Consider the following 55,051-nt stretch of genomic DNA (forward strand, 5'->3'; position numbering starts at 1 on the left):
TAATATTTGTCCATCGGCGCGGACTTCGTAGGTTTCGGGATCGACCTCGATCGCCGGCATGGCGGCGTTCAGCATCATGTCGGCCTTGCCGATGCCGCGGGTGTTTTCGACCGCGATCAGGGTCTTTCCCAAACCGTCTCCTGAACCGTTTTCCAGCCCGGCACGGCTGACGAACAGCGCCGAGGCCCGCCCCGTATGCCCCCACATCGGACGCGAGAAGATCGGTTGCACGGGAATGGAGCCGTTGGGATCGCCCATCTGCGCCACGCTGATCTGCCCTCCGACCAGGACCATGTCCGGCTTCACGCCGAAAAAGGCCGGGGACCACAGCACCAGATCGGCGCGCTTTCCCGGCGCGATCGACCCGATATGCTGGCTGACACCATGGGCGATGGCCGGGTTGATGGTGTATTTCGCGATGTATCGCCTGGCGCGCAGGTTGTCGTTGTCGCCCGTCTCGCCCTCCAGCCTGCCACGCTGGCGGCGCATCTTGTCGGCGGTCTGCCAGGTGCGGATGATCACCTCGCCGATCCGGCCCATGGCCTGGCTGTCGGACGAGATCACGCTGAACGCGCCCAGGTCGTGCAGGATGTCCTCGGCCGCGATGGTCTCGCGCCGGATGCGGGATTCGGCGAAGGCCACATCCTCGGGGACGCGCCGGTCGAGGTGGTGACAGACCATCAGCATGTCGAGGTGTTCCTCGACCGTATTGGCCGTGTAGGGCCGCGTGGGATTGGTGGACGAGGGCAGGACGTTCGCCATGCCGACCATGCGGATGATGTCGGGGGCGTGTCCGCCGCCTGCGCCCTCGGTGTGATAAGCGTGGATGGTGCGACCGGCGATGGCGGCCATCGTGTCCTCGACGAAACCGGATTCGTTCAGCGTGTCGGTGTGGATCATCACCTGCACGTCCATGGCGTCGGCGACTGTCAGGCAGCAGTCGATGGCGGCGGGGGTAGTGCCCCAGTCCTCGTGCAGCTTCAGCGCGCAGGCGCCGGCGCGGATCTGTTCCTCAAGGGCCGCAGGCTGGCTGGCATTGCCCTTGCCCGCGATGCCGACGTTGACGGGCAGGTCCGCGCAGGCCTCCAGCATCCGGGCGATGTGCCAGGGGCCGGGGGTGCAGGTGGTGGCCAGCGTGCCATGCGCGGGGCCGGTGCCGCCGCCCAGCAGGGTCGTGACCCCGGAATGGAGCGCATGGTCCACTTGCTGCGGACAGATGTAGTGGATGTGGCAGTCGAACCCGCCGGGGGTCAGGATGCGGCCTTCGCCAGCGATGATTTCCGTGCCGGGGCCGATGATCAGGGTCACGCCGGGCTGGGTGTCGGGGTTTCCCGCCTTGCCGATGCCGGCGATGCGGCCGTCGCGCAGGCCCACATCTGCCTTGGTGATCCCCTGGTGGTCAAAGACGACGACGCCGGTGATGACCGTGTCCATGGCGCCATCCGCCCGCGTCACCTGTGACTGGCCCATGCCCTCGCGGACGACCTTGCCGCCGCCGAACTTGACCTCTTCGCCGGGGATGGTCAGGTCGCGCTCGACCTGAATCAGCAGGTCGGTATCGGCCAGACGGATACGGTCGCCGGTGGTGGGGCCATACAGGGCGGCGTAATCGGCGCGGGACAGGCGGGTCACAGCGGCCCCATGACGGCTTTGCGAAAGCCTTGCACGACGCGGCTGCCCGCGTAGGGGATCAGGCGCACCTCGCGCGACTGGCCCGGTTCGAACCGGACGGCGGTTCCGGCGGGGATCGCCAGACGCATCCCCCGTGCGGCAAGGCGGTCGAAACGCAGGGCCGGGTTGGTTTCGGCGAAATGATAATGGCTGCCGACCTGGATCGGGCGGTCGCCGGTATTGGCGACCATCACCGTGATGGGGTCGCGGCCTTCGTTGAGGGCGATTTCGCCCGGGGCGGGCAGGATTTCGCCGGGGATCACGACCGGCCCCGCAAGAATCGGCCCCGCAGGAACAGACAGGTCGCGACGGTCCCCAGATGATCGGACCGGGACAAAAGGTGCGTCCAGGACGCGGCCTGATGATCGCCTGGATGGGCCAGGGCAGCCTGCGGCAGCAAGACGATGGCAAAGAGGGAAAGGTGTTTCATTCATGCCTCGTGACGGATCGGGTGGTGGACGGTGACCAGCTTGGTGCCGTCGGGAAAGGTGGCCTCGACCTGAACGGATTCGATCATCTCGGGCACTCCGGACATACATTGACCGGCTGTGATCACATGGGCCCCCGCCTGCATCAGGTCGGCCACGCTGCGTCCGTCGCGCGCACCCTCGACCACGAAATCGGTGATCAGGGCGATGGCCTCGGGGTGGTTCAGCCTGACGCCGCGGGCCAGTCGCCCGCGCGCGACCATCGCCGCCACGGATACAAGCAGTTTCTCGCGTTCGCGGGGGGAAAGATTCATGGTCAGACCTGCCAGACACGGGGAAGGGGATCGGGGCGCAGGGCGGCCAGCAGCCGGTTGACCTGCCGCCGCAGGGGCCAGTCGTCCCGCGCCAGCAGCCGGATCACCAGCCGCCCCGGTGGAGCACTGGCCGCCCCTGTGACGCCTGGCTCGTCCAGCAAGGCGCGGGCGCGGTCCAGAAGGTCGGGCGCATGGGACGCGATCATCGCCAGAGTCGCCACGGCGCGGGCGCCATCCAGCAGCGCCGGGCCAGCCAGCCGGGGCAGGGTGCGGTCATCCAGCACCATGGCATCGTGATGCACGACCCGGCCCGCGCAGCGCACCACGCGGCGGTCGCGCAGGCGCAGGCGGCAGAGGCTTTCGCCCATCGCCAGGCGGCCCAGCACGATCATTTCCAGCAGCAGGCATCCGGCACCGGGGGCCAGATCGACTTGGGTGTCGCGGTCCAGCCCGGCGCCGTCGAACAGGATGGTTTCCTGGGGAATCCAGTCGATCCAGCCATTCTCGCCCGCGTGCAGGTGGACTTCGGCACGGGCTGCGATGCCTTCGGCACGATAGGCCCGCTCGGCCGTTTGGGTGGTGGCCACGGCACGGGCATTGCCCCGCAAGATGGCTGTAAACGACAGCCGGTCGCCCGAGGCCAGGCCGCCCGAAGTGTTCAGAAACACGATTTCCGGCACGCCCGCCGCCACACGCGGCAGCATGGCCTTGGCTGATCCCGACTGTGCCAGATCGGCCAATCCCTGTGATCCCATGACGATCCGCGCCGCACCATGGCTGCGCTGAAGAGAGGGCTGGGACGCGGGCCTGTCGAACATGCTCCGACAGGGCGTTTCGCGGTCGCAAAGGTCAATTGCAGGGCATTTCTTTTATGCCTGCCCCTCACGCAGCAATTGCCCGACTGATTGAAAAACGGGCTGATTGCCGAAGAAAAGGGCAGCCCTGAAATCGGCTCAGCCCAAGGCTGCCCTGAGCAGGCGCCTGCGGGCAGGGGGGATCGAGCGCATCTCGAGACCGGTGAAAACGTGCAGCGTTTGCAGGGCGCGGTCGATCACGGCATGGTCGCTGACCCATCCCCCCAGGGCCAGATAGCTGCGCAGCAGCGGCGGAATCGCGGTCATGCCCTGTCTTGGCTCTGTCCGGCCGCGGGACCATGCGCGGGCCAGCCGATACACCTCGGGTGCCTTGATGAGTGGTTTCCATCGACGGGGGGCAAGATGCCGCCGGCGCAGGACGGCAAAGGCATCGGCATGGGCTGCGGGATCGGTCCCGGCAAAGCTGGAACAGCCGAACAGCATCTGGACCCCTTTTTCCTCGACCAGGCGGGTCAGGGCGGCCCAGGCCATGCGGATGATGTCGGGGTCGCTGACGGCCGGATGAACGCAGAACCGTCCGACCTCGAACAGGGGGGCGTCAAAGGATTCCAGGGCAGTCAGATCATAGAACTGCGCCGAATAGCTGCGGGCGATGTCCCCGCCGCTGGCCAGCGGCAGGAATCGCAGGCAGCAGACCAGCCCTCCGGACCGCGCGTCTTCGATCAGCAGATGGCGGCACAGGGCATCCAGCCTGTCGGCATCGCGGCGCGATCCGTCGTCGGCCAACCCCAGCCGGGCGATAAAGCACAGCCAGCGCAACCGCTGCGCCCTGTGCAAATCTTCCGGCGTCCGGGCCAGGCGGGCCAGATACCGGCCCTTGCGCAGGGGCCAGCCGGATTCTGCCGGCTGCCCTGGCGGGTCAAAGCCCCAGGTCGCGGCCATGCCGGGCTAGTCGCCCAACCGGTCGCCCAGCACATCCTCGACATAGATGCGCTTGACCAGGATGATCGCCACCAGCAGCAGGGGCGTCGCCAGCACGATGCCGGCAAAGCCGAACAGCCCGCCAAAGGCAACGATCGCCAGAACCGTCAGCGCCGGCGGCAGGTCGGCCGCGTAACGCTGGATCATGGGCATCAGCAGGTTGCCCTCGACCTGCTGGATGACCACGAACAGCAGCGCGACATAGATCGCCATGTCGAACCCTTGGGTCAGCGCGAACAGCACCGCGGGAATGCCCGACAGAAACGGACCGACGACCGGGATGATGTTGGTCAGCCCCGCGATCAGCCCCAGCACCAGGGCCAGCGGAACCCCCAGCAGCCACAGTCCCAGGCCGGTCGCCACCGCGACCAGCAGCATGTCCAGCGCCTGCCCCCCCATCCAGCGGGCCAGGGCCTGCGCCAGTTCGTCGGCGATCCGGCCTGTCCGCGCGCGATAGGACAGCGGCACCAGCCGCAGGGCGCCGCCGCGGTACATCGGCGCGTCCAGCGCCAGAAAGACCGCCACGGTCAGCAGCAGGATCAGGTTCGCCACCCCGCCGAACACCGTGCTCAGCGTCCCCGTCACATAGCCAAAGACCGAGGGCAGGCTGTCCGTCGCCGCCCCTCCGTTCTCGGTCCGGGCGGCGTCCTCCATCCGCTGCTCCAGAAACTGCCCGACCGAGCTTTCGGACAGCCAGGTCGTCACCTGGTCCCAGGCGTCGGGCAGGCTGCCGATCAACTGGCGGAACTGGTCCGAGATCGCCGGCCCGGCCAGGGCGACCATCCCCGCCAGGACCAGCACCACCGCCAGCGCGACCGCAACCACCCCCGGCTTGAAGCCCAGCCCGGCGTGACGGTGCAGGAACGCAGCCCCCGCCCGCAGGGCGATGGCGATCAGGATCGCGCCGAACCCCATCAGCAGCACGTTCGACCATTGCCACAAGGCCACCAGCAACAGGATGCCGGCAAGGGCGGTGGCGATGGGGCCGGGCTGCAGGCGAGGGCGGGCGGGGGGCTTTGGAAGGGGTTCGGTCATGCGCGGGCCTTTGGCTGTTTCGCGCCCATCATGCCCGCCTTGCCCGGCAATGCCATCCCTGATAACCGGGCGCGGATTTCAGACCGCGGCGGGGCTGGCCCGCCGGACACAGCAAGGGGACGCCTTCATGGCCATCGAACGCACGCTTTCCATCATCAAGCCCGACGCCACCCGCCGCAACCTGACCGGCAGGATCAACGCGAAATTCGAGGACGCGGGCCTGCGCATCATCGCGCAGAAACGCATCAAGCTGTCGCCGGAACAGGCGGGCAAGTTCTACGAGGTCCACAAGGACCGCCCCTTTTACGGCGAACTGGTCGAGTTCATGGCGTCCGAGCCGGTCGTGGTGCAGGTGCTGGAAGGCGAGGGCGCCATTGCCAAGAACCGCGAGGTGATGGGCGCCACCAACCCCGCCCAGGCCGACGAAGGCACCATCCGCAAGGAATTCGCCCTGTCGGTGGGCGAGAACTCGGTCCACGGGTCCGACGCGCCCGAGACGGCCAGGGAGGAGATCGCGTTCTTCTTCTCGGGGCTGGAACTGGTCGGGTGAGGGGCTGAAGGGCCTGGGGTGAGACGGGAAGGGGCCGGGTGGCCCCTCCCTTTTTATAAGATTAAGTTATAAAGAACGGTATATTACTGGTTTTCTAAGCCAGTAATTTGATCCATTCCACTTGTGACTGCATCCATCCCACATTCGAGACAGTCTTGAAGTGTATTTTGTACTTCATCGACACGTTCTGATATACTGTCGGCTTCCTGGACATCCTGGAAGCCTTGATTCACTCGATCCTGAATGTAAGTGCCTGCATTATCAACTGTGCATCCCGAGTCACCAGCTGGACAGCGACCTTGGCTTGAGGCCGATCCAACTCCTACAGTTATGGAGAGGGCTATAAAGGTAACCAAGCGTGAAACTGATCTCATTGCTTTTTCCCTTCTGTTGCAGATATATTGGATATGGTTTAGTAGAGGCTAAGCAAGTCCACTCGAAGATTCCTAGAAAAATTTCAATTACTTACTGCCCATATCTCCTACCTCACCGGAGCAGCGTCTTTTAGAACTTTTGTGTCGCAGCGCTGCACTTATATGTGTATCGAGTCTGGCCGTACTTGCTCATACTATATATGTCAGATTTTGTGAGTGGACCTCTATTTTTTCCCAATTGCAAATTACCAAATGCTGTTTCATATAAAAAACCTGAAAATCTGTCTAATCTGTTTATAGAGCAAAGACGTTCATCGCATGCTATGGATATTATTTCGGAATAGTTATTTACATATTCATCACCGTTCCCGCTTTTTCCAGAAATATTTTTAGGTTCAAATGAAAATATTTTAGTCCTAAGCGCTGCAGAAGCACAATCCCATGGCGGGCTGTCGACCGCAACGCAGTCAACAAATTCACAGGCTAGCCAAACTGAATCCTGGGCATTGCCAGGGGATGCGGCAATAGCTGAAAAAATAATCTGTAATGCTGCCAGTACACCAAGGGAATGAGTTCCATCTGCTAATTTTTGACGCAGCATAAATATACTCCCCATTTAGGTATACGGGAATCTACGGTGCATGCAAGTGTAAGCCAGGTGCTTACTTTGATCATATCATACTTTCCTGACTACGTCGAACAAGTTTTTATATTTTTGTTAAGGTATACTTACACCCGTTACTGACACGGTTGTTGTTTGCATATAGCCTAAATCATCCCCTTTCCCTACCACCCCCATCCGCGCTATCCCTCCTGAACCAACCCCCCTTAGGAGGCCCCCATGCGCGCATTCGTCTTTCCTGGCCAAGGCGCTCAGGCCGTCGGCATGGGGCGCGAGCTGGCCGAGGCCTATCCGGCGGCGCGCGACGTGTTCGACCAGGTGGACGAGGCGCTAGGGGAAAAGCTTTCGGACCTGATCTGGAACGGCGACATCGAGACCCTCACCCTGACGCAAAACGCGCAGCCCGCGCTGATGGCAACCTCGGTCGCGGCGTTCCGGGCGCTCGAATCCGAAGGCCTCACCATCCAGGACGCGAATTTCGTGGCGGGGCATTCGCTGGGCGAATACTCGGCGCTCTGCGCGGCGGGGTCGCTGACGCTCGAGGATACGGCGCGGCTTTTGCGCCTGCGCGGGCAGGCCATGCAAGAGGCCGTGCCGGTGGGCCAGGGCGCGATGGCCGCGATCCTGGGCCTGGATTTCGCCACCGTCGATCACATCGCCCGAGAGGTCGCGGGCGACGAGGTCGTGCAGGCCGCCAATGACAACGATCCGGGCCAGGTGGTGATCTCGGGCCACAGGGGCGCAGTGGAGCGCGCGGCCGAGGCGATGAAGGCGGCGGGGGCCAAGCGGGCGGTGATGCTGCCGGTCTCGGCCCCGTTCCATTCGGTGCTGATGCAGCCCGCCGCCGCCGTGATGGCCAATGCCCTGGCGGCCGTGGATATCCAGCCCCCCGCCGTGCCGCTGATCGCCAATGTCCGCGCCGAGGCCGTGGTCGAACCCGGCGCGATCCGCCGGCTGCTGGTCGAACAGGTGACGGGCACGGTCCGCTGGCGCGAATCCATCGCCAACATGGCCGAGGCCGGCGTGACCGAGTTCTGGGAAATCGGCGCCGGCAAGGCGCTGTCGGGGATGATCAAGCGCATCGCCAGGGACATCAGCGTCCGCAACGTGGGTGTCCCCGCCGATATCGCGGCGCTGAAGGGCTGAGGTTGCCCTTCGGGTATTTGGACAACGAAGAAGGATCAGGCATGTTCGATCTGACAGGCAAGACGGCGTTGGTCACGGGTGCATCCGGCGGCATCGGCGGGGCCATCGCGCAGGCGCTGCACGGGGCGGGCGCCACCGTCGCCCTGTCGGGCACGCGCGAGGGGCCGTTGGGGGAACTGGCAGCCGGATTGGGCGAGCGCGCCCATGTGGTGCCCGCGAACCTGTCAGACCCCGAGGCCGCGGCCCGGCTGGTCAAGGACGCGGCCGGGGCGATGGGATCGGTGGACATCCTGGTCAACAATGCCGGAATCACGCGCGACAACCTGTTCATGCGCATGTCGGACGACGAATGGGCGCAGGTGCTGGAGGTGAACCTGTCCAGTGTGTTCCGCCTGTCGCGCGCGGCGCTGCGCGGCATGATGAAGGCCCGCTGGGGGCGGATCGTGTCCATCACCTCGGTCGTGGGGGCTACGGGCAATCCGGGGCAGGGCAACTATGCCGCCGCCAAGGCGGGGCTGGTGGGGATGTCCAAGTCGCTGGCCTATGAGGTCGCAAGCCGGGGCATCACCGTGAACTGCGTGGCGCCGGGATTCATCGAGACGCCTATGACCGACAGCCTGACCGACGATCAGAAGGACAGGATTCTGGGCCAGATCCCCACAGGCCGCATGGGCCGCCCGGACGAGATCGCGGCGGCGGTCCTGTATCTGGCCAGCCCCGAGGCGGGATATGTGACCGGAGCCACCCTGCATGTGAATGGCGGCATGGCAATGGTCTGACAATGCCACGCCAAGCAAAAGCGGTTGCAACAGGGTTCGCGGGTGCTATATCCCCGGCTTGAGCAGCAGGGAAACCGCCCTGTGCCGAAGCGAATTATGCGTTCGCGGATAACTTTGGGCGGATGCCCGCGAGAATGAGGATGTGACATGAGCGATATCGCTGATCGCGTGAAGAAGATCGTGGTCGAGCATCTGGGCGTCGAGGAAGACAAGGTGGTCGAATCCGCCTCGTTCATTGACGATCTGGGCGCCGACAGCCTTGACACCGTGGAACTGGTCATGGCGTTCGAGGAAGAATTCGGGATCGAAATTCCCGACGACGCCGCCGAAACGATCCAGACCGTCGGCGATGCCGTGACCTTCATCAAGGGCGCGGTCTGACGCGATCACCGGCCCACAGTTATGTCAGGAACGGCGTCCCTTGGGGCGCCGTTGTCGTTTCCGGCCGCCCGAACCCTGATGGAACCCCGCCCGGCCGCAGCCGTTGGATGGCAAATCACGCACAACGGAAGGAGCCGGTCATGGCTGTCGAACTGAAGGGGCTGTCCGACAATGCCCGCAAGACCTCGATTTCAGAGTTGAACGGGCGGCTGGCCGATTCGATCGCCTTGGTTCTGGCGGTCAAGCAGGCGCATTGGAATGTGAAGGGCCGAAACTTCATCGCCGTGCATGAACTGTTCGATACCATCCATGACAATCTGCGCGGCCATATCGACGTAATGGCCGAACGGGTGCAGCAACTGGACGGTGTAGCCATCGGCACTGTGCAAAAGGTGGCGGGCGCAAGCGGCGTGGCAGAATACCCGACCGATATGACCAAGGCCGAGGATCATATCAAGGCCTTGTGCGAACGTTACCGCGACCATGGCGAAAAGCTGCGATCAGCCATCGACGCGACGGACGAGGCGGGCGATGCCGATACCGCCGACATCTTCACGGCCGCCTCGCGCAGCGTGGACAAGGATCTGTGGTTCATGGAAAGCCATCTGGAGTGATGGCTTCCCTTGGCCTCAGCAGCCCAATTTCGCATGAACCTCGTCCAAGTCGATCTCGCCCAGGGGCATCTTGTTGTCGGGGTTGTCGAAATCGTACTGGAAAAGCTGGAAGTCATCCTTGTAGATTTCCCAGATCAGATGCCGTGACAGGTCATCGAAATAAGCGCTGACTGGATAGGCGCGCTTGGGGCCGTGGCCTTCGGATTCGTTGAAGCGGGGAACACGTGACAAATCCACCGCGACCGGGGTGCGGGCCGATTGCAGGATCTGCGCCATGCCGTCATTCAGGGTTTCGGTGAACAGAATGCGGTCGTAATGGCCGCCATTCGCGATGAAGGTTCCGATATGGCCCGACATCGATGACCAATGGATGTCGGGTTCCATCGGCTTGCGCCAGCGGATCGTGTCGCGCGCAAACAGCAGGAACCGGCGAAAGCTGGCGATCTGGTCAAAGGCAAAGCCGTTTTCCAGGCTGCCGACATCCACCCCATATTGCTGGGCAAGCTGAGGCACGAGATTGCCGCGATAGCGCCGGCCGTTTCGCTGGATGCCGGCGATCTTGTCGAAGAACGATGACAGGATTCGCGCATAGGGATTGCGCACGCAGGTAAAGGCCAGGGCATTGCCATGCCTTACGGCGTTTTCGATTGCCGGCTTGCTGTGGTCCTGCGACCATTTGTGCAGCCCCGTGGCGGAATCGTGGATATCGCCGTCGAAGAACCGGCCGTGGTCGGAAAAGAACATGATCTGTCCAATGGTCGAACAGGCGCATTTCGGCACCACCCGATAGATCAGGCCTTCGCTTTCCGTCATCCAGACGCCGGGATAGCCCATTGTCGCCCATCCTTTCTGAACGCGGTCCGGCTTGTCGTGGCGCGGCAAAGGCGTTTACACACAGAATACTGCTCAAGCACAAGTTGCATCGGCTTTCGATTAGCACGTCACAGGTTAAGAATCCGCCTCATGGTCCGCATTGCCTTTATCTTGCTGGCGCACAAGGATCCGCAGGGCATCGTCGAACAGGTCCGACGGCTGACGGCCCTGGGTGATTACGTTATCCTGCATTACGACCGCAACGCACCGGCACAGGATTACCGGATGATCCGGCAGGCCCTGGCGGGCCAGTCAGGGGTTGCCTTTGCCTCGCGGCGATACCGGTGTGGCTGGGGGGAATGGTCTTTGGTTGCCGCCAGTCTGTCGGCGCTGCGCAGGGCCGAACAGCAGTTTCCCCAAGCCACGCATTTCTATCTTCTGTCGGGCGACTGCATGCCCATCAAGTCAGCGGATTATGCGCGGGTCTTTCTGGACCGGGACGATGCCGACTACATCGAATCCTTCGATTTCTTCAAAAGCGATTGGATCAAGACAGGTCTTCGCGCCGAGCGGCTGATCTATCGGCACTGGTTCAACGAACGTCGCAACGCGCGGCTTTTCTATGCCGGTTTGCGGCTGCAAAAGGCGCTGCGTCTCGAACGCGCGCCACCTGCGGGCGTCCAGGTGATGATCGGGTCGCAATGGTGGTGCCTGCGCCGAACGACGGTCGAATCGATGCTGGCGCTGCTGGATCGGCGTCCCGACTTGCCGCGCTTTTTCCGCACCACCTGGATTCCGGATGAAACCTTTTTCCAGACCCTTGTCGCCCATGTCGTCCCCAAGGAGGAGATCCGGCGTCGGTCGCCGACCTGCCTGTTGTTCACCGATTACGGAATGCCGGTGACGTTTTACAATGACCATTATGACCTGCTGATCCGGCAGGATTATCTTTTTGCCCGCAAGATCAGTCATGAAGCACAGGATCTGCGGACACGTCTGGGCCAGTTGTGGCAGGCCGAGGGGATTGGGTTCGTCATCACCAACGAAGCCCCGGCGCTGTTTCGCTTTCTGACCGCACGCGGTCGCGCGGGGCGCCGGTTTGCCCCCCGCTTCTGGGAAGATGACCAGGCGGCGCCGCATCATGTCCTGTGTCTGATCGTGGCCAAGAAATGGCATGTCGCCAAACGGCTGACGGCGGCCATCCGGACGCAAACTGACATTCCGGCCGTCGATTACCTGTTCAATGAACGCGAAGCGGCGTTGCCTGACCTGGGCGGCATCGCCTCGACCCTGAGCAAGCGGGAACGGCATCGCCGTGCGCTGGTGCGCTTGCTGATGGACGCTTTCGGAACCCGCAAGCTGGTTCTGTGCCTCGACCCTGCGGCCGTGCCGCTGATCGCCGATTTGGCAGCCGACCGGGCGGAAACGCGCATCTTGTTCATCGACAGCCCCCTGGACGAAGCCTATCTGCGCGGCCACCTGCGCCGCACCGGGCTGGCTGGGGACGGCACCCCCGATACGGTGATCCGGCAGTTGCTGCCCGTGGTCGCCCGCGATCTGGCCCATGAGGCCCAGCACCTGCGCGACATGCGGTTTGCGCGGTTCGACACCTTGTCGGCTGATGCCCCGGCGGATGCGAATGCCCAGGCACTTGCGCGCTTTCTGGACATCGCGCCAACTGTGGCCCAGGATCTGGCCCGGACGCCGCATCTGTTCACTGACTGAGCACAGGACCCCCTTCATGCCGCTTGCCTATGACGACACCAACATCTTCGCCCGCATCCTGCGGGGCGAAATCCCCTGCACAAAGGTCGCCGAGAACGATCATGCCTTGGCCTTTCGCGACATCGCGCCCAAGGCGCCCGTGCATGTTCTGGTGATTCCCAAGGGTGCTTATGTCAGCTTCGACGATTTCGCGGCCCATGCCTCGGATGCCGAGATCGCGGGCTTTACCCGCCTTTGCGCCGAGGTCTGCCGGAGCGAGGGCGTGGGGCTGGAGGGAGGCAACCCCGGCTTTCGCGCCATTACCAATGCCGGACCCCACGGCGTGCAGGAAGTCCCGCACTATCACCTGCATATCATGGGCGGGCGGATGATGGGGCCGATGGTGTCCCCGCGCGACTAGGCGCGCGTCATCTCGACGAACACATCCTCGAGATCCGGCTGCTCGGTGGCCACGTCCAGGATCGGAACACCCGCGCCGCGCAGCGCGTCCAGCAGGTGATCGGCCCGGATGCGCGAGGGCGGATAGCTGATGGCCAGCCGTCCGTCGCCCCGCCATTCGGGATGGGCGCCATCGGGCAGCGCGGGCAGGGCCACGCGCCCGCCTGTGTCCAGAACCATTGTCTTGCCGTCGGCGCGCGACAGCAGGCTCTGCGTGTCCTGCCGCACGACCAGTTCGCCGTGGTTGATGATGGCGATCTCGTCGCACATCTGCTCGGCCTCCTCCAGATAGTGCGTGGTCAGGATGATGGTCATGCCCTGCCGGTTCAGCGCCCGGACGTTCTGCCACAGCATTTCGCGCAGGGTGATGTCCACGCCCGCGGTGGGTTCGTCCAGGACCAGAATCTGCGGTCGGTGGACCAGGGCCTTGGCCAGCAGCAATCGGCGGCGCATCCCGCCCGACAGGTTGCGGGCATAGGCATTGGCCTGGTCGGTCAGGCCCACCAGCTCCAGCAGTTGATCCGTCCAGCGTTCGGATTTGGGCACGCCATAGAGGCCCGCCTGAACCTCGAGACTGGCGCGCGGGGTGAAGAACGGGTCCATGTTCAGTTCCTGCGGCATCACCCCGATGGCCGCGCGCGACTGACGCGGGTTCACATCCTGGTCGAACCCCCAGATCGTGACCTTGCCAGCGGTCTTGTTGACCAGCCCCGCAAGGATGTTGATCAGCGTCGATTTGCCGGCCCCGTTCGGACCCAGCAGGCCGAAGATGCTGCCTGCCGCAATGGTCAGGTCGATGCCTTTCAGGGCCTCCTTGGCGGGTGCGGTCCCCTGGGCGGCATAGGTCTTGCGCAATCCCGCGATCTCGATGGCGTTCGGCATGGTCTGGTTCCCCCGGCGGGTTGCGACGGCTTGCGAAGGCAAGCGGCGCTGCGGTATGGGGAATAACACCAGATGCCGCCCGCCGCCACAAGAAGGCCAGCCATGACGCGATACGTGATCCCGGAAAACTCGCTGTCCACGGAACAGACCGATCTCTCCGAACTGAAGCTGCCGGCGCCCGAAACGCAGATCGTCACCCAGTGGAAGATTGCCTGCGACGGCGACGACGCTGCCGGCATGGGCCATCCGCGCGTCTGGCTGGCCATTTCGCCCATTACCGGCTTTGTGGATTGCGGCTATTGCGACAAGCGTTTCGTGATCGACCGCGACCATGCCCATGACGATCACTGACGCCAGGATCACGGGTCTGGCTTGACGGCCTTGGCCCCCCGGCATTTGTCCGAACAGTATCTGACCTGATCCCAGTCGCGCGCCCATTTCCGGCGCCATGCGAATGGACGCCCGCAGCAGGCGCAGATCTTGCTGGGCAGGTCGCCCTTGCGCCGCATCTTGGGCATCGCCACCTCGGGACATCTGGCCGGGTTCAGGGCACGGCTGGAAACCATCGCGCGATCATGCCAGAACCGGCATCGGAAACGAAAGGAACATGGCCATGAGCGAGGGTTTCGGCAAGGGCTGCCACCTGCACCTGATCGACGGATCGGCCTTCATCTTCCGCGCCTATCACGCCCTGCCGCCCTTGACGCGCAAATCCGACGGGCTGCCGGTCGGCGCCGTCGCCGGGTTCTGCAACATGCTGTGGAAATACGTCAGCGACGAACGGGGCAGCGATGCACCCACCCATGCGGCGGTGATCTTCGACCATTCGTCCAAGACCTTTCGCAACGACATCTACAACGCCTACAAGGCCAATCGCCCCGAACCGCCCGAGGATCTGCGCCCGCAGTTTCCGCTGACCCGCGACGCCACCCGCGCCTTCAACATCGCCTGCATCGAGACCCAGGGATATGAGGCCGACGACATCATCGCGGCACTTGCCTGCAAGGCGCGCGATGCGGGCGGCGCGGTCACGATCATCAGCAGCGACAAGGATTTGATGCAGCTTGTGGGCGACGGTGTGCAGATGCTGGACCCGATCAAGGGCAAGCCCATCGACCGCGACGAGGTGTTTGAAAAGTTCGGTGTATGGCCCGAACGCGTGGTGGATGTGCAGGCGCTGGCGGGCGATCCGACCGACAACGTGCCAGGCGCGCCGGGCATCGGCATCAAGACCGCCGCACAACTGATCACCGAATTCGGCGATCTGGAAAACCTGCTGGCCCGCGCTGATGAAATCAGGCAACCCAAGCGCCGACAGACCCTGATCGATCATGCCGAGCAGATCCGCATTTCCAGGCGGCTGGTGGAACTGGACTGCAACACGCCGCTGGATTTCACGCTGGAGAGCCTAGAGGTGAAGGCGCCAGATGCGCCGGCCCTGTTGGCCTTCCTCTCGGAAATGGAATTCCGCACGCTGACCGCCCGCGTGGCCGAACGCTTGGGGGCCGAGGCGCCCGCCGTCGTGTCCGCCCCCCTGCGCGACGCGCCTGCCGCCCCCGATCTGCCGCCCATCGACCGCGCGCTGTATGAAACGATCACTGATCAGGCCGGGCTGGACCGCTGGGTCGGGATGATCCGCGACACCGGTCAGGTCGCTATCGACACCGAAACCACCGGCCTTGATGAAATGCAGGCCGATCTGGTGGGCATTTGCCTGGCCGTGGCGCCGGGCCGGGCCTGCTATATTCCCGTGGGCCATGTGGCTGGAGGGGACGATCTGTTCGGCCAGTCTGCCCTGGTCGCCGGGCAATTGCCCCTGGATCAGGTTCTGGCGGCCCTGAAGCCGCTGCTGGAGGATCCGGCGATCCTGAAGATCGGCCAGAACCTGAAATACGACTGGAAGATGCTGGCCCGCCAGATCCCGGAATTGGGGGGCATCCGCATGACGCCGCTGGCCGACACCATGCTGATGTCCTACGCCCTGAACGCCGGCACCCACAACCACGGCATGGACGAACTGGCCGAGCGGTATCTGGGACACAAGTGCATCCCGATCAAGGATCTGATCGGGTCGGGCAAGGCGCAGATCAACTTTGGCCAGGTGGCCATCGACCAGGCGGCCCCCTATGCCGCCGAGGATGCCGAGGTCACGCTGCGGCTTTACAACCAGTTTGCGCCCATGTTGCCGGTCGAGCGGGTCACGACCAGCTATGAACTGACCGAACGCCCGATGGTGCCGGTTCTGGCCGATATGGAGATGGCCGGAATCCGCATCGACGGCGACGCGCTGCGCCGCATGTCAGGCGCCTTCGCGCAGAAGATGGCGGGGCTGGAGGACGAGATCTATGCCCTTGCGGGCCAGCGGTTCAATATCGGCTCCCCCAAGCAACTGGGTGAAATCCTGTTCGACAAGATGGGCCTTGCGGGTGGCAAGACGGGCAAGACCGGCGCCTTTTCCACCAGCGCCGACGTGCTTGAGGATCTGGCGGCCGAGGGCCATGACCTGCCATCCCGCATCCTCGACTGGCGGCAGATTTCCAAGCTGAAATCCACCTATACCGACGCGCTGCCGACCTTTGTGAACCCCGATACGGGCCGCGTCCATACCAGCTATTCAATTGCGGGCGCGCAGACCGGGCGGCTGGCATCCACGGATCCGAATTTACAGAACATCCCCGTCCGGACCGAGGAAGGCCGACGCATCCGCGAAGCCTTCATCGCGTCCGAGGGGCACCGGCTGGTCAGCCTGGACTACAGCCAGATCGAGTTGCGGATCCTGGCCCACGTCGCCGACATCCCGGCGCTGAAGCTGGCCTTTCGCGAGGGCATCGACATCCACGCCATGACCGCCAGCCAGATGTTCGGCGTGCCCGTCGAAGGCATGGATCCGATGATCCGCCGCCGCGCCAAGGCCATCAACTTTGGCGTGATCTATGGGATTTCCTCGTTCGGGCTGTCGCGCAACCTGCGCATTCCACGCGCCGAGGCGCAGGACTTCATCGACACCTACTTCCAGCGGTTTCCGGAAATCCGGGCCTATATGGATCGCACCATTGCAGACGCCAAATCCGACGGCTGCGTGCGCACCCTGTTCGGGCGGCGCATCAACACGCCCGGCATCAACCAGTCGGGTCCGGCGGCGGGCGGGGCGCGGCGCGCGGCCATTAACGCCCCGATCCAGGGCACGGCGGCCGACATCATCCGCCGCGCCATGATCCGGATGCCCGCAGCCGTCGCGCACCTGCCCGCGCAAATGCTGCTGCAAGTTCATGACGAACTGGTCTTTGAAGTGCGCGAGGATGCGGTGGAGGATCTGATCACGATCGCCCGAGACGTGATGGAGGCCGCGGCCGAACCGGCGGTAAAGCTGTCGGTGCCCTTGGTCGTCGATGCAGGTGCCGGCAGGAACTGGGCCGAAGCGCACTGACGGATGGATAGAAAGGGGCGGTTCGATGCCAGTCATCACGGCTGCCCGGCAATTGGCGGGATCGCTGCCACAGCCCAGGCTGGCCGTCGTGTGAATTACCGGCGGCCCGGCGGCGGCGCCAGGGCGGCACCCTCGCCGGTCACGCGGTTTCGGCCGGTCTCCTTGCTGCGGTAAAGCATCTGGTCGGCTTTCGAGATCCACATGTCGGCCGTCATGCCGGGCAAAAAGGTTCCTGTCGTCACGCCAAGGCTGACGGTTACGACCGGGCTGACGGGCGATCCGGCATGGGGGATCGCCATGGCTTCGACATCGGCACGGATCGCCTCGGCCACGGTCATGCCCCCGGCATGGCAGGTGTCGGGCAGGATGCAGGCGAATTCCTCGCCACCATAGCGGGCCCCGACATCGCGTCCGCGGTTCACATGGCTGCCCAGAACGGCGGCGACCCTTTGAAGGCAGCGATCACCCTCGAGATGGCCATAGGTGTCGTTGAAGCGCTTGAAATGATCGATGTCCATCAGGATCAGCGTCAGATCGCTGCCGTCCCGGCCTGACTGGCGCATTTCGCCCTGCAGGCGCTGTTCCAGCATGCGCCGGTTGCCCAGGCCGGTCAGATGGTCCTGCATCGCCAGCCCGGCCAACTGGTCGCGCATCCGTTTCATCTCGATATGGTTGCCGACCCTACGCCGCAGGGCGCTGGGTTGAAAGGGCTTGGTCACATAGTCGATGGCGCCGGCAGAAAGGCCCAGCACCTCGGCCTCGGTCGCATCAAGGCTGGTGGTGAAGATAACCGGCACATCCGACAGCGCCGCATCCCGCTTGAACAGCCTGCACACCTCGTAACCGTTCAGGCCGGGCATAAGGACATCAAGCAGGATCAGATCCGGTCCGGCGGCGTGGGCAATCTCCAGCGCCTGATTGCCGGACAGCGCAAAGCTGATCTCGTAATCATCGTCCAGCGCGGCGCTGACGATCTCGATATTGGCGATCTCGTCATCGACAACCAGGATGACGGGCTTGACGGTCATGCCAAGGCTCCCTCTGTGCTGTTGGGATAATCCCGATCGATCAGGGCGGAAGCGGTCGCATAGTCCAGCCGTTGCAGGGCCAGATGCAAGGGGTGGGCCAGCCGTGCCGCATCGTCAAGCTGCAACAGATCGGCCAGCCGTGCAAAGCCTTGCCGGGCCGACAGGCTGCGGCGCCCGATCTGTCCGCGGATCGTTGCCAGCGCCTGGGCCAGATGAACCGGGTCAACCCTGGATACCGGGATCAGCCCCGGCGATTCGCCTGCGGGGACCGCATCGGTCAACTGCAACCGTCCGGCCGCAGCCACGGCATGATCCAGCAGCGGTTCCAGTTCCGCAAGCAGGGGCGGTGCTTCCTGGGCCTTGCCTTCCGACAGGACGCGTTCGATCTGTCCGGCCAATGCGGCAACCTGCGCCAGTTCCAGCGATGCGGCCACCCCTCGCAGGGTATGGGCAAGGCGGTGGGCCTCTTCGGCCCGGCCATTCCAGAGCATCCCGGCCAGATCCTTGCAGAACCCGGCATAGCTTTCGGAAAACGACAGGATCAGCCGCCGCAACAGAGCCTCTTTTCCGTTGACCCGCCTGAGAGCCGCCGGAATGTCGAAGGGCGGCAGGGCAGGGGGCAGAATGCCGGCCTCGGCCGCATTCGGAACCGGCTGGGCAACGGGGGGCATACGCAGCCAGCGTTTCAGGGTGGCGATCAGATGTGCGGGATCGACGGGTTTTGCCAGATGGTCGTTCATGCCCGCGTCCAGACAGTTCCGACGTTCCTCGGCAAAGGCATGGGCCGTCATGGCGATGATCGGCAACCGTTCGGACGGCCAGGTTTCGCGGATGCGTCTGGTTGCGGTGATGCCGTCCATCTCGGGCATCTGGACATCCATCAGAACAGCGGCATAGTCCGCCGCCGCGTCATCGATCATCCGGCAGGCAATCGCGCCATTGGCGGCGCAATCGACCGCCAACCCTGCATCGATAAGGATTTCGGTGGCGATTTCCCGGTTGATCTCGTTGTCGTCGACCAGCAGGACGCGCAGCCCCTGCGGCAGGGACGCCCCTTGCCGAAGCGCGGCATGCGTCGTACCGATACGAGCCAACGGCACTTGGTTCAGCGCGTCGAGAAGACTTTCCGCGCTGACCGGCTTGCTGATGAACAGGTCGATTCCTTTGCCTGCGGCGTCCTGTCTGACCTCTTCGATGTTGTAGGAGGTCATCATCATGGTGAACGGGACCGGCACCGTGCCGAAGGCGTCCCGCAGGGCGTGCAGGGTTTCAACACCGTCCATGCCGGGCATCTTCCAGTCCAGGATCACAAGATCGTAGGGACGGTTCGTCTGCAGTGCGCGCCGGGCCAGCGTCAGGGCAAGATTGCCCGAATCCGCCGTGTCGATCGCCATGTCCCATTGCGCGAAGATTTCCTGCATGATCCGCAGCACGATGGGGTTGTCGTCCACCAGAAGGATACGCAGTTGCCGAACCTCATCCGAAGGCATGGCGCTGGACCGCGTCTGGTATTCCGGCACCCGGAGGGGGGTCATGATGGTGAATGTGCTGCCTTGGCCCGGCTCGCTTTCGGCGCGGATCCAGCCGTTCATCTGTTCAACGATCTGGCGGCAGATCGCCAGGCCCAGCCCGGTTCCGCCAAAACGGCGCGTGGTCGAACTGTCGGCCTGCATGAAGGGCGTGAACATGCGCGACAACTGTTCGGCGGTCATGCCGATGCCGTTGTCCGAGATTGCGGTTTCGATCTCGATCATGTCGCCGCTGCGCTTGACCACGCGCGCCACGATGGTGATCGTGCCATTGTCAGTGAACTTGATGGCATTTCCCAGCAGGTTGGTCAGAACCTGGTTCAGCCGGGTCGCGTCGCCGGCAAGAAGGGCCGGGATCTGGGGATCGAGATGCATCTCGATCCTGAGGTTTTTCTTGTGCAACGGTTCAGACAGCATCTGGACCAGATGGGACAGACCGGCACGGGGGTCGAAGACGACCTCATCCAGCGTCAGGTGGCCAGCCTCGTTCTTGGACAGGTCCAGAATGTCGTTCACCAGCCGCAGCAGGGTGACGCCAGCGCTTTTGATCTTGGTGATCTGGTCCCGCTGGCGGCTGTCCAGCGTGCTGCGCTGGATCAGGTGGCAAAAGCCGATGATCGCGTTGATGGGGGTGCGGATCTCGTGGCTCATGGTGGCCAGGAACATGCCCTTGGCCCGGCTGGCCTGTTCGGCCTCGTGGGTGCGCTGCTTCAGGATTTCGCCTTTGGCAACAAGTTCGGTCCCCATCCGCTCGATCCGGTTGACCGACCCGACGACCTTGTCGCGGACCCAGATCAGCACCATCATCTGAAAGATGACAAACACGGCGTGCAGCAGGACGCGGGCAAGATTTCCATCGTTTGAAAATACGGCCAGCGGCAGAAAATAAAGCAACACCAGATGGTGCAGCGCGGTCACCGCCGCGGCAATCAACAAGGTCGTGCGGTCGAACCATGCGATGACGAGAGCGAGCATGGTAAAGAAGTACATATGCATGTCCATCTGCCATTCATGCCCCTGCAACAGTGCCAGAAGCAGCGACGGCTGGGCCACCAGCAGGACGGCACTGACATAGCGCGTCACGGGGGCGGTGCCGTGACGATACCATGTCAGTTGATAAATGGTTGCCACTGCGGCACCGATCAACACTGCCGTCGAAACGGACATCGTTCCCCTTGAAAACGCGATGGATCCCAGCAGGGGGACGTGCAGCCAGAAAAACAATACCAGCAGATGCCCGAACCGCAGGCGCAAATGGTTCAATTCGTCGCTCATTCCGGCACCCTGTTTGAAACGCCACAGCCCGCAAAGGCAGAGGTCGGGGTCACCATCCAGGCCCCATGGGCGCGCGCGGTATCGGCAAAGCCCGGATCGTCGGACCAGGCGACCGCGACACCGGGCAGCATCCCGATCGCCACCACCCCGGCGCCGGCATCGTGGATCATTTCGGTGATGGCCCTGCGGTCAAACGACGGTGCGGCGATCACGATATACCGGCCCGACGCTTCCGTGCCCGGCATCAGGTTCACCACCACAAGGCAAAGCAACGCAAGGCAGGCCACCGCCATGGCGGGCAAGAGGTTGCCAAGGTTCGGCCGGTCGTCGTCGGCACAGGTCGCGGCAGAGCCGGAAGGTATCGAGGAGGGGTCGGGCAAATCCATTCGCGCCTTTGATGAGTCTTGCTGTACGTCACGCAAACATACTCGCGGATTTGCCAATCCGTGTGCGCAAAACACCTTCAATTTTAGCAAGACCGATCCCGAGGATCCTTGAGTATTAAGCAGTTAGCCCCAGGAACCGACAACCTTTCGACATATGAATCGCCTTTGTTCAGCGGATCGGCCGGCCGCGTTGCCACCATCCGTCAGAAGGCCCGCTTCATGGCGGGCGGATTATTCGTGCCCGCCCCTCATACGGCAGATGAGTGGCTGGCCGGGGCCGCCTGATAGGCGTCCAGCATGTTGGCAATCATCCGCGTCAGCGGTCGCCCCTCGGGGGCAATGCGCAGGCCCCAGGGGCCGACCTCGACCATGCCGCCGAACCGGGCGATCACCGGATCGAAGATCTGTTGCAACCGGACCGGGGTCAGGCCGTGGTCCCGGATCATTTCTTCTGCATCAATCGAAAAATCGCACATCAGTTGTTCGATCATCCGGCCGCGCCAGCGATCCTCGGGGGTGAAGGCATGGCCCCGCGCGTGGGGCAGGCGTCCGTTGCGTACGGCGGCGGTATAGGCCCCGGTCGCCGACGCGTTCTGTGCGTAGCCTTGGGGAAAGCGCGAAATCGACGAGGCGCCAAGACCCAGCAGAACCTGTGCCCGGTCCTCGGTATAGCCCTGAAAGTTTCGCCGCAGCCGACCCGAGCGTTGCGCCGCCGCCAGCCCGTCGCCGGGCCGGGCGAAATGGTCGATTCCGATCTCGGCATAGCCGTCCGCGACGAACAGGTCGCGGGCGGTCTGAAACAGGGACAGCCGATCCTCGTTGCCGGGCAGGGCATCTTCCGGAATCATCACCTGGCGCTTGGACATCCAGGGCACATGGGCATAGCCGTAAAGCGCCACCCGGTCCGGCGACAGGGCCAGCAATTTCTGAACCGTTTCCGAAATGCGGCTGCTATTCTGATAAGGCAGTCCATAAAGGATGTCGGCATTCAGGCTTGCGATGCCGTGGCTGCGGATCAGATCAACGGCGCGGGCCGTAAGTTCGAAGGATTGCTGGCGACCGATGGCGTCCTGAATCTTCGGGTCGAAGTCCTGCACCCCGATCGAGGCGCGATTCACCCCCGAGACCGCAAGTGCCGCCATACGGGGGGCGTCGATCTCCGACGGGTCGATCTCGACCGAGAATTCGGCATCATCGGTCATCGGAATGGCGGAAACGATTGCTTCGGCCAACCGCCGCATCTGGTCGGGCGGCAACAGCGACGGCGTGCCCCCACCCCAGTGCAGCCGCGACAGACGCAGGCCCTGCGGCAGGTGGCCGCGCAGCAGGTCCAGTTCGGCCAGAACCGTGTCCACATAGGCGATAACAGGGTCCAGCGTCCGGGTGCCCTGCGTGCGGCAGGCGCAGAACCAGCACAGCCTGCGGCAGAAGGGAACATGGACATACAGCGAGATCGCCGATCCCTCGGGGATGGAGTGCAGCCACGGCGCGACGATATGGGAATCGATGCCGGCCGTGAATTGCGTCGCGGGCGGATAGCTGGTGTATCGCGGAACGCGCGAATCGAACAATCCCAGCCGCTTCAGTTGCGATACCTTGCTCATGCGGTTAGGATTGCATCTTAGCGCGCGAGATTGCCTTGACCCAAATCAATGAAAAATCCGCCAGCCGCGACGGCCGGGAACGGTGCGGGGACTGCCCTATCCGTTACCGCGCGGTCTGTGCGCACTGCGAGGCCGACGAACTGGCCCTTCTGGAGGGCATGAAGCTTTACCGCAGCTTCGAACCCGGCCAGCCGATCATCTGGGAAGGCGACCGGATGGATTTCGTGGGGTCGGTCGTGACCGGCGTGGCCACCCTGACCCAGACGCTTGAGGATGGGCGCACGCAGATGGTGGGCCTGCTGTTGCCCAGCGATTTCCTGGGCCGGCCCAGCCGCGACCTTGCCCCCTACAACGCCGTTGCCGCGACCCGCGTTGTGTTGTGCTGCTTTCGCCGCAAGCCGTTCGAACAGATGATGCGCAGCACGCCCCATCTTGCGCATCGTCTGCTGGAAATGACCCTGGACGAACTGGACGCGGCGCGCGAATGGATGCTGCTTCTGGGCCGCAAGACCGCACGCGAAAGGATCGCGTCCTTCCTGACGCTTCTGGCGCGGCGCGAGGCGGCGCTGCACAAACGCCAGCCGGGCGGCCGGATGCAGATCGACCTGGCCCTGACGCGTGAGGCGATGGCGGATTATCTGGGGCTGACGCTGGAAACCGTCAGCCGCCAGATCAGCACGCTCAAGCGCGAAGGGGTGATCGAACTGGTGGGCAAGCGCGCCATCATTCTGACCGATTTCGAACGTCTGGCCGAAGAATCCGGCGACGATGCCGATGGGGGCTATCCGGACTGACCGGTCCTGCCGGACATGGCCGGCCTGGTCCCCCGTCCAGGGATGAAACCTGCAAGGCACCGGGCCGCAACGCGACAGTGCGCTGCCGCCCGGTTCAAGGGCGCAGGATCAACCCGCTGCGCCGGTCGGATACCAGTTCGCAAGGATCACAAGGCTGCCGGCGTCCGACGCCTCGACCAGACCGGCGAATTCCTGCACGTCGCTGTCGCGGTGGTGATAGGGAAAGACCGTGACGGGCCGGAACGCAGCCACCGCGTCGGCGGCCTGTTCGATCGTCATCGTATAGGGCAGGTTCATGGGCAGGAACGCGACCTCGATCCCCTCCAGGGCGCGCATCTCGGGTGTGTCCTCGGTATCGCCGGCGATATAGAACCGCTTGCCGCCAATCGTCAGCACATAGCCGTTGTCGCGGCCCTGGGGATGATATTGCAGCCGGTCGGGGGTGATGTTGTAGGCTGGAACAGCCTCGATCCGCATGCCCATTGTTTCGCCCTCGTCGCCATTGGCCATGGCGGTCGAACGGGATTGCATCTCGGCGGGCAGCATGGAATGGACCGCAGGGTTCGCGATGATCGCCACGGGGGGCAGGGCTTCTAGGGTCGGCAGGTCGTAGTGATCGCCATGTTCGTGGGTAATCAGGATCAGCGACGGCTGCGGCTTGCCTGCATAGGCCTCGGCGCCGCCTACCGGGTCGACATAGATGACACCGCCCGGAGTCTCGATCACCATCGAGGCGTGATCGACCGGATGAAAGATCACGTCGCCGCCATCCACAGGAAAGGAAAAGGAGGACTGCGTTTCCGCCTGGGCCATGGCAAGGCTGGGCAGAACGGTGGCGCCAAGGGCGGCGATGCCCAGCATCAGGCTGGCGCGGCGGCTGAGGATCATCGAGAACTCCGCTGTGAAGCATGTGAAACGATAGGGACGGGTGGGAACACGGATCACGCCTGCGGGGTTCCCTTGCCGTCGGTCGGCGCAGCGGGCAGGCTGGCACCGACCAGCCCGTCGAGGTGACGATGACTCATCTGTGGATCCGCGCCGAAAGCCGCCCGAACGAGGATCGTGCAGGCATCACCCCAGAGGGTGCGGCCGACCTGATGGCCCGGGGTTTTGCCGTCACTGTCGAGGACAGCCCCACCCGCGTCTTTCCGACGGACGCTTACGCGCGCGCCGGGGCCACCATCGTGCCGGCGGCAAGCTGGACCACGGCCCCCGACGATGCCATCGTCTTGGGGGTGAAGGAACTGCCCGCCGACGACACGCCGCTGCGCCATCGCCACATCATGTTCGGTCATGCCTACAAGGGTCAGCCTGAAGGGCAGGCCCTGCTGCGCCGCTTTCGCGAGGGGGGCGGGGTTCTCTATGATCTGGAATACCTGACCGATGACAACGGCCGCCGTCTGGCCGCCTTCGGATACTGGGCGGGATATGCAGGCGCGGCGGTCACGCTCAAGGCCTGGGTTGCGCAGCAGCGGGGCGGGATCTGCGGCCCCATCCACGCCTATGCCGACCGGGCGCTGTTGCTGGACGAATTGCGCGCGCAGATGGACGCGACCGGCCGCCACCGCCCGCACGCCCTGGTGATCGGTGCCAAGGGTCGCGTGGGCAGCGGGGCTGCCGACCTGCTTGTGGAACTTGGCGTGGCCGTCACCCGCTGGGACATGGCCGAGACCGCCCATGGAGGCCCGTTCCCCGAAGTGATGGCGCATGACCTGTTCATCAACGCGATCCTTGCCCGGCCGGGTGCGCCGGTCTTTGTGCCCCGCGACGGCGTGGCGCCGGGCCGGGCGCTGCGCGTCATCGGCGACGTGGCCTGCGATCCGGTCAGCGACTTTTCCCCCATAAAGGTCTATGACCGCGTAACCACCTGGAGCCAGCCGGTTCTGCGCGTGGCCGACCTCCCGCCGCTGGACGTGATGGCGATCGACAACCTGCCCTCGATGCTGCCGCGCGAAAGCTCGGTTGATTTCGCGCGGCAGTTGCTGCCGGTTCTTGCCTGCCTCGACCGTATCGACCACGGGGCCTGGGGCCGGGCCGCGGCCGTGTTTCGCGACCATGCCAACAGGCTGGACTGACACAGACGTGATGGTTGTGCGGGGAACGTGAGTGGACAGGGCGGGTTCGGCCAGTGTTCCCTAGTTAACGAAAGGCCCCTGTCCATGACCTTGCCTTGCCATTCGTCCCGCCTTTCCCTGCTGAGCGCAGGGGCCTTCCTTCTGGCCGGAACCGCGCTCGCGCAGGATTTCAACGCAGCGCCCCCCGAGGCCCCCGGTCAGGAGCCGGCCTTTCAAGGCCAGACCCGCGCGCCTGTCCTGGCGGACGACGTGGAATTGCAGCAGACCGTGTTGGTCGAAGGGCTGGACCATCCCTGGGGCCTTGCCGAATTGCCCGATGGTGCCTGGCTTGTAACCGAACGGTCGGGCAATCTGCGGATGGTCGGTCAGGACGGCACCCTGTCCGATCCCATCGCGGGGCTGCCGGATCTGGACACCCGCGACCAAGGTGGCCTGCTGGACGTGGCGGTGCGCGACGACTTCGCCGAAACCCGCCGGGTGTGGATCAGCTTTGCCCAGCCGCGCGACAACCGCAAGACTGCGACCGCCGTGGCCACGGGCACGCTGTCGGACGACAATGCAAGCCTGCAGAACGTGCAGGTGATCTGGCAACAGCAGCCGGCCTGGGATTCCACCAAGCATTACGGATCGGTTCTGGTGTTCGACAATGACGGCGGGTTGATCGTGACCACGGGCGAACGGTCCGTGCAGGACGCGCGCGTGTATGCCCAGAACGTCACCACGACGCTGGGCAAGGTCGTGCGCATCGATCCTGAAACCGGCGCCCCGATGGGTGATCCCGGCGTGGCCGAGGCCCTGCCCGAGATCTGGTCCTGGGGGCATCGCAACATCCAGGGCGCCGCGCTGGACGGTCAGGGGCGGCTATGGACCATCGAACATGGTCCCAAGGGCGGCGACGAGTTGAACCTTCCGCAGGCGGGCCGCAACTATGGCTGGCCCCGCGTTACCTATGGCGTCGAATACAGCGGTCAGTCGGTAGACGAGGGCAGCACCCAGCTTGCGGGCACCGAACAGCCCGTTTATTACTGGGATCCCGTGATCGCACCGGGTCAGATGACGTTTTACGACGGCAGGATGTTCCCTGACTGGCAGGGTGACCTGCTGATCGGCGGTCTTCAGGCCGAGGCTCTGGTGCGGCTTGACATGGACGGCGACCGCGTCGCGGGCGAGGCGCGCCACCTGCAGGGCATCGGACGTGTGCGCGAGGTCGAGGTGGCCCGCGACGGGTCGATCATGCTGCTGACCGACGAAGATAACGGCCGATTGATCCGGGTCACCTCTGCGCAGTAGGGAGGGATCGACGTCAGACGGGCCGCGTCACGTCATCCTCGGCATCTTCGGGCGAGATGCCGAGGGCTTCCAGCCCGGCCTCGAGCAGGTCGGCCAGGCGCGGCTCGCCCATCAGATAGCTTTCGGTGGGGGTGGTCCGCTCGATCCGGGCGGTTTCGATGGCTTGTTCCAATTCCTCGGGCTCGAAGCTCTCTCGGCCGATCCACATCACGGCCACCAGCGAGGCCTGCTCGTCCTCGTTGAGGGTGGCGATGAATTCGGAAAGCTCGCTTTGAATGCCGTGCTGCGGCCGGCTGCCCGAATGCGCCCAGGGATTGACGCCGATGAATTCGGAAAGCTCGCTTTGAATGCCGTGCTGCGGCCGGCTGCCCGAATGCGCCCAGGGATTGACGCCACTGTCGTATTCGCGGGCGCGGATGATGATATGGGCGATCTTGGCGGGACTGATTTGCAGCATGACGCGGCTCCTTGGATGGGCCGACTGTCGCGCCGTTGCACAGCAGGGTCAATCCTTGCGGCCGAACAGGCGTTCGATATCGGCAAGGCGCAGCTTGACCCAGGTGGGGCGGCCGTGGTTGCACTGGCCCGAACGGGGGGTCCGCTCCATGTCCCGCAGCAGGGCGTTCATCTCGTCCACAGTCATCCGCCGGCCTGACCGAACCGATCCGTGACAGGCCACCGACGACAGCACCGCATCCAGCCGCGCGCGCAGACGGTCTGACGATCCCTGATCGGCCAGATCGTCCAGGATGTCGCGGATCAGCGCCGGGGCATCCAGGTGCGTCAGCATGGCCGGGGTTTCGCGCAGCACCACTGCCCCGCCGCCAAAGGGCTCGATCACCAGCCCCAGATCGGCCAGATCCTCCGCGATGGACAGGATGCGGTGGGCATCCATGGGGGACAGTTCCACGATCTCGGGGATCAGAAGCACCTGGCGCACGATGCCCGACCGTGCCGCCTGCGCCTTGAGCCGTTCATAGACCAGCCGTTCGTGTGCGGCATGCTGATCAACGATGACAACCCCGTCTAGGGTCTGCGCGATGATATAGTTTTCATGAACCTGCGCCCGTGCCGCACCCAAGGGGGTGTCGCCGGGCAGGGGGGTGTCGCCGGGCAGGGGGGCGTCGTCCGGACGATCGGCTCGTGCCGAGGGCGCCTCGGCAAAGCCGGGGATCGGGACGTGAAGGTGTGGCGCTGCCCCCATCGCCCCATCCCGAGGTTCTGGTTCCGGCACAAAGGCCCGCGACGCCGGCGCCTCGGCGCGGAATGCGTTCAGCGCCGCCTGGGCCAGGGTGGTCGAACTGCGATGCCCGGCGCCTGCCAGCCCGTGCCGCAGGGCCGCGACCACCAGGCCGCGCGCCGCCTGTGGGTCCCGAAAGCGAACCTCGGCCTTGGCGGGATGGACGTTCACGTCCACAAGCTGCGGATCGCACGACAGAAACAGCACGGCGCCGGGATGCCGCCCGGCAGGCAACACATCGCTGTAGCCCGCACGCAGGGCCCCCATCAGCAGCCGGTCGCGGACCGGGCGGCCGTTGACGTTCAGGTGCTGCGCCACCGCCGCCCCGCGCGACCAGGTGGGCAGCGCCGCAAATCCCGTCAGGCGCAAGCCGTCGCGTTCGGCGTCGAGGGACATGGCATTGTCGATGAAGTCGCGCCCCATGATCCGGGCCAGCCGGGCGGGCAGGGCATCGAACAGATCGCCGCTCTCGGCATCGGCGCGAAAGATTTCCTTTCCATCGACGGTCAGGGTAAGGCCAACATAGGGCTCGGCCATGGCCAGACGGCGCAGGCAGTCGGCCACGGCCATGGTTTCGGCCCGGTCGCCGCGCAGGAATTTCAGCCGCGCGGGCGTGGCGAAGAACAGGTCGCGCAATTCAACCACCGTGCCGGGATTGGCCGCGGCGGGGCGCGCCGGGCCGACCTTGCCCCCTGTGACGGTGATGGCTGCACCCTCGCCGTCCCGTGTCCGCGAGGTGATGACCAGCCGCCCCACCGCGCCCAGCGAGGGCAGCGCCTCGCCCCGGAAACCGAATGACCGGATCGCCAGAAGATCGCTGCCGTCGATCTTGCTGGTGGCATGGCGCGACACCGCCAGGGGCAGATCCTCGGGTGTCATGCCGCAGCCGTTGTCGCAGACGCGGATCAGCCGCTTGCCGCCGTCCTCGATCATCACGTCGATGCGCGTGGCCCCCGCGTCCAGCGCGTTTTCCACCAGTTCCTTGACGGCCGAGGCGGGACGCTCCACCACTTCGCCGGCGGCAATGCGGTTGGCCGTCGCCTCGTCCAGTTGGCGAATGACGGGCAGGATATTGGGGGCATGGTGGTTCATGTCCCCAAATCTAGCATCGGCCCCCCTGACGGGCCAGCGATTCGGCCGGTTATTCGACCGGCAGGACTTCGGTCAGGGCAGGATCGGTCGCAGCGATCCCTTCGGGGCGTCCTACCAGCACAAAGCGCAGCCGGTCGGACTTCAGCAACCGTCCGGCAACGCGCTGCACATCCTGCGCCGTCACGGCCTCGACCTTGGCATTGCGGGTGTCCACATAGTCGATGGGAAAGCCGTTGATCTGCATTCCCGCCAGAATGCCCGCGATAGCGCCGTTTCCATCGAAGCGCAGCGGATAGGCGCCGGTCAGATAGGTCTTGGCGTCCGCCAGTTCTGCATCGCTGACGCCTTGGGCCATGCGATCCCATTCCTGCCGGATCAGATCCACCGCCTGTCCCGTGGTGGCGTTCGACCCGGACATGCCGCCCTGCCAGGTCTGGCCGTAAAGCCCCGTGGCAAGCCCCGTCCCCACGCCATAGGTCAGCCCGCGCTTCTCCCGGATCTCTGTCATCAGCCGCGAGCTGAAGCCGCCGCCGCCCAGGATGTGATTGGCAACATAGGCCGCAAAATAGTCGGGATCGTCGATGGGCAAGCCCGGACCGGCAAAACTGACAACGGTTTGCGGGCTGTCCCAGTCGATCACCGTGACGCCGCCGGTCAGTTGCAGATCTGCCGGTTCAGGCAAGGGCGCGGTGCCCTGTTCGGGCAGGCCCCCCAGAACCGTATCGACCAGCATCCCCAGTTCCTCGGGGGTGATGTCGCCTGCTGCCCCGACCACCACACGGTCGCGGGCCAGAACGCGGTTCTTGGCGGCCACCAGATCCTGACGGGACAGGGCCGCGACCGATTCCGCCGTGCCGTTGATCGACGTCGCATAGGGATGGTCGCCCCAGGCCTGGCGGGCCATTTCCTTGGCGGCGATGGCCTGCGGGTCGGTTTCCTGGGACCGGATGATCGCCTGGACCTGCGCGCGGACCCGTTCAACAGCGGCATCGTCGAACCGCGGCTGGGTCAGCGCCTCGGCCAGAAGGGCCGCGGTCTCGTCGCGGTTCTGGGTCAGGGCGCGCATGCCGACGGTCAGAACGTCGTCGGACACGTCAAAGGAAAACCGCGCGCCAAGATCCTCGGCCGCCTGGGCAAAGGCCACCGAATCGCGCTTGCCTGCGCCTTCTTCCAAGGTGGCCGTCATCAGGTTGATCGCGCCGCGCTTGTCGGGCGCATCCAGACTTGCACCGCCCTTGAAGTCGAATTCGACGGCGACAAAGGGAATGCTGTCGTCCTGGACCAGCCAGGCGGTGATGCCGCCGGGCGACGTGACCTCCTGGATCTCGATGGCCTGGGCCGGCACCGCCAGCACGGCGAAGAACAGGGAAAGGGCGGCTCGGATCATCCTTCGACCTCGGCTGGGGTTGCGGGGGCAGGGCCGGGCGCCGGACTTTCAGGCGCCGAGGCAGGAGCGGCCGGGGGAACAGCGGCGGCCGAGGCGGGTTGCGCATCCGGGGCCGTGGAAGGGGCCGGGGGGGCGGGCAGCAGCCAGCCGGTCACGGCGGCATCGCTTTCCAGAACCGTGCGTGCCGCGCGCATCACGTCATCGACCGTAACGGCCGCCAGAAGGTCGGGCCAGTCGTTCACGTCATCGACCGTCAGCCCGGTCGCAAGCCCTTGGCCATAGTCGTAGGCCCGGCCATGCGCCGAATCCAGGGCATAGATCCGGGCAGCCTCGATCCGCGTCTTGACCCGGTCCAGAGCCGCCGGATCGGGGCCTGTTTCCAGAAATGTCGTCAGGGCCTTGTCCAGTTCGGCCTCGGCCTCCTCGGGGGCCATGCCGTCCGCAGGCACCATCGAGATGCCGAAGCTGGTCGGATCGACGGCCAGCCCGTCATAACCCACATCGACCCACAGCGCCTTGCCGGTCAGCGCCAGGTCGCGCCCCAGAACCGAGGTCTGCATGGACCCTCCCAGAAGCTCTGCCAGAACCGTCAGCGCCGCCGCATCCGCCTGGTCGCCGGGATTGCGCTCGGGTGCGAGGTAGCTGCGCGTCATGACCGGTTGTGCGACGCGGGGATCAGTCATCTGCATCCGCCGCGCGGCGCGCTGCTGCGGTTCCTGGGGGCGGATACGCGGCGCGGACTCGCCCTTGGCGGGGATGGGGCCATAATACCGCTCGGCCAGTTCGCGGGCGCGTTCGGGGGTAACGTCGCCGGCCAGGATCAGGATCGCCTCGTTCGGGGAATAGTGTTCGTCGTACCAGTCCAGCGCATCCTCGCGCGTCAGACCCTCCATTTCGGCACGCCAGCCGATCACCGGGCGGCCGTAGGGATGGTTGTAGAACAGCGTGGCGTTGCGTTCCTCGGAAAACAGCGCGCCCGGATCGCTGTCCACGCGCTGCGCCCGTTCCTCCAGCACCACCTGCCGTTCGGCCTGCCAGTCGTCCTCGCCGATGCGCAGGTTGGCCATGCGGTCGGCCTCCATTTCCATCACCAGGGGCAGTCGGTCGGATGCGATCCGCTGGAAATAGGCGGTGAAATCATAGCTGGTGAAAGCGTTGTCCATGCCGCCGTTCGCCGTGACGGTGCGCGACAGTTCGCCCGGCTCCAGCTTTTCGGTGCCCTTGAACATCAGGTGTTCCAGGTAATGCGCGATGCCAGACTTGCCGGGTGGCTCGTCGGCCGATCCGTTGCGATACCAGACCATCTGCACCACCACCGGCGCCCGCGGATCCTCGATCACAACGGTTTCAAGCCCGTTGGGCAGGGTGAAATGGGTTACGCCCTCGGGCATCTGGGCAAGGGCAGGGAATGCCGAGACCGTCAAGGCCAGCAGCGCGGAAAGGGTCGGTCGGTGCATCGGGGACACGCTCCTTGGGGGCATGTCCTGAAATCTGACCTGCCCCGGTCGCATGTGCAACGGGACTCGCGGGAATGTGTCGTCGAAAGAAGGGGGTCCGGTCCGCCGGATCAGTCGTCCTGCGGGGCAGGCGAAGTCTGGGTGATGGCCCCCGCCCGCTGCCAGCGCTGCTGTTCGGCGGTCGAATCCAGCGCCAGCGGGCGATAGGTGCGCTGATAAACGGTGGTGCCGAACAAGGCTTCCAGAGGGCGACGGCGATTGCCCGACCGCCAGTCGGCATCGGCCTGCGCCAGTCTTTGCCTGATGGCCGGATCGGTGCCCCGACGCGAGGCATGGGCCACCAGCGCCTGATCGGCCGCCCCGACCCCCTGGTCGGCCAGCCGCGCAGGATTGCCGCCCAGAGCCGCCACCGCATCCGCGGCGGGGGTCGGGTCGGTGATGTTGGCGCCGCCCGGCGTGGGTTCGGGCAGCAGCGCCAGATCCGGCGGCATGGACAAAGAGCGGGTGGGCAGGATGGCAAATTCGTCCGGGCTGTTCTGGCCCGTCTCGATATTCATCAGTTGGTTGCTGCCACAGGCTGAAAGCCCGATCACGCCCACCACGGCGATGCCTCTGACGAAAGCCTGCATGAACCCGTCCCTTGTTTCTTGTGCCCCGTTCTATCCGGATTTGCCGGTGCCGTCACGGGGATTGTCCGGGGTCCGGGTGCGGGTCTTTCGCGCGGGTCTTTCGGGTTCCTTCTTCTGCGGCATCAGGACCAGCCCGATGGCGCCGGCAAAGATGGCGATGTCGGCCACGTTGAAGCTGTAGGGATTTTGCCAGCCGGGCAGCGACATGTTCAGGAAATCCGCGACTGCCCCGTACATCAGCCGGTCGATCACGTTGCCCAGCGCCCCCCCGATCAGGGACCCGGCCGCGATACGCGCCAGAACGCTGGCATTGGATCGCCAGATCCAGACCCAGACCCAGGCGACGATCGCCAGGGCGACCGCGATCAGGATCCATCTGGTGATATCGGTATCGGACGCCATCAGCCCGAAGTTTACGCCCTGGTTCCAGGCCATCCGCAGATTCAGCCAGGGCGGCAGCACGTCGATTTCCCGGACCCGGTCCAACCTCAGCACATGGACCACCCAGTATTTCAGCACCTGATCGGCCACAAAGATCAGCGTGGCGACCCAGATCACCAGCCGCATGTCGCTGCGCGCCGGGGGGGCGGGCCTTTTCGGGGGGCGGGGGCGCCGGGCCTTGGGCGGCGTCGCAGGCTGCGGATCAAGGGGCAGTTCCTGTTGCATGGGTCAGTGCCGGAAATGCCGCTGGCCGGTAAAGACCATGGCAAGGCCCAGACGGTTGGCGGCGGCGATCACCTCGTCGTCGCGCATGGACCCGCCGGGCTGAATCACAGCGCGGGCGCCTGCCTCGGCCAGGGCCTCGATGCCGTCGGCAAAAGGAAAGAAGGCGTCCGAGGCGACGACCGCGCCGATCGTCAGGGGTTGGGACAGGCCAAGCGTTTCGGCCATGTCCTCGGACTTGCGCCGGCCGATGCGGGTGCTGTCAACGCGGCTCATCTGGCCCGCGCCGATGCCAACGGTCGCCATGTCCTTGGCATAGACGATGGCGTTCGATTTCACGTGCTTGGCGACAGTCCAGGCGAACAGCATATCGGCCAGATCCGTTTCCGATGGCTGGCGGTCGCTGACGATCTTCAGATCGGACGGGCTGACACGGCCATCGTCGCGGCCCTGGACCAGGAACCCGCCCGCGACCTGCCGGAAGGCCAGCCCCGGCGCGCGCGGATCGGGCAGGCCGCCGGTGGTAAGCAGGCGCAGGTTCTTCTTGGCGGCAAAGATGCGTCTGGCATCCTCGTCGGCATCGGGGGCGATCACGACCTCGGTGAATATCTTCACGATTTCTTCCGCCGTGGCGCCGTCCAGGGTCCGGTTCAGCGCAACGATGCCGCCAAAGGCCGAGGTGCGGTCGCAGTCATAGGCCCGCCTGTAGGCGTCCAGCCCGGTCGCGCCCTGCGCCACGCCGCAGGGGTTGGCGTGTTTGATGATCGCACAGGCCGGGCCAGCAGCGGGATCGAATTCCGCGACCAGTTCAAAGGCCGCGTCGGTGTCGTTGATGTTGTTGTAGGACAGTTCCTTACCCTGCCACTGTCTTGCGGTGGCGACACCGGCACGGTTTTCCCCCGTCACATAGAAGGCCGCCTGCTGGTGCGGGTTCTCGCCATAGCGCAGGGACTGCGCCAGAGTGCCCGCAAAGGCGCGGCGGCGCGGTGTGGCCTCGCCGATGGCGTCGGCCAGCCAGGTGCTGACTGCGGCGTCATAGGCGGCGGTACGCGCATAGGCGATCTGCGCCTGCCGCTGGCGGAAGGCCAGCGTGGTGCGGTCGTCATTGTTGTCCAGTTCCGCCAGCAGGGCACCATAATCCTGCACGTCCACGATCACGGTGACGAAACCGTGGTTCTTGGCCGCCGCCCGAATCATCGCAGGGCCGCCAATGTCGATGTTCTCGATGCAGTCGTCGTATCCGGCGCCCTGGGCCACGGTTTCCTCGAACGGATACAGGTTGACGACCAGCAGGTCGATGGGACCGATGCCATGGGACTCCATCGCGGCCAGGTGTTCGGCATTGTCGCGCAGCGCCAGCAACCCGCCATGGACCGCCGGATGCAGCGTCTTGACGCGGCCATCCATCATTTCGGGAAAGCCCGTCACATCGGCCACGTCCACCACCGTCAGCCCCGCCTCGCGCAGCGTCCTGGCGCTGCCGCCGGTGGACAGGATCTCGATCCCGCGCGCGTCCAGCTTGCGCGCAAAGTCGATCAGACCGGTCTTGTCGGAAACGGAAATCAGCGCGCGTCTGATCGGCACGGGACGGGACATGAGGGCCTCGCATCTGGGTTCGCGCCCAATAACCGCCCTGCCGGCCAAGGTCCAGCACCCCGCGCGGCGTTCGGCCAGGTCTTTCTCACCCTATCCCGGCTTGCGCAGCCGCATCATGAAGAACCCGTCCATGCCCCCCCGCTCGGGCCAGAAATCCGGTCGGGTGCGCAAGCCGCCCCCAGGCGTGATCCAGGATCGCTCGATCCCGGGCAGGACGGGGGTTTCTGCCATCAGGCCCGGATGGCGGGTCAAGGCCGCCTCGAGCTGCGCTTCGCCTTCATCGGGCAAGAGCGAACAAACGGCATAGACCATCCGTCCCCCCGGCGGCAGCAGCGAGAGCGCATGGTCGATCAGCCGCGATTGCAGATCCACCAGGGCCGGAACCCCCGACCCGTCGCGCAGAAAGGGCAGGTCGGGATGGCGTCGGATCGTGCCGGTGGCCGAACAGGGCGCGTCCAGCAGGACCGCGTCCAGCGGTGCATCGGGACGCCAATCCAGGGCATCGGCCGTGACCAGTTCGGCGGCAAGGTCGCAGCGGCGCAGGTTTTCTGCCACACGGTTCAGGCGGGCGGGGCTGATATCCACGGCCAGCACCTGTGCGCCGACCGCGGCCAGTTGCAGGGTCTTGCCGCCCGGAGCGGCGCAGAGATCGGCGATGCGCTCCGCCGGTCGGGGTTCCAACAGTCGGGCGGGCAGGGCGGCTGCGGCGTCCTGGACCCACCACTCACCCGCCGCAAAGCCGGGCAGGGCGGATACCTGTGCGGACCCGTGGATGCGCAGCGATCCGGTGGGCAGCACTTCGGCGCCCTCGACCGCAGTTCCCGGCTTGGGCGTCAGGTCCAGCGGCGCGCCCGCCTGATGCGCGATCTCGATGGCCTGTGCCGCGCTTTCGCCCCAGGCGTCGGCGACGGGCCCCCGCAGCCAGGCGGGCATCGGCTGCGGTGGCAGGCCGGCCCAGCCCTGATGGACCGCAACCTTGCGCAAGACCGCATTCACCATGCCGGAGGCCGCTTGCCCTTTTTGTCCAAGTCCGCGCGTCAGGCTGACCGCCGCATCGACGACACCGTGCGGGGCGCCGTCCAGTTCCAGCAATTCCACCACTGCCAGACGCAGGATGTCGGCCACCGCCGGGGTGGGCCTGCGGCTGACATAGGCCGCGATCACCGTATCCGCGCGGTCATGGTGTCGCAGCACGGCGGCAGCAAGGCGACCGGCGCGGGCCTGGTCGGCGGGCGCCAGCGCCTTCAGCGCACCAGCCTGATCGGACAGCGACAGCCCGTCCCTGACCCCCGCCAGCAGCCGCAATGCGCCCAAGCGCGCCAAATCCACGCCATGCTTTGCCAAATCGCTTTCCTTTGCCTAAATCCGCTGAAAGACTGACCGTGACCCTTACGTCCAAACGGGGACTCTTGCCATGACCGATCTGCTGCCGAAGAACCGGGCCGCTCTGCCCCCCGCCGCCCAGCGTGCCCTGGCCGAGGCCGCCGAACGCCGCAAGGCCGCCGCCGCTGCGCAGCCCTTGCCCAGGGAATACGGCGGCCGCGACGGACCGGAACCCGTGCGTTTCGGCGATTACGAAAAGAACGGCCTCGCGGTGGATTTCTGAGCATGGACTGGCGGCGCGTCCCGGCAGCCCAGCAAGGCCGCGCAATCATGGCGGGCCTTCTGGACCCCCTGGACCAGACCGAGGCCTATCTGGCAGCCATCAAGGCCCATCCGGATGGCGAACGCATCTATGCGCGCACCACGCCCGACCGCGCCCGGTCCGAGGCTGTTGCCGCCCATGACCGGGCCAAGCTGGAACAGCGCCGTGGACTGCTGGACGGCGTGGCGATCAGTTGGAAGGACAACATCGACAGCGGCGGCACCGTAACCGAGGCCGGATCGAGGCTGCTGGAAGGGCGGGTGCCGCGAAAGGATGCCATCGTCCTGGCGCGTGCCGCGCGGCAGGGCACCATCCTGCTGGGCAAGACCCACATGACCGAACTGGCCTTTTCCGGACTGGGACTGAATCCCCGCACCGCCACGCCGCCCAACGCGCTTGACCCCGATCTTGCGCCCGGCGGATCGTCCTCGGGCGCGGCGGTGTCGGTGGCGCTGGGACTGGCGGCGGCGGCGGTGGGGTCGGACACGGGCGGCTCGATCCGGGTGCCTGCCGCCTGGAACGATCTTGTGGGCTTCAAGCCCACGCATGATGCGCTGCCGGAAAAGGGCGTCGTGCCCTTGTGCCGCAAGTTCGACGTGGTCGGCCCCATCGCCCGCACCGTCGAGGATTGCGCCGAACTGCTTGCGCTGATGGCCGGGGCCAGATCTGCCGACTTGGCCGGTGCCGATGTTGCAGGGCTGCGGCTGATGGTGCTGGACGGCGTGCCCTTTGCCGAGGCCGAGGAAGGCCCTGTCGCCGCTTTCGAGGATGCGGTGGATCGGCTGGCCCGCGCGGGGGCGCAGATCGTGCGGCGGTCGTCGGACTGGGTGGACCGGGCGATGCCGCTGTCGCCTGCGCTCTATGCCCCCGAGGCCTATGGCATCTGGCGCGCCCAGATCGAGGATGCGCCGGAACTGATGTGGACGCCGATTCTGGAACGGTTCCGCGGCGGGGGGGATGTCGGCGCCCCCGATTACGTCGCCGCATGGGAAAGTCTGGTCCGCATCCGGCGAAAATGGGTCAAGGAGGTCGCCGCAGGCCATGACGCGATCCTGCTGCCCACGGTGCCCATCATGCCCCCGAACGCCGCGCGGCTGCTGGAGGACGGGGCCGAATTCGTCCGCGCCAACCTGCTGACGCTGCGCAACACCCGCATCGGCAATCTGCTGGGTCTGCCCGTCTGCACGCTGCCTACCGGGCATCGGGCCTGCGGAATTTCGGTCATGGGCCATGCAGGGCGGGATCTGCATCTGCTGCGCATCGCTGCGGGCGTCGAATCGGCTCTTGCGGTGGCCTAGACAGGGCGGGATGCGCCGGGCAGCGGACTCTCAGCCTTTTCTTGGCCTGCGGCCCATCCGTCCCAAAAACATTTTTGCCCAGCGGAAAGGCCCGGCTTTTGCTGGACGCACCGGCGCGTTCACGATAGTGTTTTCTGTGGAAAACGGGGCCCGAGATCCCGAAAGCGAGGCAGAATGGCAATCCCCGAGCGGTTCTCGAACCTGCCGGACTATGCGTTTCCGCGGCTGCGGGCGCTGTTGTCAGGCATCAACCCTGGGTTGAACGACGGCGAATCTCCGGCGGTCCTGACCATCGGCGAGCCGCGCCATGCCATGCCCGATTTCGTGGCCGGGGTGATGGCCGCACATATCGGCGGATTCGCGAAATATCCGGCGAACGAAGGCACGCCGGGGCTGCTGGAGGCGGTCAGCGGCTGGCTGTCCGCGCGCTATGGCCTTGACGTGATGCCCGACCGGATCATGGCGCTGAACGGCACGCGCGAGGGGCTGTTCAACGCGGCCCTGGCGCTGTGTCCTGAACGAAAGAACGGTGCGCGGCCTGTTATCCTGATCCCGAACCCCTTTTATCAGGTCTATGCGGTCGCCGCGGCCGCCCTGTCCGCCGAACCCGTCTTTGTGCCTGCGACACCCGAAACCGGTAATCTGCCCGATTACGCATCCCTGCCGGCCGCGGTTCTGGACCGGACGGCCATCGCCTATCTGTGTTCGCCCGCCAATCCGCAAGGGGCGATTGCGGATCGCGATTATCTGGAGCGTTTGATCGCGCTGGCCGACAGGCACGACTTTCTGGTCTTTGCCGACGAATGTTATTCGGAAATCTGGCGCGACGCGCCACCTCCGGGTGCCTTGGCGGTTGCCACCGACATGGGGCTGGCGGACCGGGTGGTGATCTTCAATTCGCTGTCCAAGCGTTCGAACCTGCCGGGCCTGCGATCGGGCTTCGTGGCGGGCAGCCCGGCAAATATCGCCCAGATTCGCCGCCTGCGTGCCTATGCCGGGGCGCCGCTTTCGCTGCCCTCCCAGGCCGTCAGCGAGGCCGCCTGGCGCGACGAGGCGCATGTGATAGCCAGCCGCGCGCTGTATCAGCAGAAATATGCGATCGCAGACCGGGTGCTGGGCAACGTGCCCGGATACCGTCCCATTCAAGGCGGGTTCTTTCTGTGGCTGCCCGTGGAGGACGGCGAGGAGGCGGCAAGGACGCTGTGGGCCCGGGCGGGCATCCAGGTCCTGCCCGGTGCCTATCTTTCGCGCGAGGTGGACGGGTTCAATCCGGGCCGCGGCTTTGTCCGCGTGGCTCTGGTGGCGGATGCTGCGGAAACCGAAGCGGCGCTGCGACGGCTGCGCGCGGTTCTTTATGACGGAATGACGGACGGGGAAGGTTGAACACCATGGCAAGCTGGCAGGCGAAACACCGCGATCCCCTGTTCGACCAGACCACCCGGGCGGCGCTTGAACGGCGCGGCAAGGAGGGGCTGGGCGCCGGGCTGATCGTGCTGGGCATCGTGATCGCCCTGATCCTGGGAAGCTGGTCGGCTGACGACCCCAGCTTTCTGTCCGCGACCGACGCCCCCGCGCAGAACAGGCTGGGCAGCTTCGGGGCCTATATCGCCTCTCCCCTGATGATGATCGCGGGTCTTGGCGCCTGGATTCTGGTGCTGGCATTGCTGGTCTGGGGGCTGCGTTTCATGCTGCACCGGGGCGAGGACCGGTTCATGCGGGCGCTGTTCACCCCCATCGCGGTGGCGCTCACCTCGGTCTATTGCAGCACGCTAGTGCCGGGCGAAAACTGGGAACAAAGCTATGGCCTGGGCGGGCATTTCGGCGACATGATCATGGGCGCGATGCTGAACCTGATGCCCGTCAAGGCACAGGTCGGCATCCGCATCGCGGGCCTGATCGTGGCTTTGGGCACCGTGGTGATGACCGCATTCGTGCTGGGCTTCGAGCGCGGAGAGCTGCGCATCCTGTGGCGGCGCTTTGTCACGGGGCTGCTGACGGCGCGCGGTCTGGCCGTAAAGGCCACGGGCCGCGGTGTCGGAGCCTCGGCGGCATTGCGGTCGCGGCTGTCCGCGCGCCGAGACACAAGGATCGCCCCCGAGACGGTTCCGCAGCCGACCGTGACCGCCCGCCGCAAGCCTGCGATGCCTGTCTTTGAACTGGAAGAGGACCTGCCCGAACCCGAACTGATCGAACGGGACGCCGATTACGACGGCGGCGCCCCCTCGGCCGAGGAGGTCAGCGGCCGTATCAGCGACGCGATCCGCACCCGTTCGGGCAAGCCCTCGGTGCTGGCCGCCGTAGCCGCCCGGCTGTCGCGCGAAGGCGTGCACCCGCCGGCGCCCGTCCCGTCGCAAACCCCTGCGCCGCAGGACGGTTCTGCGACGCTGTCTTTGAACAAGCCGACCCCTCTGCCGCGCCACGCGCAAGACGCCCCCCTGGCTTTGCCCCAGGAGGATGACCCGGTCCGCTACGAACGTCCGCCGCTGGCCCTGCTGACGGCGCCCTCGGCCAGCGACAAGCCCCCGGTATCCGAGGAGGCGCTGACCGAGAATGCCCGGTTGCTGGAGGCGGTGCTGGACGATTATGGCGTCAAGGGCCAGATCACCGAGGTTCGTCCCGGTCCGGTCGTGACGCTCTATGAACTGGAACCGGCGCCGGGCCTCAAGGCCAGCCGCGTGATCGGCCTGTCCGACGACATCGCGCGATCCATGTCGGCGTTGTCCGCGCGCGTGTCCACCGTGCCGGGCCGCACCGTGATCGGGATCGAACTGCCCAACGCCCGGCGCGAAAAGGTCCTGCTGCGCGAGATCCTGGCCTCCCGCGCCTTTGGCGATGGCACCCAGCCGCTGCCCTTGGCGCTGGGCAAGGACATCGGCGGCGATCCGGTCGTGGCGAACCTGGCCAAGATGCCGCACCTGCTGATCGCGGGCACCACCGGGTCGGGCAAGTCGGTTGCGATCAACACCATGATCCTGTCGCTGCTCTACAAGCTGACGCCCGACGAATGCCGGCTGATCATGATCGACCCCAAGATGCTGGAACTGTCGGTCTATGACGGCATCCCGCACCTGCTGTCCCCCGTCGTCACCGATCCCAAAAAGGCCGTGGTCGCCCTGAAATGGGTCGTGTCGGAAATGGAGGAGCGGTACCGCAAGATGTCCAAGATGGGGGTGCGCAACATCGAGGGCTATAACACCCGCGTCCGCGAGGCGCTGTCCAAGAACGAGATGTTCAAGCGCACCGTCCAGACCGGCTTTGACGAGGATACCGGAGAGCCGGTGTTCGAGACCGAGGAGTTCAAGCCCGAGACCTTTCCCTATATCGTCGTGATCGTCGATGAAATGGCCGACCTGATGATGGTCGCGGGCAAGGAAATCGAGGCCTGCATCCAGCGTCTGGCGCAGATGGCGCGCGCGTCGGGCATCCACCTGATCATGGCGACGCAGCGGCCCTCGGTCGATGTGATCACCGGCACCATCAAGGCGAACTTCCCGACCCGGATCAGCTTTCAGGTCACGTCCAAGATCGACAGCCGCACCATCCTGGGCGAACAGGGGGCCGAACAACTGCTGGGCCAGGGCGACATGCTGTACATGGGCAACGGCGCGCGGATCACCCGCATCCACGGCCCCTTCGTCAGCGACGAGGAGGTCGAGGAGGTCGTGACGCATCTGAAATCCTTCGGGCCCCCGTCCTACAAGTCGGGCGTGGTCGAGGGGGTCGAGGATGAAAAGGCAGACGACATCGACGCGATCCTTGGCCTTGGCGGCGACGGCAGCGACGATGCCCTGTACGATCAGGCGGTGATGATCGTGGCCAAGGACCGCAAGTGTTCCACCAGCTATATCCAGCGGAAGCTGGCCATCGGCTACAACAAGGCCGCACGCCTGGTCGAGCAGATGGAAGAGCAGGGGGTCGTCAGCACCGCGAACCACGTGGGCAAGCGCGAGGTGCTGGTGCCCGAGGTGTGAGGTTAGTATGTCTGACGATAAAGAGGAGAGGCAATGGATTGCATCAATGGAAGGTCGTGAAATTGCCGTCTCTAATCAACAGTTAGATGCTTTTCGGCAGTTTTACTTGGAGAAGGAGATTTCATCTCGCGTTTCCGATTTGATTATTCTTGATATGTGTGTTTTAAACATGATATCCGGAATTGCTCCCCAAGAAGTGCTGGCGTCCATGAAGAGCTTAGAGGAAGACGAACTATCTGGAAACACAAAAGCAGCAACGCAATTTAAAAATTCACCATTAAAGGGCCTGTGGCATAAGCACTATTTCTCCGCTCGATTTGTTCCTCGAAATATCCGTCTGGCATTGGGAAAAACGGATTAGAACGCATGGTACAAGAGATTTTTGATCCATCGCAGCCGGTAATTACTAAAGAAATGATAGAAAAACTGGCTTACCGGATTAGCCATGAACCTATCCAGAAAAGAGCAGAAGAAAAAAAAATCACAGGAGAATGGATAATTTTTGCAAAGCATTGTAGTAGGAATTATTATCTTTGTCTCGGCACACACGAATCGGGCGATCAGTATATTTTTGATCGCATTATGCAGTATTGCACCAGATGTTTTCCAGATCTCCCGGCATGGATCGCGGCAGCATCCATGAAATCCTGAGATATGACGGTTAGTTTCGACAGGGTTGATTGCTGGAAATCTGTTAAGTCAATCTATATGATTTCATCACAATGACCCTCTGGCATATCCACCTTCTGAACGCCCGCCACGCCCTGACGCCTGTCCTGTCCGAAGCCCGGCAGGCCAGCCGGGACGCGGTTGCCCGTGCCTCGGACCATGCCGCCTTGCCCGATTTCGATCTCGTCATCCGCGCGCATCATGACCGGTCCGCCGACGGCGCGATCCAGGGACATTCCCCGGCGCCCGGCGTGATCGAGGTCGCAGTGACCCCCGACCGCTTCGATCCCACCGCATTCACCCGTGCGCTGGTCCGGCAGATGGCGCATCTGATCCGCCAGGACGGACCGGGCTATGGCAGGTCGCTGGGCGAGGTTCTGGTCAGCGAGGGGCTGGCCGGGCATTTTCTGGTGCAGGTCACGGGCGGCGGGCCTGACGCCGTCGATACCGTCAGGCCCGCGCAGGGGGCGATGCGGCAGGCCATGAACGAATGGGCGCGGCGCGATTACGACCACCCCCGGTGGTTCGGGGGCAAGGGGGATCTTCGCCGGGGAACGGGGACCGGGATCGGTCATCGCATCGTTGCCGACCATCTGGCCAATCATCCGGGCGACACCGCGGCCGGACTGCTGACCGCACCGGCCGAGCCGTTCCGCCAGAACCTGCGTCGCCTCGCCGCCGACGCCCAGGGCGAGTCGCCGGACGAGGCCGCAGCGGACTCAGAAGGCTGAAGGGCGCCGCCCGCCGCCCAGGGCCATCGCAGCGCCCATCAGCAGCCCGGCCAAGGTGCCGCCCAGATGCGCCTCCCACGCGATCGCGGGCATCAGGATCGTCAGCACCACGTTCAGCCCCACCATCAGCGCCACCCCACGCCACAACTGGCCCAAGGGCCGGCGGCGGCGCCAGCCGGTCACGGCGGCAAAGCCCACCAGCGCGCCGGCCAGCCCGAAGATCGCGCCGGATGCCCCGACCATCGGCCCCCCGGCGGGCGTCATCACCGCAAACAGCAGGGCCGCCGCGACCTGCGTCACGGCATAGACCAAGGCCATGCGCCGCGCCCCGATCAGCCGGTTCAGTTCCCGTGCCAGCACCACCAGCGAAAGCATGTTCATGCCCAGATGCAGCAGCCCGGCATGAAGAAAGCCGTAGGTCACGAACATCGTCAGGGGATGGCCCGGAAAAAGGCCCTGTCCCGCCCAGAGGATCGCCGACCAGAACCCGCCCAGAAAGGTCAGCGCCTGCCGAAAGATCGGCCAGCCCATCAGGTCGGCCGTGATCGCCAGTCCCTGCATGGTGCAGCACAGGATGATCACACCCCTGACCCACAAAGGCAGGCGCGGGGGCTGGCCGTATCGGATCGCGACATGGTCTTCGGATTGCGCCACCATTCAGTCGGCCTTGATCTGCCGGGCCTCGCCCACCAGCATGATGGGAATGCCCGCGCGGATCGGAAAGGCCAGACCTGCCGCCCGCGACACCAGTTCCTGACGCGCGGCATCATAGGACAGCGTGGCGTGGGTCACGGGACAGACCAGCGATTCCAGCATGTGACGGTCGAAACCGGGGGGCTCGGCCCCGGAATGATCGGGTCGGTTCATTGCAGTCGTTCCTCGTTGTCGCCGCCATGCAGGGCGAACTCGATCAGGCCCTGCAGCAACTCGCGCCGGTCCGCCAGGGTCGGGCTTTCCAGCAGCGCCTGCCGGTCGCCCGGTGAAAAAGGCAACACCATGGACAGCGAGTTGATCAGCGCCTCGTCCTGGGCCTCGGCCGCGGCATCCCAGTCGGTGGACAGGTCGTGCGCGGCCATGTAGCGGCGCAACAGCGCAAACAGCGCCTCGCGGTCCATGGCGGGGTCATTCTCGTTTTCCCGAAGATCGCGGGTAAACGAGGACCAGTCGACCTCGCCCACGAGATAGGGGGTAAAACCCTGTTTCGCCTCGATCAGCCGAAACCGCGAGATCGCGCGGAGCGAGATCATCTGCCGGCCATCATCGGTTTCGGAAAAGGACACCACCCGCCCCGCGCAGCCGATGGCGGCCAGGCCGCCGGTCGCCTCGGCGCCCTCGGGCTGGATCAGGCCGATCAGCCGGTGATCGGTCTTGAGCGTGTCGTCCAGCATCTGGAGATAGCGTGGCTCGAACACATGCAGGGGTATCCGCGCGCGCGGCATCAGCACGGCCCCTGTCAGGGGGAACAGCGGGATGCGCGAAGGCAGGTCGAACCGAAACAGCATGATCAGGCAAAGATCAACGAGGACAACCGCCTGCGGCCCTTTTGCACCAGCGGATCGTTGGGCTTGAGGCTGTCGAAGATGGTCAGCAACTGTGCCTTCACCGCGCCCTCGTTCCAATCACGGTCGCGCCGGAAGCTGTCCAGAAGGATATCGATGGCCTCCTCGACCCGGCCGGCGGCATGCAGGGCCTGAGCATAGTCCAGCCGCGCCTGCTGATCGTCGGGCCGGGCATCGACCTGGGCCTGAAGATCGGCCAGAGGCCCGGCATTCGCGGCCTGGCGGGCCAGATGCAACTGCGCGCGCACGGCCTCGACCGGGGCGCTGGCGGCGGCGGGGGCAGGAATGCTGTCCAGCGCCGCCTGCGCGGCGTCGGGATCGCCCGCCGCAAGATGGGCTCGCGCGACGCCGGCCCATGCCTCGGCGCTGGCCGGATCTTCCGCAGCAATGGCGGCAAAGGTTTCGGCGGCGTCTGCAAAGGCGCCTTCCTCCAGCATCTGTTCGGCGGCGGCCAGCGCCTCGGCCAGCCCGCCGTCGTCGCCCGACAGCGCCGCCAGCTTGTCCACGAACTGCTTGACCTGGCTTTGCGGAACCGCGCCCTGGAAGGCATCGACCGGCTGGCCCTGAAAGAAGGCATAGACCGTCGGGATCGACTGAACGCGCAGTTGTGCGGCGATCATCTGGTTTTCGTCCACGTTCACCTTGGCCATGCGGACGCGCCCCTTGTGACGGGCGACCTCGGCCTCGAGCTGGGGGCCGAGCGTCTTGCACGGCCCGCACCACGGCGCCCAGAAATCCACGATCACCGGCACCTGCATGGACGCCTGCACCACCTCGGCCATGAAATTCGCCTCGGTCACGTCCTTGATGAAGTCGGCGGTCTTGGGGGCGTCGGCAGTGTCGAAAAGCATGGTCATGGGATTCCCAGATGGTTCGGGTCGAAACGGTTGGCGACAATATGGGGGTTGCCGCGCCGCAGGGGAAGGGTTGTTTCGGGTCGCCAAAGCCGGGGAACCCCAAATTTCCCGGACCCCCTGCCGGACTCCGGTGGGATGCCTCAGGCCAAAGGGACGCGCCTAGAGATCGAAGCTGGCCAGCACGGGCACATGGTCGCTGGGCTGGTCCCAGCCTCGGCAGGGGCGCAGGATGCGGCTGGCATGGGCGGCCCCGGCAATGTCGGCGCTGGCCCAGACATGGTCCAGGCGACGACCCTTGTCGGCGGTGTCCCAATCCCTGGCGCGATAGCTCCACCATGAATAAAGAAGCCCGGACGGGATGTCCTGACGGGTTATGTCCACCCATCGGCCCGCGTCCTGGGCCGCCAGCAGGTGATCGACTTCGACCGGGGTGTGGCTGACGATCTTCAGCATCTGCTTGTGCGACCAGACGTCATCCTCGCGCGGGGCGATGTTCAGGTCGCCCACCAGGATCGATCTTTGCGGGCGGTCGGCGTGGAAGACGTCGCGCATCTCGGCCACGAAATCCAGCTTTTGCCCGAATTTCTCGTTCACCGTGCGGTCGGGAACGTCGCCGCCCGCCGGCACATACAGGTTGTGGACGGTCACGCCATTCTCCAGCCGCGCGCTGACGTGGCGGGCATGGCCCAGCCGGGCATAATCGCGATCGCCCGCATCGGTGATCGGCAGCCGCGACAGGATCGCCACGCCGTTGTAGCCCTTTTGTCCGCGCGCCACGATCCAGCGGTAGCCCAACGCCCGGAACTGATCGAGGGGGATCTTGTCCACCGGCGACTTGCATTCCTGAAGGCACAGGATGTCGGGCGATTCCTCGCGCAGGAAACGGGCAACCAGTCCTTCGCGCAGGCGGACCGAGTTGATGTTCCAGGTGGCGACGGTGAACATGGGCAGGCTCCTTTGGCGGGCGGACCCTAACAAGGCTGTTCGGGCGTGTCGAGTTGACGCAGGGGCAGGAAAAATGCCGTGCCCCTGCGATCTTGGCTTGGGGAGGCCGGAAACAGCCGCTAAGCAATGCCATCCGGCAAGGCCAGGGGGGAAACATGCAGTTGACGATCGACGAGGCTTTGGCGCGGGGCGGGGCGGGGCGGTTCCAATGGCGGCTTCTGGGTATCTTCGGTCTGGTCTGGGCCGCCGACGCGATGCAGGTTATCGCCGTGGGCTTTGCGGCTCCCTCTGTCGCGGCCACCTTCGAGATCGAGCGTGTGACGGCCTTTCAGATCGGCACCGTGTTCTTTGCCGGGATGTTTCTGGGCGCATTCGCCTTTGGCCGGATCGCCGACCGGATCGGGCGGCGCAACATCCTGGTGCTGACCGTCGCAATGGATGCGGTCTTCGGCTTTGCATCGGTCTTTGCGCAGGACTTCACGATGCTGCTTGTGTTGCGGTTCCTGACCGGCATGGCGGTGGGCGGCACCTTGCCCGTCGATTACGCGATGATGGCCGAGTTTCTGCCGCCCCGGAACCGCGGCCGCTGGCTGGTCTGGCTGGAGGGGTTCTGGGCAATCGGCACCATCGTCGTGGCGGTGACGGCCTGGATTGCCGCGACGCAGGGGGCGGTTGATCCATGGCGCTGGATCTTTGCGGTAGCGGCCTTTCCCGCCGTGATCGGCATCGTTCTGCGGCTATGGGTGCCTGAATCGCCCATGTACCTGATCCGCAAGGGCGATCAGGCGGGTGCGCGGGCGGTGATCGACCGGATTCTGGTGACCAATGGCGCGCAGGCGTTGCCGGCCCAGGCCGTTCTGGTTCCCGCGCAAGTGCCGACCGGGGCCGAGACCTCGATCTTTTCCGAACTGCTGCGGACCCGGACCATGGGGGTGCTGGCGGTGTGGTTCCTGGTGTCGCTGTCCTATTACGGGGTGTTCGTCTGGGTTCCCGGACAGCTTGCCACCGAGGGCTTCGGCTTTGTGCGCGGCTATGCGTTCCTGGTGGTGCTGGCCCTGGCGCAGGTGCCGGGCTATGCGCTTGCCGCTTGGGGGGTCGAGGCTGTGGGGCGGCGCACGACGCTCTTGGGATTCCTGCTGCTCAGCGCCGTGGGTTGCGCGTTGTTTGCGGTGGCCAGCGGCACGGCCATGGTTGCAGGCGCGCTGATCCTGATGAGCTTTGCGCTGCTGGGCACATGGGGCGCGCTTTATGCCTTCACGCCCGAACTTTACCCGACCCATTTGCGCGGCACCGGCATGGGCACCGCCAGCGCCATGGCCCGGCTTGGGGGGATACTGGCGCCCAGCCTGCTGGCGGTGGTCTTTGCCAAGGGCTTCGGATTTGCCATCGGCGTCTTTGCGGGCCTGCTGCTGCTGGGGGCGCTGGCCCTGCTGCTGGTCAAAACCGAGACGCGCGATCAGGCCATCGCCTGAAACCCGGCGGCTGTGCCGCCCGTTGGCCCCTGAATCACACGGAGTGCGGGACCTGGGCCAACTGGTCGAGGGCGTCTGGAAGGACGAGTGGTATGATACCAAGTCGAGCGGCGGCGAATTCGTCCGCGACACGGCGCGGCATCGCAACTGGGTGACAGGCGACGCCACCCCCGGCCCGACAGGCGAGGGCGGCTTCAAGGCGGAAAGCGGGCGATACCACCTGTATGTGTCCTATGCCTGTCCCTGGGCGCATCGGGCGCTGATCTTCCGGGCGCTGAAGGGGCTGGCGGATCACATCGACGTCTCGATTGTCCATCCGGATATGCTGTGGAACGGCTGGGAATTCCGCACCGACTTCGACGGCGCCACCGGCGACCGGCTGTTCGGCGAGCCGTATCTGTACAAGCTGTATCTGCGCGCCGATCCCCAGGCGTCGGGGCGGGTGACGGTGCCGGTGCTGTGGGATTGCGACCAGGCCCGGATCGTGTCGAACGAAAGCGCCGACATCATCCGCATGTTCAACAGCGCCTTTGACAGCATCACCGGCAACAGCGACGACTATTGGCCCGAGGCGCTGCGCGACCGGATCGAGGCCGTGAACGACCGCATCTACGACACGGTGAACAACGGCGTCTACAAGGCGGGCTTCGCCACCACGCAGGACGCCTATGACAAGGCCGTCCACCCGCTGTTCGACAGCCTGGACTGGATCGAGGGCATCCTGTCCGAGAACCGTTATCTGACCGGCGAGCGGCTGACCGAGGCCGACTGGCGCCTGTTCACCACGGTGGCGCGCTTCGACGCGGTCTATCACACGCATTTCAAATGCAACCGCCGCCGGGTCGTCGATTATCCGAAGATGTGGGGCTGGGCGCGCGAGTTGTATCAGTGGCCCGGCGTGGCCGAAACGGTCCGGCCCGACCATTTCACGCGGCATTACTATTTCAGCCATGACATGGTGAACCCGCACCGGATCATCCCGGTCGGACCGGATACGGACTGGACCAGGCCGCACGGGCGTGGATGAACAAGGGAAGCCCCGGCGCGGGAAACGCCGGGGCATCAGAGGGGAGAGGAGGGAGAGTGTGGCCGCATCCGCCGGCCACTGGGCTTCGGGAGGTGAACGCCAAATCGGTTGGGCGGTTCCCGGCAATCACAGCAAAAACCGGCGCGGGACTTGAAGCTGGGCGATCAGCCTGCCAGGCCCAGAAACAGCGTAAGCGACCTGCCGACTTCGACCATGGCGGTATCATCCAGGCGGCCGAACGAGGGGCCAAGCTTGTCCGTTCGCAGGGTCATCGCCTTGTCGATCATGACCTGGGATGCCAGCCGCAGGCCATTTGCCGCAGAGGGTTCCACCGTCAGTCGGATCAAGGGCGCATCGATCAGGGTCGAGGTGACAAGAAGCACGGTCACGGTAGCCGTGTCCGTAAAGAAATCCGACTGGACCACAAGCGCCGGGCGCGGCTTGCCGTAATCGCCCTGAAGCGCGACCGTCACCAGATCGCCGCGCCTCAATCCCAGCCGTCCATTTCGTCCAGGGCCGTGTTCAGGAAATCGTTCAGGGTGACATCGGCGTCATCGGACCGGGATGCAATCGCGGCTTGACGACGGCACTCGGCTGCGAAACCGGGACGGCGGGTATCGGGCACCCAGATTTGAATCGGGCGCAGGCCGGCTGCCCGCAAGCCGTCGCGGTGTTTCTGTACGCGAGTCGATACGCTGTTCGGCATCGGAACCTCCTGCTTCGTTACATGTAACACGGCAGGAGGTGTGCTCCAAGAACTTTGCCATGAAAAAGGCCCGGCGGTAGACCGGGCCTTGGGGCACGTTTTCGCGCTGCTCACGCCACCAGCCGATACCCGCCCGATTCCGTCACCAGCAGGCGGGCGTTGCTGGGATCGGGCTCGATCTTCTGGCGCAGGCGATAGATGTGGGTTTCCAGCGTGTGCGTGGTCACGCCCGCATTGTAGCCCCAGACCTCGTGCAGCAGCACGTCGCGGGCCACCACGCCGTCCTGCGCGCGATACAGGAATTTCAGGATGTTGGTTTCCTTTTCTGTCAGGCGGATCTTGCGGTCCTTCTGGTCGATCAGCATCTTCATCGCCGGCTTGAAGGTATAGGGTCCAAGCTGGAAGATCGCGTCCTCGGACTGCTCGTGCGTGCGCAACTGGGCGCGCAGGCGGGCCAGCAGGACCGGAAACTTGAACGGCTTGGTGACATAATCGTTGGCGCCCGCGTCCAGGCCCAGGATCGTGTCCGCATCGGTATCATGGCCTGTCAGCATGACGATCGGGCATTTGACGTTCAGCTTGCGCAGTTTCTTGCACAGTTCGCGCCCGTCGGTGTCAGGCAGGCCCACGTCCAGGATCACCAGGTCGAACAGCGCCCCCTTGGTGGCCTCGACGGCGCCCGCGCCGCTGCCCGCCTCGGTCACGTCGAATTCGTCGGTGGCCGTCAGTTGCTCGGCCAGTGCCTCGCGCAGATCTTCCTCGTCATCGATCAGCAGGATTTTTTTCAGTCCGGGCATGTTGCCTCCTGTCACATGTTGCGTGAAGGAGTGGGGTGGCGCAGCCATTCCGTCCAGCATCATGTCGGAAATCTCACATGGAGTTGTCGGCAAGGACGCTTATGTTTCAATATGTTTCAAATGACCGGGACCGTTCATGAGCCTGATCCCCACCCTGGCGGAAACCGTGTCGCGGGCGCGCAATGACCTGCGGCTGGGTTTGCCCGTGATGATCGGGGGCCATCTGGTCGCGGCGGTGGAAACGCTGGGGCCCGCCCGTCTGGCCGACATCCGCGCCTTGGGCCGCCCGGTGCTGGCCCTGACCGAACGGCGGGCCGAGACGCTGAAGGCGCGGGCCTATGACGACGGGCTGGCCCGGGTGATCGTGCCGGGGGACGCGGATCACGCCTGGCTGCGGGCGCTGGCCGATCCGTCGGGCGATCTGATGACGCCGATGAAGGGGCCGCTGTTCACCGAACGCGATGGGGACGCCACGCCGCATCTGGCCGGGCTGGCGCTGGCGAAATCGGCTCAGCTTCTGCCCGCGGTGCTGGTGGTGGCGGCAGACCCCTTGCCCGGCCTGACCCGGATCGCGCCCGGATCGCTGCTGGCCCAGCTTGCGCACGAGGCCGCCATGGCCCCGGTTGCCGCCGCCAACCTGCCGCTGCTGGCGGCCGAGAAATCGCGCCTGCACATCTTTCGTCCCGACGATGGGGGGGCGGAGCATTACGCCATCGAGATCGGCGACCCGCCCCGCGATGCCCCGGTCCTGGCGCGCCTGCATTCGGCCTGTTTTACCGGCGATGTGCTGGGCAGCCTGAAATGCGACTGCGGGCCGCAGCTTCAGGCGGCGCTGACAGCCATGGGGCAGGCGGGGCAGGGGGTGCTGCTGTATCTGAACCAGGAAGGGCGGGGGATCGGGCTGGCCAACAAGATGCGCGCCTATGCGCTGCAGAACCAGGGTTTTGACACTGTACAGGCCAACCACCGGCTGGGGTTCGAGGACGACGAGCGCGATTTCCGCATCGGCGCGGCGCTGCTGCGGCGAATGGGGTTTTCGGCGGCCCGGCTGATGACCAACAACCCCCGCAAGGTTGCCATGCTGGAGGGCCATGGCATCCGCGTGACCGAACGGGTGCCGCTGGTCGTTGGCCGCAATCGTTTCAACGCGGCCTATCTGGACACCAAGGCCGACAAGTCGGGGCACCTGCTGTGACGCCCGGCGATCTGGTCCTGACGCCGCAGGGGGTGCGCTACCGGGGGCGCCTGTTTCCATGCAGCATCGGCAAGCGGGGCGTGACGCGGGACAAGCGTGAAGGCGACGGGACCACGCCGGCCGGGGTGATGCGGATCACCGGCCTGTGGTATCGTCCCGACCGGCTGGCGCGGCCCGCCCCCTGGGCGCGGCCCATAGGTCCGGGCGATCTGTGGTGCGATGCGCCCGATCACCCGGCCTATAACCACCACGCCCGCGCGCCGCTGGCCGCCAGCCACGAACGGTTGCGGCGGTCCGACCCGCTGTATGACCTGATCCTGACGACCGACTGGAACTGGCCTGATGCCGTTCCGGGGCGCGGTTCGGCGATCTTTCTGCACCAGTGGCGCAGGCCGGGATACGGGACCGAGGGGTGTATCGCCTTTGCCCGGCGCGACCTGATCTGGATCGCCCGGCGGGCGGTGCCGGGAACAAGGCTTATCGTGCGGACATAGCCCTTGCCGCAATGGCGATGGCCGTTCCGGCAGCGCCCCTTGTTGCAATTGCTCGCCCCCGCCTGGCATCGAAAGAGGTTCAGGGACGACGAATCGGGATGCCGCGATGTCACGAGGCAAGGTCGGCCCGCGCCATATCCCAGACCTTGCGCATCAGGCCGGGCAGCGCATCGCGGTCGATCCGGCTCAGCGGCACCAGATGGCCCCATCGGGGAGCCGCGTCCAGGTCGCCTGCCATCACCCGCAGGGACAGATTGAAATGGGTGAACACATGGCGGACATGTCCGATCTCTCGCCACGCGGCCGCACCGGGCGGCGGCAGGTCGCGCCCGTCCCAATGGGCCGAGGGGAAGGCCAGCATGCCGCCCAGCAGGCCCTTGGCCGGGCGTTCCTCGAACACCACCGCCTCGCCGTGGCGGGCGACCCAGGCGATGCCGGTCCGGTCGGGCTTGGCAGCCTTGGGCGCCTTGCGGGGCAGGCTGGCGGCAATGCCCTGGGCACGGGCATCGCAGTCGTGGATCAGGGGACAGATGCCGCAGGCAGGATTGCGCGGGGTGCAGATCGTGGCGCCCAGATCCATCATCGCCTGCGCGTAATCGCCGGGCCTTTCGCGGGGGGTCAATGCCTCTGCCAGGGCCACCAATTCCGGTTTGGCGACCGGCAGGGGGGTCTGGACCGCAAACAGCCGTGCGACCACCCGTTCGACATTGCCATCGACCACGGTTTCCGGCGCGTCATAGGCAATCGCCGCGATCGCCGCCGAGGTATAGGCCCCGATGCCCGGCAGTTCCCGCAGCCCTTCGCGCGTGTCCGGAAACCCGCCCATGGCCGCAACCGCGCGGGCGCAGGCCAGCAGGTTGCGGGCGCGGGCATAATATCCCAGCCCTGCCCATTCGGCCATCACCTGCGCATCGTCTGCTGCCGCCAGATCCTGCACGGTGGGCCACAGCGCGGCGAAACGATGGAAATAGGATTTCACTGCGGCGACGGTGGTCTGTTGCAGCATCACCTCGGACAACCAGACGCGATAGGGGTCCGCGCGCACGGGGCTGTCCTGATCGCGGCAGGGCAGAACCCGCCAGGGCAGGACGCGGGCATGGCGGTCGTACCAGTCCAGCAGTTGCGGGGCGATCACCCGGTTGTCACGCAATTATCAATCCCTCGTCTCGGCGCCGCACTTTCCTAATGTTCGGCGGCTGACTAAGGATATGGGGACAACGACCGATCAGGCAAAGATGGCTGACCCGCAGAACCGCCACCCTAACCGATTCCCGGATCCTGCCAGCCGCCGCCGGCACGGCTTTCGGCAGGCCGCCACCCTGCTGGCCGACCGGGTGCAGAATGCGGCCGCGCGCCGGGGTTTTGCCGTGGCCCGCCTGCTGACCCATTGGCCAGAGATCGCAGGGCCCCAACTGGCATCGGTGACGCGGCCCATCCGCATCAGCCATGCCCGGGGGGGATTCGGCGCGACGCTGACCCTGCTGACCACCGGACCCGCCGCCCCTCTGGTCGAAATGCAGTTGCCCCACCTGCGCGAACGGGTGAACGCCTGCTATGGATACAACGCCATCCAGCGGATCGTGCTGACCCAGACCGCCGCCACCGGATTTGCCGAAGGCCAGGCGGTCTTTGCCCCGGCCCCCTTGTCCCGGAACGATCCCCCCGATCCGGCAATCCGCGAGGCGGCCGACCGGATCGCCATGCAATTTGACGACCCTGCGCTGGCCTTGGCCATGGCCCGGCTGGCGACCAACATCGCAACCAAACGACACCGGAACCACCGAAAGGATTTTCCATGCTGATCCGTTCTGCCGCCGCCGCGCTGGCGATCGCCTTTGCGGCGCCTGCCGTCATGGCCCAGGATACCCCTGCCGCTCAGTCCGAAACCCTTCCCGACATCGCGCTGGGATCCGAGGATGCGCCGCTGACGGTGATCGAATATGCCAGCTTTACCTGCGGGCATTGCGCCAATTTCCATAAGGATACCTTTCCGGCCCTCAAGGCGGAATACATCGACACCGGCAAGGTCCGCTTCATCCAGCGCGATGTCTATTTTGACCAGCCGGGCCTGTGGGCGGGCGTGCTGGCGCGCTGCGGCGGCGACGACAAGTTCTATCCCGTTTCGGATATGCTTCTGGAAGAACAGCAGGAATGGCTGGCCGGCGGCACGGGCGAGGAGATCGCCGCCAACCTGCGCAAGATCGGCCTCAAGGCCGGCATGACCGAAGATCAGATGACGGCCTGCTGGGAAGACACCGCCAAGGCCGAGCAGTTGATCACGACGTTTCAGCAAAACGCCGCCGCTGACGAGATCGAGGCGACACCCACCTTCATCATCGGCGAGCAGAAGGTCCAGAACCAGCCCTGGGAGGGGTTGAAGGAAGTCATCGACGCCGAACTGGCAAAGGCCGAGGCTGCCAACTGAAGCTAGCGTGGCCCGTCTGCCATGCCGGCGGGCCATGCGACGCCGAAATTCGTTCCCCTTTATGAACAGGGTTTGATTTCCGACCCGTTCGGCCCGATGTTGCGCCTGCGTCACCGTGACGCGCGCAAGGGAAAATCGTGGCCATGATCCGAGAGTTCAGGGAATTCATCGCCCGCGGCAATGTCATGGACCTTGCCGTCGGGATCATCATCGGCGCGGC

At 65.2% G+C, this 55,051-nt stretch carries 58 protein-coding genes (2 of these 58 cut by a window edge); 26 read left to right on the forward strand and 32 right to left on the reverse strand.

All coding sequences use genetic code 11. The annotated features are described in order from the left end of the window. The 6 genes from ureC to EYE42_RS03925 all read right to left on the reverse strand — a co-directional run. On the reverse strand, positions 1–1,632 hold the 5' portion of the coding sequence (gene ureC, locus EYE42_RS03900) for an urease subunit alpha (RefSeq protein ID WP_130990006.1). Its footprint begins 54 nt before the window's first position; only the first 1,632 of its 1,686 coding nucleotides appear in the window; its start codon is at positions 1,630–1,632; its stop codon lies beyond the left edge, outside the window. Further along, entirely contained in the window at positions 1,629–1,934 is a 306-nt protein-coding gene (locus tag EYE42_RS03905; RefSeq protein ID WP_130990007.1) for an urease subunit beta, read from the reverse strand. The genes ureC and EYE42_RS03905 overlap by 4 nt, the downstream gene beginning before the upstream one ends. Before the next feature lie 167 nt (positions 1,935–2,101). After that, on the reverse strand, positions 2,102–2,413 hold the full coding sequence (locus EYE42_RS03910) for an urease subunit gamma (protein ID WP_130990008.1): 312 nt from the start codon (positions 2,411–2,413) through the stop codon (positions 2,102–2,104). A 2-nt stretch (positions 2,414–2,415) separates the two neighbouring features. Beyond that, on the reverse strand, positions 2,416–3,231 hold the full coding sequence (locus tag EYE42_RS03915; protein WP_130990009.1) for an urease accessory protein UreD: 816 nt from the start codon (positions 3,229–3,231) through the stop codon (positions 2,416–2,418). A 135-nt stretch (positions 3,232–3,366) separates the two neighbouring features. Beyond that, positions 3,367–4,170, reverse strand: a complete 804-nt coding sequence (locus tag EYE42_RS03920; protein ID WP_130990010.1) for a GNAT family N-acetyltransferase — start codon at positions 4,168–4,170, stop codon at positions 3,367–3,369. 6 nt (positions 4,171–4,176) lie between these two features. Beyond that, positions 4,177–5,244 (reverse strand): AI-2E family transporter, encoded by a 1,068-nt coding sequence (locus tag EYE42_RS03925; RefSeq protein WP_130990011.1) that lies wholly within the window; start codon positions 5,242–5,244, stop codon positions 4,177–4,179. 127 nt (positions 5,245–5,371) lie between these two features. On the opposite strand from EYE42_RS03925, the gene ndk reads away from it, so the two are divergent. After that, positions 5,372–5,794: a nucleoside-diphosphate kinase gene (gene ndk, locus EYE42_RS03930; RefSeq protein ID WP_130990012.1), complete on the forward strand. Its 423-nt coding sequence runs from the start codon at positions 5,372–5,374 to the stop codon at positions 5,792–5,794. Positions 5,795–6,298: 504 nt separating this feature from the next. Here the strand turns inward: ndk and EYE42_RS03935 are convergent. Then, positions 6,299–6,769 (reverse strand): hypothetical protein, encoded by a 471-nt coding sequence (locus tag EYE42_RS03935; RefSeq protein WP_130990013.1) that lies wholly within the window; start codon positions 6,767–6,769, stop codon positions 6,299–6,301. A gap of 240 nt (positions 6,770–7,009) precedes the next feature. Here EYE42_RS03935 and fabD point away from each other — a divergent pair, with 240 nt between their 5' ends. From fabD to dps, 4 genes are all read left to right on the forward strand, one after another. After that, positions 7,010–7,936, forward strand: coding sequence for an ACP S-malonyltransferase (gene fabD, locus EYE42_RS03940; RefSeq protein ID WP_130990014.1), 927 nt, complete (start codon positions 7,010–7,012; stop codon positions 7,934–7,936). Between the two features lie 41 nt (positions 7,937–7,977). Beyond that, positions 7,978–8,715, forward strand: coding sequence for a 3-oxoacyl-ACP reductase FabG (gene fabG / locus EYE42_RS03945; RefSeq protein WP_130990015.1), 738 nt, complete (start codon positions 7,978–7,980; stop codon positions 8,713–8,715). A 147-nt stretch (positions 8,716–8,862) separates the two neighbouring features. Then, positions 8,863–9,096 (forward strand): acyl carrier protein, encoded by a 234-nt coding sequence (locus tag EYE42_RS03950; RefSeq protein WP_089387089.1) that lies wholly within the window; start codon positions 8,863–8,865, stop codon positions 9,094–9,096. Positions 9,097–9,203: 107 nt separating this feature from the next. Beyond that, positions 9,204–9,710: a DNA starvation/stationary phase protection protein Dps gene (gene dps / locus EYE42_RS03955; RefSeq protein ID WP_281277798.1), complete on the forward strand. Its 507-nt coding sequence runs from the start codon at positions 9,204–9,206 to the stop codon at positions 9,708–9,710. Between the two features lie 15 nt (positions 9,711–9,725). Here the strand turns inward: dps and EYE42_RS03960 are convergent, their stop codons facing one another. Continuing rightward, on the reverse strand, positions 9,726–10,544 hold the full coding sequence (locus tag EYE42_RS03960) for a sulfotransferase family protein (protein WP_130990017.1): 819 nt from the start codon (positions 10,542–10,544) through the stop codon (positions 9,726–9,728). 129 nt (positions 10,545–10,673) lie between these two features. Between EYE42_RS03960 and EYE42_RS03965 the strand changes: the two genes are divergently transcribed. Beyond that, complete coding sequence (locus EYE42_RS03965; protein ID WP_130990018.1) at positions 10,674–12,248, forward strand: DUF5928 domain-containing protein; 1,575 nt, start codon at positions 10,674–10,676, stop codon at positions 12,246–12,248. Between the two features lie 16 nt (positions 12,249–12,264). Then, positions 12,265–12,648: a histidine triad nucleotide-binding protein gene (locus EYE42_RS03970; RefSeq protein ID WP_130990019.1), complete on the forward strand. Its 384-nt coding sequence runs from the start codon at positions 12,265–12,267 to the stop codon at positions 12,646–12,648. Here EYE42_RS03970 and EYE42_RS03975 read toward each other — a convergent pair. After that, entirely contained in the window at positions 12,645–13,568 is a 924-nt protein-coding gene (locus EYE42_RS03975; protein WP_130990020.1) for an ABC transporter ATP-binding protein, read from the reverse strand. The two genes, EYE42_RS03970 and EYE42_RS03975, sit on opposite strands and share 4 nt — an antisense overlap. Positions 13,569–13,730: 162 nt before the next feature. Here EYE42_RS03975 and EYE42_RS03980 point away from each other — a divergent pair, with 162 nt between their 5' ends. Continuing rightward, entirely contained in the window at positions 13,731–13,919 is a 189-nt protein-coding gene (locus tag EYE42_RS03980; RefSeq protein ID WP_130990225.1) for a zinc-finger domain-containing protein, read from the forward strand. An 8-nt stretch (positions 13,920–13,927) separates the two neighbouring features. On the opposite strand, the gene EYE42_RS03985 is transcribed toward EYE42_RS03980, so the two are convergent. Then, on the reverse strand, positions 13,928–14,086 hold the full coding sequence (locus EYE42_RS03985) for a DUF2256 domain-containing protein (protein WP_130990226.1): 159 nt from the start codon (positions 14,084–14,086) through the stop codon (positions 13,928–13,930). A gap of 95 nt (positions 14,087–14,181) precedes the next feature. Between EYE42_RS03985 and polA the strand changes: the two genes are divergently transcribed. Beyond that, complete coding sequence (gene polA, locus EYE42_RS03990; protein ID WP_130990021.1) at positions 14,182–16,995, forward strand: DNA polymerase I; 2,814 nt, start codon at positions 14,182–14,184, stop codon at positions 16,993–16,995. Between the two features lie 95 nt (positions 16,996–17,090). On the opposite strand, the gene EYE42_RS03995 is transcribed toward polA, so the two are convergent. The 4 genes from EYE42_RS03995 to hemN all read right to left on the reverse strand — a co-directional run bounded on the left by EYE42_RS03995 (position 17,091) and on the right by hemN (position 22,817). Continuing rightward, on the reverse strand, positions 17,091–18,023 hold the full coding sequence (locus EYE42_RS03995; protein WP_130990022.1) for a GGDEF domain-containing protein: 933 nt from the start codon (positions 18,021–18,023) through the stop codon (positions 17,091–17,093). Next, entirely contained in the window at positions 18,020–20,827 is a 2,808-nt protein-coding gene (locus tag EYE42_RS04000; RefSeq protein WP_130990023.1) for a hybrid sensor histidine kinase/response regulator, read from the reverse strand. The genes EYE42_RS03995 and EYE42_RS04000 overlap by 4 nt, the downstream gene beginning before the upstream one ends. Next, positions 20,824–21,213: a hypothetical protein gene (locus EYE42_RS04005; protein WP_130990024.1), complete on the reverse strand. Its 390-nt coding sequence runs from the start codon at positions 21,211–21,213 to the stop codon at positions 20,824–20,826. The genes EYE42_RS04000 and EYE42_RS04005 overlap by 4 nt, the downstream gene beginning before the upstream one ends. A 248-nt stretch (positions 21,214–21,461) precedes the next feature. After that, complete coding sequence (gene hemN, locus EYE42_RS04010) at positions 21,462–22,817, reverse strand: oxygen-independent coproporphyrinogen III oxidase (protein WP_130990025.1); 1,356 nt, start codon at positions 22,815–22,817, stop codon at positions 21,462–21,464. Positions 22,818–22,861: 44 nt separating this feature from the next. Here hemN and fnrL point away from each other — a divergent pair, with 44 nt between their 5' ends. Beyond that, complete coding sequence (gene fnrL, locus EYE42_RS04015; RefSeq protein WP_246020586.1) at positions 22,862–23,611, forward strand: transcriptional regulator FnrL; 750 nt, start codon at positions 22,862–22,864, stop codon at positions 23,609–23,611. Between the two features lie 108 nt (positions 23,612–23,719). On the opposite strand, the gene EYE42_RS04020 is transcribed toward fnrL, so the two are convergent. Then, positions 23,720–24,499: an MBL fold metallo-hydrolase gene (locus EYE42_RS04020; RefSeq protein ID WP_130990026.1), complete on the reverse strand. Its 780-nt coding sequence runs from the start codon at positions 24,497–24,499 to the stop codon at positions 23,720–23,722. Between the two features lie 128 nt (positions 24,500–24,627). Here EYE42_RS04020 and EYE42_RS04025 point away from each other — a divergent pair, with 128 nt between their 5' ends. Both EYE42_RS04025 and EYE42_RS04030 read left to right on the forward strand, forming a co-directional pair. Then, positions 24,628–25,686, forward strand: coding sequence for a saccharopine dehydrogenase (locus EYE42_RS04025; RefSeq protein ID WP_130990027.1), 1,059 nt, complete (start codon positions 24,628–24,630; stop codon positions 25,684–25,686). 84 nt (positions 25,687–25,770) lie between these two features. Further along, the gene (locus EYE42_RS04030; RefSeq protein ID WP_130990028.1) at positions 25,771–26,976 is read left to right on the forward strand and encodes a PQQ-dependent sugar dehydrogenase; all 1,206 of its coding nucleotides are present in this window, start codon (positions 25,771–25,773) and stop codon (positions 26,974–26,976) included. A gap of 13 nt (positions 26,977–26,989) precedes the next feature. On the opposite strand, the gene EYE42_RS04035 is transcribed toward EYE42_RS04030, so the two are convergent. From EYE42_RS04035 to EYE42_RS04070, 8 genes are all read right to left on the reverse strand, one after another. Then, positions 26,990–27,433, reverse strand: a complete 444-nt coding sequence (locus EYE42_RS04035) for a DUF3775 domain-containing protein (protein WP_130990029.1) — start codon at positions 27,431–27,433, stop codon at positions 26,990–26,992. A gap of 48 nt (positions 27,434–27,481) precedes the next feature. Continuing rightward, positions 27,482–29,308, reverse strand: coding sequence for a DNA mismatch repair endonuclease MutL (gene mutL, locus EYE42_RS04040; protein ID WP_130990030.1), 1,827 nt, complete (start codon positions 29,306–29,308; stop codon positions 27,482–27,484). A 49-nt stretch (positions 29,309–29,357) separates the two neighbouring features. Then, positions 29,358–30,695, reverse strand: coding sequence for a M16 family metallopeptidase (locus tag EYE42_RS04045; RefSeq protein WP_130990031.1), 1,338 nt, complete (start codon positions 30,693–30,695; stop codon positions 29,358–29,360). Then, positions 30,692–32,152, reverse strand: coding sequence for a M16 family metallopeptidase (locus tag EYE42_RS04050; protein WP_130990032.1), 1,461 nt, complete (start codon positions 32,150–32,152; stop codon positions 30,692–30,694). The genes EYE42_RS04045 and EYE42_RS04050 overlap by 4 nt, the downstream gene beginning before the upstream one ends. A gap of 110 nt (positions 32,153–32,262) precedes the next feature. Continuing rightward, positions 32,263–32,781 carry a DUF3035 domain-containing protein gene (locus EYE42_RS04055; protein ID WP_130990033.1) on the reverse strand — a complete coding sequence of 173 codons (519 nt, stop codon included), beginning with the start codon at positions 32,779–32,781 and terminating at the stop codon, positions 32,263–32,265. Between the two features lie 30 nt (positions 32,782–32,811). Continuing rightward, positions 32,812–33,447 (reverse strand): signal peptidase II, encoded by a 636-nt coding sequence (gene lspA / locus EYE42_RS04060; RefSeq protein WP_342772686.1) that lies wholly within the window; start codon positions 33,445–33,447, stop codon positions 32,812–32,814. A 3-nt stretch (positions 33,448–33,450) separates the two neighbouring features. Further along, complete coding sequence (purH, locus tag EYE42_RS04065) at positions 33,451–35,040, reverse strand: bifunctional phosphoribosylaminoimidazolecarboxamide formyltransferase/IMP cyclohydrolase (protein ID WP_130990034.1); 1,590 nt, start codon at positions 35,038–35,040, stop codon at positions 33,451–33,453. A 90-nt stretch (positions 35,041–35,130) separates the two neighbouring features. Then, complete coding sequence (locus tag EYE42_RS04070; protein ID WP_130990035.1) at positions 35,131–36,384, reverse strand: RsmB/NOP family class I SAM-dependent RNA methyltransferase; 1,254 nt, start codon at positions 36,382–36,384, stop codon at positions 35,131–35,133. A gap of 70 nt (positions 36,385–36,454) precedes the next feature. Here EYE42_RS04070 and EYE42_RS04075 point away from each other — a divergent pair, with 70 nt between their 5' ends. The 7 genes from EYE42_RS04075 to EYE42_RS04105 all read left to right on the forward strand — a co-directional run bounded on the left by EYE42_RS04075 (position 36,455) and on the right by EYE42_RS04105 (position 43,354). Beyond that, positions 36,455–36,646: a DUF1674 domain-containing protein gene (locus EYE42_RS04075; protein ID WP_130990036.1), complete on the forward strand. Its 192-nt coding sequence runs from the start codon at positions 36,455–36,457 to the stop codon at positions 36,644–36,646. A 2-nt stretch (positions 36,647–36,648) separates the two neighbouring features. Beyond that, on the forward strand, positions 36,649–37,983 hold the full coding sequence (locus tag EYE42_RS04080; RefSeq protein WP_130990037.1) for an amidase: 1,335 nt from the start codon (positions 36,649–36,651) through the stop codon (positions 37,981–37,983). A 174-nt stretch (positions 37,984–38,157) separates the two neighbouring features. After that, positions 38,158–39,366 carry an aminotransferase class I/II-fold pyridoxal phosphate-dependent enzyme gene (locus tag EYE42_RS04085; RefSeq protein ID WP_130990038.1) on the forward strand — a complete coding sequence of 403 codons (1,209 nt, stop codon included), beginning with the start codon at positions 38,158–38,160 and terminating at the stop codon, positions 39,364–39,366. A 5-nt stretch (positions 39,367–39,371) separates the two neighbouring features. Beyond that, positions 39,372–41,954, forward strand: a complete 2,583-nt coding sequence (locus EYE42_RS04090) for a DNA translocase FtsK (protein ID WP_130990039.1) — start codon at positions 39,372–39,374, stop codon at positions 41,952–41,954. 7 nt (positions 41,955–41,961) lie between these two features. After that, positions 41,962–42,315: a hypothetical protein gene (locus EYE42_RS04095; protein WP_130990040.1), complete on the forward strand. Its 354-nt coding sequence runs from the start codon at positions 41,962–41,964 to the stop codon at positions 42,313–42,315. Positions 42,316–42,320: 5 nt separating this feature from the next. Beyond that, on the forward strand, positions 42,321–42,605 hold the full coding sequence (locus tag EYE42_RS04100) for a hypothetical protein (protein WP_130990041.1): 285 nt from the start codon (positions 42,321–42,323) through the stop codon (positions 42,603–42,605). Positions 42,606–42,676: 71 nt separating this feature from the next. After that, positions 42,677–43,354 carry a DUF2268 domain-containing putative Zn-dependent protease gene (locus tag EYE42_RS04105; RefSeq protein ID WP_130990042.1) on the forward strand — a complete coding sequence of 226 codons (678 nt, stop codon included), beginning with the start codon at positions 42,677–42,679 and terminating at the stop codon, positions 43,352–43,354. On the opposite strand, the gene EYE42_RS04110 is transcribed toward EYE42_RS04105, so the two are convergent. The 5 genes from EYE42_RS04110 to EYE42_RS04130 form a co-directional block, all read right to left on the reverse strand. Next, entirely contained in the window at positions 43,343–44,011 is a 669-nt protein-coding gene (locus EYE42_RS04110) for a rhomboid family intramembrane serine protease (protein ID WP_130990043.1), read from the reverse strand. The genes EYE42_RS04105 and EYE42_RS04110 overlap by 12 nt on opposite strands. Then, complete coding sequence (locus tag EYE42_RS04115) at positions 44,012–44,221, reverse strand: Trm112 family protein (RefSeq protein WP_130990044.1); 210 nt, start codon at positions 44,219–44,221, stop codon at positions 44,012–44,014. Continuing rightward, positions 44,218–44,856, reverse strand: coding sequence for an LON peptidase substrate-binding domain-containing protein (locus tag EYE42_RS04120; RefSeq protein WP_130990045.1), 639 nt, complete (start codon positions 44,854–44,856; stop codon positions 44,218–44,220). Before EYE42_RS04120 ends, EYE42_RS04115 begins: the two co-directional genes overlap by 4 nt. 2 nt (positions 44,857–44,858) lie before the next feature. After that, positions 44,859–45,770: a thioredoxin gene (gene trxA, locus EYE42_RS04125; protein ID WP_130990046.1), complete on the reverse strand. Its 912-nt coding sequence runs from the start codon at positions 45,768–45,770 to the stop codon at positions 44,859–44,861. Positions 45,771–45,929: 159 nt separating this feature from the next. Next, complete coding sequence (locus EYE42_RS04130) at positions 45,930–46,715, reverse strand: exodeoxyribonuclease III (RefSeq protein ID WP_130990047.1); 786 nt, start codon at positions 46,713–46,715, stop codon at positions 45,930–45,932. Positions 46,716–46,870: 155 nt separating this feature from the next. On the opposite strand from EYE42_RS04130, the gene EYE42_RS04135 reads away from it, so the two are divergent. Continuing rightward, entirely contained in the window at positions 46,871–48,187 is a 1,317-nt protein-coding gene (locus tag EYE42_RS04135; protein ID WP_130990048.1) for an MFS transporter, read from the forward strand. 52 nt (positions 48,188–48,239) lie between these two features. Continuing rightward, the gene (locus tag EYE42_RS04140; protein WP_130990229.1) at positions 48,240–49,214 is read left to right on the forward strand and encodes a glutathione S-transferase family protein; all 975 of its coding nucleotides are present in this window, start codon (positions 48,240–48,242) and stop codon (positions 49,212–49,214) included. Positions 49,215–49,378: 164 nt separating this feature from the next. Here EYE42_RS04140 and EYE42_RS04145 read toward each other — a convergent pair whose 3' ends face one another. The 3 genes from EYE42_RS04145 to EYE42_RS04155 all read right to left on the reverse strand — a co-directional run bounded on the left by EYE42_RS04145 (position 49,379) and on the right by EYE42_RS04155 (position 50,717). Then, positions 49,379–49,705 carry a type II toxin-antitoxin system PemK/MazF family toxin gene (locus EYE42_RS04145; RefSeq protein ID WP_130990049.1) on the reverse strand — a complete coding sequence of 109 codons (327 nt, stop codon included), beginning with the start codon at positions 49,703–49,705 and terminating at the stop codon, positions 49,379–49,381. Continuing rightward, entirely contained in the window at positions 49,702–49,920 is a 219-nt protein-coding gene (locus EYE42_RS04150) for an antitoxin MazE family protein (protein ID WP_130990050.1), read from the reverse strand. The genes EYE42_RS04145 and EYE42_RS04150 overlap by 4 nt, the downstream gene beginning before the upstream one ends. A gap of 110 nt (positions 49,921–50,030) precedes the next feature. Next, positions 50,031–50,717, reverse strand: a complete 687-nt coding sequence (locus tag EYE42_RS04155) for a response regulator transcription factor (RefSeq protein ID WP_130990051.1) — start codon at positions 50,715–50,717, stop codon at positions 50,031–50,033. Between the two features lie 136 nt (positions 50,718–50,853). On the opposite strand from EYE42_RS04155, the gene ribA reads away from it, so the two are divergent. Next, positions 50,854–51,912 carry a GTP cyclohydrolase II gene (ribA, locus tag EYE42_RS04160; protein WP_130990052.1) on the forward strand — a complete coding sequence of 353 codons (1,059 nt, stop codon included), beginning with the start codon at positions 50,854–50,856 and terminating at the stop codon, positions 51,910–51,912. After that, positions 51,909–52,406: a L,D-transpeptidase family protein gene (locus EYE42_RS04165; protein WP_170309492.1), complete on the forward strand. Its 498-nt coding sequence runs from the start codon at positions 51,909–51,911 to the stop codon at positions 52,404–52,406. The genes ribA and EYE42_RS04165 overlap by 4 nt, the downstream gene beginning before the upstream one ends. 109 nt (positions 52,407–52,515) lie before the next feature. Here the strand turns inward: EYE42_RS04165 and EYE42_RS04170 are convergent, their stop codons facing one another. Then, on the reverse strand, positions 52,516–53,556 hold the full coding sequence (locus EYE42_RS04170; protein WP_130990053.1) for an A/G-specific adenine glycosylase: 1,041 nt from the start codon (positions 53,554–53,556) through the stop codon (positions 52,516–52,518). A gap of 85 nt (positions 53,557–53,641) precedes the next feature. Here EYE42_RS04170 and EYE42_RS04175 point away from each other — a divergent pair, with 85 nt between their 5' ends. The 3 genes from EYE42_RS04175 to mscL all read left to right on the forward strand — a co-directional run. Beyond that, positions 53,642–54,208: a DUF721 domain-containing protein gene (locus EYE42_RS04175; protein ID WP_130990054.1), complete on the forward strand. Its 567-nt coding sequence runs from the start codon at positions 53,642–53,644 to the stop codon at positions 54,206–54,208. Beyond that, positions 54,202–54,831: a DsbA family protein gene (locus EYE42_RS04180; protein ID WP_130990055.1), complete on the forward strand. Its 630-nt coding sequence runs from the start codon at positions 54,202–54,204 to the stop codon at positions 54,829–54,831. Before EYE42_RS04175 ends, EYE42_RS04180 begins: the two co-directional genes overlap by 7 nt. A 143-nt stretch (positions 54,832–54,974) precedes the next feature. Continuing rightward, a protein-coding gene (gene mscL, locus EYE42_RS04185; protein WP_130990231.1) for a large conductance mechanosensitive channel protein MscL crosses the window boundary here: on the forward strand, positions 54,975–55,051 show its 5' end (the start). Its footprint extends 388 nt past the window's final position; 77 of the gene's 465 nt are visible here — the first part of the coding sequence; it begins with the start codon at positions 54,975–54,977; its stop codon lies off the right edge, out of view.

Origin of the sequence: Paracoccus subflavus (assembly GCF_004310345.1) — a bacterium.
Taxonomy (GTDB): Bacteria; Pseudomonadota; Alphaproteobacteria; order Rhodobacterales; family Rhodobacteraceae; genus Paracoccus; species Paracoccus subflavus.

What these genes read in the sequence shown, in the direction of transcription:
- EYE42_RS03910 (WP_130990008.1), bottom strand. Translation starts at nt 2,413, where the DNA reads ATGAATCTTTCCCCCCGCGAACGCGAGAAACTGCTTGTATCCGTGGCG.
- EYE42_RS03915 (WP_130990009.1), bottom strand. Translation starts at nt 3,231, where the DNA reads ATGTTCGACAGGCCCGCGTCCCAGCCCTCTCTTCAGCGCAGCCATGGT.
- EYE42_RS03920 (WP_130990010.1), bottom strand. Translation starts at nt 4,170, where the DNA reads ATGGCCGCGACCTGGGGCTTTGACCCGCCAGGGCAGCCGGCAGAATCC.
- EYE42_RS03925 (WP_130990011.1), bottom strand. Translation starts at nt 5,244, where the DNA reads ATGACCGAACCCCTTCCAAAGCCCCCCGCCCGCCCTCGCCTGCAGCCC.
- ndk (WP_130990012.1), top strand. Translation starts at nt 5,372, where the DNA reads ATGGCCATCGAACGCACGCTTTCCATCATCAAGCCCGACGCCACCCGC.
- EYE42_RS03935 (WP_130990013.1), bottom strand. Translation starts at nt 6,769, where the DNA reads ATGCTGCGTCAAAAATTAGCAGATGGAACTCATTCCCTTGGTGTACTG.
- fabD (WP_130990014.1), top strand. Translation starts at nt 7,010, where the DNA reads ATGCGCGCATTCGTCTTTCCTGGCCAAGGCGCTCAGGCCGTCGGCATG.
- fabG (WP_130990015.1), top strand. Translation starts at nt 7,978, where the DNA reads ATGTTCGATCTGACAGGCAAGACGGCGTTGGTCACGGGTGCATCCGGC.
- EYE42_RS03950 (WP_089387089.1), top strand. Translation starts at nt 8,863, where the DNA reads ATGAGCGATATCGCTGATCGCGTGAAGAAGATCGTGGTCGAGCATCTG.
- dps (WP_281277798.1), top strand. Translation starts at nt 9,204, where the DNA reads ATGGCAAATCACGCACAACGGAAGGAGCCGGTCATGGCTGTCGAACTG.
- EYE42_RS03960 (WP_130990017.1), bottom strand. Translation starts at nt 10,544, where the DNA reads ATGGGCTATCCCGGCGTCTGGATGACGGAAAGCGAAGGCCTGATCTAT.
- EYE42_RS03965 (WP_130990018.1), top strand. Translation starts at nt 10,674, where the DNA reads ATGGTCCGCATTGCCTTTATCTTGCTGGCGCACAAGGATCCGCAGGGC.
- EYE42_RS03970 (WP_130990019.1), top strand. Translation starts at nt 12,265, where the DNA reads ATGCCGCTTGCCTATGACGACACCAACATCTTCGCCCGCATCCTGCGG.
- EYE42_RS03975 (WP_130990020.1), bottom strand. Translation starts at nt 13,568, where the DNA reads ATGCCGAACGCCATCGAGATCGCGGGATTGCGCAAGACCTATGCCGCC.
- EYE42_RS03985 (WP_130990226.1), bottom strand. Translation starts at nt 14,086, where the DNA reads ATGCCCAAGATGCGGCGCAAGGGCGACCTGCCCAGCAAGATCTGCGCC.
- polA (WP_130990021.1), top strand. Translation starts at nt 14,182, where the DNA reads ATGAGCGAGGGTTTCGGCAAGGGCTGCCACCTGCACCTGATCGACGGA.
- EYE42_RS03995 (WP_130990022.1), bottom strand. Translation starts at nt 18,023, where the DNA reads ATGACCGTCAAGCCCGTCATCCTGGTTGTCGATGACGAGATCGCCAAT.
- EYE42_RS04000 (WP_130990023.1), bottom strand. Translation starts at nt 20,827, where the DNA reads ATGAGCGACGAATTGAACCATTTGCGCCTGCGGTTCGGGCATCTGCTG.
- EYE42_RS04005 (WP_130990024.1), bottom strand. Translation starts at nt 21,213, where the DNA reads ATGGATTTGCCCGACCCCTCCTCGATACCTTCCGGCTCTGCCGCGACC.
- hemN (WP_130990025.1), bottom strand. Translation starts at nt 22,817, where the DNA reads ATGAGCAAGGTATCGCAACTGAAGCGGCTGGGATTGTTCGATTCGCGC.
- EYE42_RS04020 (WP_130990026.1), bottom strand. Translation starts at nt 24,499, where the DNA reads ATGATCCTCAGCCGCCGCGCCAGCCTGATGCTGGGCATCGCCGCCCTT.
- EYE42_RS04025 (WP_130990027.1), top strand. Translation starts at nt 24,628, where the DNA reads ATGACTCATCTGTGGATCCGCGCCGAAAGCCGCCCGAACGAGGATCGT.
- EYE42_RS04030 (WP_130990028.1), top strand. Translation starts at nt 25,771, where the DNA reads ATGACCTTGCCTTGCCATTCGTCCCGCCTTTCCCTGCTGAGCGCAGGG.
- EYE42_RS04035 (WP_130990029.1), bottom strand. Translation starts at nt 27,433, where the DNA reads ATGCTGCAAATCAGTCCCGCCAAGATCGCCCATATCATCATCCGCGCC.
- mutL (WP_130990030.1), bottom strand. Translation starts at nt 29,308, where the DNA reads ATGAACCACCATGCCCCCAATATCCTGCCCGTCATTCGCCAACTGGAC.
- EYE42_RS04045 (WP_130990031.1), bottom strand. Translation starts at nt 30,695, where the DNA reads ATGATCCGAGCCGCCCTTTCCCTGTTCTTCGCCGTGCTGGCGGTGCCG.
- EYE42_RS04050 (WP_130990032.1), bottom strand. Translation starts at nt 32,152, where the DNA reads ATGCACCGACCGACCCTTTCCGCGCTGCTGGCCTTGACGGTCTCGGCA.
- EYE42_RS04055 (WP_130990033.1), bottom strand. Translation starts at nt 32,781, where the DNA reads ATGCAGGCTTTCGTCAGAGGCATCGCCGTGGTGGGCGTGATCGGGCTT.
- lspA (WP_342772686.1), bottom strand. Translation starts at nt 33,447, where the DNA reads ATGCAACAGGAACTGCCCCTTGATCCGCAGCCTGCGACGCCGCCCAAG.
- purH (WP_130990034.1), bottom strand. Translation starts at nt 35,040, where the DNA reads ATGTCCCGTCCCGTGCCGATCAGACGCGCGCTGATTTCCGTTTCCGAC.
- EYE42_RS04075 (WP_130990036.1), top strand. Translation starts at nt 36,455, where the DNA reads ATGACCGATCTGCTGCCGAAGAACCGGGCCGCTCTGCCCCCCGCCGCC.
- EYE42_RS04080 (WP_130990037.1), top strand. Translation starts at nt 36,649, where the DNA reads ATGGACTGGCGGCGCGTCCCGGCAGCCCAGCAAGGCCGCGCAATCATG.
- EYE42_RS04085 (WP_130990038.1), top strand. Translation starts at nt 38,158, where the DNA reads ATGGCAATCCCCGAGCGGTTCTCGAACCTGCCGGACTATGCGTTTCCG.
- EYE42_RS04090 (WP_130990039.1), top strand. Translation starts at nt 39,372, where the DNA reads ATGGCAAGCTGGCAGGCGAAACACCGCGATCCCCTGTTCGACCAGACC.
- EYE42_RS04095 (WP_130990040.1), top strand. Translation starts at nt 41,962, where the DNA reads ATGTCTGACGATAAAGAGGAGAGGCAATGGATTGCATCAATGGAAGGT.
- EYE42_RS04100 (WP_130990041.1), top strand. Translation starts at nt 42,321, where the DNA reads ATGGTACAAGAGATTTTTGATCCATCGCAGCCGGTAATTACTAAAGAA.
- EYE42_RS04105 (WP_130990042.1), top strand. Translation starts at nt 42,677, where the DNA reads ATGACCCTCTGGCATATCCACCTTCTGAACGCCCGCCACGCCCTGACG.
- EYE42_RS04110 (WP_130990043.1), bottom strand. Translation starts at nt 44,011, where the DNA reads ATGGTGGCGCAATCCGAAGACCATGTCGCGATCCGATACGGCCAGCCC.
- EYE42_RS04115 (WP_130990044.1), bottom strand. Translation starts at nt 44,221, where the DNA reads ATGAACCGACCCGATCATTCCGGGGCCGAGCCCCCCGGTTTCGACCGT.
- EYE42_RS04120 (WP_130990045.1), bottom strand. Translation starts at nt 44,856, where the DNA reads ATGCTGTTTCGGTTCGACCTGCCTTCGCGCATCCCGCTGTTCCCCCTG.
- trxA (WP_130990046.1), bottom strand. Translation starts at nt 45,770, where the DNA reads ATGACCATGCTTTTCGACACTGCCGACGCCCCCAAGACCGCCGACTTC.
- EYE42_RS04130 (WP_130990047.1), bottom strand. Translation starts at nt 46,715, where the DNA reads ATGTTCACCGTCGCCACCTGGAACATCAACTCGGTCCGCCTGCGCGAA.
- EYE42_RS04135 (WP_130990048.1), top strand. Translation starts at nt 46,871, where the DNA reads ATGCAGTTGACGATCGACGAGGCTTTGGCGCGGGGCGGGGCGGGGCGG.
- EYE42_RS04150 (WP_130990050.1), bottom strand. Translation starts at nt 49,920, where the DNA reads ATGCCGAACAGCGTATCGACTCGCGTACAGAAACACCGCGACGGCTTG.
- EYE42_RS04155 (WP_130990051.1), bottom strand. Translation starts at nt 50,717, where the DNA reads ATGCCCGGACTGAAAAAAATCCTGCTGATCGATGACGAGGAAGATCTG.
- ribA (WP_130990052.1), top strand. Translation starts at nt 50,854, where the DNA reads ATGAGCCTGATCCCCACCCTGGCGGAAACCGTGTCGCGGGCGCGCAAT.
- EYE42_RS04175 (WP_130990054.1), top strand. Translation starts at nt 53,642, where the DNA reads ATGGCTGACCCGCAGAACCGCCACCCTAACCGATTCCCGGATCCTGCC.
- EYE42_RS04180 (WP_130990055.1), top strand. Translation starts at nt 54,202, where the DNA reads ATGCTGATCCGTTCTGCCGCCGCCGCGCTGGCGATCGCCTTTGCGGCG.